59 protein-coding genes (1 of these 59 cut by a window edge) are annotated in these 53,314 nt (G+C 72.0%); 36 read left to right on the top strand and 23 right to left on the bottom strand.

The genetic code is table 11. The features are described 5' to 3' along the window. Positions 1–30, bottom strand: the 5' end (the start) of a protein-coding gene (locus tag ACZ4Z2_RS27995; protein ID WP_468079650.1) for a S8 family peptidase. The gene continues 1,026 nt to the left of window position 1, outside the view; only the first 30 of its 1,056 coding nucleotides appear in the window; its start codon is at positions 28–30; its stop codon lies off the left edge, out of view. A gap of 134 nt (positions 31–164) precedes the next feature. On the opposite strand from ACZ4Z2_RS27995, the gene ACZ4Z2_RS27990 reads away from it, so the two are divergent. Further along, complete coding sequence (locus ACZ4Z2_RS27990) at positions 165–1,076, top strand: NAD-dependent protein deacetylase (protein WP_468079649.1); 912 nt, start codon at positions 165–167, stop codon at positions 1,074–1,076. A 95-nt stretch (positions 1,077–1,171) separates the two neighbouring features. On the opposite strand, the gene ACZ4Z2_RS27985 is transcribed toward ACZ4Z2_RS27990, so the two are convergent. Continuing rightward, a complete protein-coding gene (locus ACZ4Z2_RS27985) occupies positions 1,172–2,029 on the bottom strand; it encodes an oxygenase MpaB family protein (RefSeq protein WP_468079766.1) in 858 nt (285 codons plus the stop codon). Between the two features lie 226 nt (positions 2,030–2,255). On the opposite strand from ACZ4Z2_RS27985, the gene ACZ4Z2_RS27980 reads away from it, so the two are divergent. The 9 genes from ACZ4Z2_RS27980 (at position 2,256) to ACZ4Z2_RS27940 (ending at position 10,958) form a co-directional block, all read left to right on the top strand. Continuing rightward, the gene (locus tag ACZ4Z2_RS27980; protein WP_468079648.1) at positions 2,256–3,101 is read left to right on the top strand and encodes a UbiA family prenyltransferase; all 846 of its coding nucleotides are present in this window, start codon (positions 2,256–2,258) and stop codon (positions 3,099–3,101) included. Positions 3,102–3,186: 85 nt separating this feature from the next. Beyond that, a complete protein-coding gene (locus ACZ4Z2_RS27975; protein ID WP_468079647.1) occupies positions 3,187–4,278 on the top strand; it encodes a type III polyketide synthase in 1,092 nt (363 codons plus the stop codon). Then, a complete protein-coding gene (locus ACZ4Z2_RS27970) occupies positions 4,275–4,793 on the top strand; it encodes an isoprenylcysteine carboxyl methyltransferase family protein (RefSeq protein WP_468079646.1) in 519 nt (172 codons plus the stop codon). Before ACZ4Z2_RS27975 ends, ACZ4Z2_RS27970 begins: the two co-directional genes overlap by 4 nt. 11 nt (positions 4,794–4,804) lie before the next feature. Then, a complete protein-coding gene (locus tag ACZ4Z2_RS27965; protein ID WP_468079645.1) occupies positions 4,805–5,902 on the top strand; it encodes an NAD(P)/FAD-dependent oxidoreductase in 1,098 nt (365 codons plus the stop codon). A gap of 151 nt (positions 5,903–6,053) precedes the next feature. Continuing rightward, positions 6,054–7,232: a serine hydrolase domain-containing protein gene (locus ACZ4Z2_RS27960; RefSeq protein ID WP_468079643.1), complete on the top strand. Its 1,179-nt coding sequence runs from the start codon at positions 6,054–6,056 to the stop codon at positions 7,230–7,232. 183 nt (positions 7,233–7,415) lie between these two features. Continuing rightward, the gene (locus ACZ4Z2_RS27955) at positions 7,416–7,667 is read left to right on the top strand and encodes a hypothetical protein (RefSeq protein ID WP_468079641.1); all 252 of its coding nucleotides are present in this window, start codon (positions 7,416–7,418) and stop codon (positions 7,665–7,667) included. Between the two features lie 138 nt (positions 7,668–7,805). Next, entirely contained in the window at positions 7,806–9,107 is a 1,302-nt protein-coding gene (locus ACZ4Z2_RS27950; RefSeq protein ID WP_468079639.1) for a serine hydrolase domain-containing protein, read from the top strand. A gap of 212 nt (positions 9,108–9,319) precedes the next feature. Beyond that, positions 9,320–10,309, top strand: a complete 990-nt coding sequence (locus tag ACZ4Z2_RS27945) for a BtrH N-terminal domain-containing protein (protein WP_468079638.1) — start codon at positions 9,320–9,322, stop codon at positions 10,307–10,309. An 85-nt stretch (positions 10,310–10,394) separates the two neighbouring features. Then, a complete protein-coding gene (locus ACZ4Z2_RS27940) occupies positions 10,395–10,958 on the top strand; it encodes a dihydrofolate reductase family protein (RefSeq protein ID WP_468079637.1) in 564 nt (187 codons plus the stop codon). On the opposite strand, the gene ACZ4Z2_RS27935 is transcribed toward ACZ4Z2_RS27940, so the two are convergent. Beyond that, a complete protein-coding gene (locus tag ACZ4Z2_RS27935; RefSeq protein ID WP_468079635.1) occupies positions 10,915–11,895 on the bottom strand; it encodes a LysR family transcriptional regulator in 981 nt (326 codons plus the stop codon). The genes ACZ4Z2_RS27940 and ACZ4Z2_RS27935 overlap by 44 nt on opposite strands. A 158-nt stretch (positions 11,896–12,053) precedes the next feature. Here ACZ4Z2_RS27935 and ACZ4Z2_RS27930 point away from each other — a divergent pair, with 158 nt between their 5' ends. Together ACZ4Z2_RS27930 and ACZ4Z2_RS27925 are read left to right on the top strand one after the other, a co-directional pair. Next, positions 12,054–12,941 carry a PhzF family phenazine biosynthesis isomerase gene (locus ACZ4Z2_RS27930; RefSeq protein ID WP_468079764.1) on the top strand — a complete coding sequence of 296 codons (888 nt, stop codon included), beginning with the start codon at positions 12,054–12,056 and terminating at the stop codon, positions 12,939–12,941. Positions 12,942–13,176: 235 nt separating this feature from the next. Next, positions 13,177–13,836: a hypothetical protein gene (locus ACZ4Z2_RS27925; protein ID WP_468079633.1), complete on the top strand. Its 660-nt coding sequence runs from the start codon at positions 13,177–13,179 to the stop codon at positions 13,834–13,836. A gap of 312 nt (positions 13,837–14,148) precedes the next feature. On the opposite strand, the gene ACZ4Z2_RS27920 is transcribed toward ACZ4Z2_RS27925, so the two are convergent. The 4 genes from ACZ4Z2_RS27920 to ACZ4Z2_RS27905 form a co-directional block, all read right to left on the bottom strand. Next, on the bottom strand, positions 14,149–14,787 hold the full coding sequence (locus ACZ4Z2_RS27920) for a DinB family protein (protein WP_468079632.1): 639 nt from the start codon (positions 14,785–14,787) through the stop codon (positions 14,149–14,151). After that, positions 14,774–15,451, bottom strand: coding sequence for a hypothetical protein (locus ACZ4Z2_RS27915; protein ID WP_468079631.1), 678 nt, complete (start codon positions 15,449–15,451; stop codon positions 14,774–14,776). Before ACZ4Z2_RS27915 ends, ACZ4Z2_RS27920 begins: the two co-directional genes overlap by 14 nt. A 139-nt stretch (positions 15,452–15,590) precedes the next feature. Continuing rightward, positions 15,591–16,214, bottom strand: coding sequence for a GNAT family N-acetyltransferase (locus ACZ4Z2_RS27910; protein WP_468079629.1), 624 nt, complete (start codon positions 16,212–16,214; stop codon positions 15,591–15,593). Positions 16,215–16,382: 168 nt separating this feature from the next. Next, a complete protein-coding gene (locus ACZ4Z2_RS27905) occupies positions 16,383–16,616 on the bottom strand; it encodes a hypothetical protein (RefSeq protein WP_468079627.1) in 234 nt (77 codons plus the stop codon). 181 nt (positions 16,617–16,797) lie between these two features. On the opposite strand from ACZ4Z2_RS27905, the gene ACZ4Z2_RS27900 reads away from it, so the two are divergent. The 3 genes from ACZ4Z2_RS27900 (at position 16,798) to ACZ4Z2_RS27890 (ending at position 20,385) form a co-directional block, all read left to right on the top strand. After that, on the top strand, positions 16,798–17,886 hold the full coding sequence (locus ACZ4Z2_RS27900) for a glutamate--cysteine ligase 2 (protein ID WP_468079626.1): 1,089 nt from the start codon (positions 16,798–16,800) through the stop codon (positions 17,884–17,886). A 156-nt stretch (positions 17,887–18,042) separates the two neighbouring features. Next, entirely contained in the window at positions 18,043–19,770 is a 1,728-nt protein-coding gene (locus tag ACZ4Z2_RS27895; RefSeq protein ID WP_468079624.1) for a SpoIIE family protein phosphatase, read from the top strand. A 165-nt stretch (positions 19,771–19,935) separates the two neighbouring features. Next, complete coding sequence (locus ACZ4Z2_RS27890) at positions 19,936–20,385, top strand: ATP-binding protein (RefSeq protein ID WP_468079623.1); 450 nt, start codon at positions 19,936–19,938, stop codon at positions 20,383–20,385. 103 nt (positions 20,386–20,488) lie between these two features. Here ACZ4Z2_RS27890 and ACZ4Z2_RS27885 read toward each other — a convergent pair whose 3' ends face one another. From ACZ4Z2_RS27885 to ACZ4Z2_RS27875, 3 genes are all read right to left on the bottom strand, one after another. Beyond that, entirely contained in the window at positions 20,489–20,947 is a 459-nt protein-coding gene (locus tag ACZ4Z2_RS27885) for an ATP-binding protein (RefSeq protein ID WP_468079622.1), read from the bottom strand. A gap of 51 nt (positions 20,948–20,998) precedes the next feature. Further along, the gene (locus ACZ4Z2_RS27880) at positions 20,999–21,301 is read right to left on the bottom strand and encodes a DUF5133 domain-containing protein (RefSeq protein ID WP_468079620.1); all 303 of its coding nucleotides are present in this window, start codon (positions 21,299–21,301) and stop codon (positions 20,999–21,001) included. 83 nt (positions 21,302–21,384) lie between these two features. Beyond that, positions 21,385–22,251, bottom strand: coding sequence for a SigB/SigF/SigG family RNA polymerase sigma factor (locus ACZ4Z2_RS27875; RefSeq protein WP_468079619.1), 867 nt, complete (start codon positions 22,249–22,251; stop codon positions 21,385–21,387). Between the two features lie 357 nt (positions 22,252–22,608). Here ACZ4Z2_RS27875 and ACZ4Z2_RS27870 point away from each other — a divergent pair, with 357 nt between their 5' ends. The 7 genes from ACZ4Z2_RS27870 to ACZ4Z2_RS27840 all read left to right on the top strand — a co-directional run bounded on the left by ACZ4Z2_RS27870 (position 22,609) and on the right by ACZ4Z2_RS27840 (position 29,144). After that, a complete protein-coding gene (locus ACZ4Z2_RS27870) occupies positions 22,609–23,487 on the top strand; it encodes an RNA polymerase sigma factor SigF (protein WP_468079618.1) in 879 nt (292 codons plus the stop codon). 119 nt (positions 23,488–23,606) lie between these two features. Continuing rightward, positions 23,607–24,011 carry an STAS domain-containing protein gene (locus ACZ4Z2_RS27865; protein ID WP_468079616.1) on the top strand — a complete coding sequence of 135 codons (405 nt, stop codon included), beginning with the start codon at positions 23,607–23,609 and terminating at the stop codon, positions 24,009–24,011. 547 nt (positions 24,012–24,558) lie between these two features. After that, entirely contained in the window at positions 24,559–25,458 is a 900-nt protein-coding gene (locus ACZ4Z2_RS27860) for an STAS domain-containing protein (protein ID WP_468079614.1), read from the top strand. Continuing rightward, complete coding sequence (locus tag ACZ4Z2_RS27855) at positions 25,455–25,895, top strand: STAS domain-containing protein (RefSeq protein ID WP_468079612.1); 441 nt, start codon at positions 25,455–25,457, stop codon at positions 25,893–25,895. Before ACZ4Z2_RS27860 ends, ACZ4Z2_RS27855 begins: the two co-directional genes overlap by 4 nt. Next, positions 25,895–26,335 (top strand): anti-sigma regulatory factor, encoded by a 441-nt coding sequence (locus tag ACZ4Z2_RS27850; protein WP_468079610.1) that lies wholly within the window; start codon positions 25,895–25,897, stop codon positions 26,333–26,335. The genes ACZ4Z2_RS27855 and ACZ4Z2_RS27850 overlap by 1 nt, the downstream gene beginning before the upstream one ends. After that, positions 26,335–27,399, top strand: coding sequence for a SpoIIE family protein phosphatase (locus ACZ4Z2_RS27845; RefSeq protein WP_468079763.1), 1,065 nt, complete (start codon positions 26,335–26,337; stop codon positions 27,397–27,399). Before ACZ4Z2_RS27850 ends, ACZ4Z2_RS27845 begins: the two co-directional genes overlap by 1 nt. Next, on the top strand, positions 27,396–29,144 hold the full coding sequence (locus ACZ4Z2_RS27840) for a PP2C family protein-serine/threonine phosphatase (protein ID WP_468079608.1): 1,749 nt from the start codon (positions 27,396–27,398) through the stop codon (positions 29,142–29,144). Before ACZ4Z2_RS27845 ends, ACZ4Z2_RS27840 begins: the two co-directional genes overlap by 4 nt. A gap of 25 nt (positions 29,145–29,169) precedes the next feature. On the opposite strand, the gene ACZ4Z2_RS27835 is transcribed toward ACZ4Z2_RS27840, so the two are convergent. The 4 genes from ACZ4Z2_RS27835 to ACZ4Z2_RS27820 form a co-directional block, all read right to left on the bottom strand. Then, a complete protein-coding gene (locus ACZ4Z2_RS27835) occupies positions 29,170–29,979 on the bottom strand; it encodes an SAM-dependent methyltransferase (protein ID WP_468079606.1) in 810 nt (269 codons plus the stop codon). Positions 29,980–30,012: 33 nt separating this feature from the next. Further along, complete coding sequence (locus tag ACZ4Z2_RS27830; protein WP_468079604.1) at positions 30,013–30,573, bottom strand: hypothetical protein; 561 nt, start codon at positions 30,571–30,573, stop codon at positions 30,013–30,015. A 304-nt stretch (positions 30,574–30,877) separates the two neighbouring features. Then, positions 30,878–31,129, bottom strand: coding sequence for a DUF397 domain-containing protein (locus ACZ4Z2_RS27825; protein WP_468079602.1), 252 nt, complete (start codon positions 31,127–31,129; stop codon positions 30,878–30,880). A 3-nt stretch (positions 31,130–31,132) separates the two neighbouring features. Beyond that, positions 31,133–31,954: a helix-turn-helix domain-containing protein gene (locus ACZ4Z2_RS27820; RefSeq protein WP_468079600.1), complete on the bottom strand. Its 822-nt coding sequence runs from the start codon at positions 31,952–31,954 to the stop codon at positions 31,133–31,135. A gap of 304 nt (positions 31,955–32,258) precedes the next feature. Here ACZ4Z2_RS27820 and ACZ4Z2_RS27815 point away from each other — a divergent pair, with 304 nt between their 5' ends. Together ACZ4Z2_RS27815 and ACZ4Z2_RS27810 are read left to right on the top strand one after the other, a co-directional pair. Further along, positions 32,259–33,671: a hypothetical protein gene (locus tag ACZ4Z2_RS27815; protein WP_468079599.1), complete on the top strand. Its 1,413-nt coding sequence runs from the start codon at positions 32,259–32,261 to the stop codon at positions 33,669–33,671. An 83-nt stretch (positions 33,672–33,754) separates the two neighbouring features. Beyond that, entirely contained in the window at positions 33,755–34,936 is a 1,182-nt protein-coding gene (locus ACZ4Z2_RS27810) for a hypothetical protein (protein ID WP_468079597.1), read from the top strand. Positions 34,937–35,024: 88 nt separating this feature from the next. On the opposite strand, the gene ACZ4Z2_RS27805 is transcribed toward ACZ4Z2_RS27810, so the two are convergent. Then, on the bottom strand, positions 35,025–35,858 hold the full coding sequence (locus ACZ4Z2_RS27805; RefSeq protein WP_468079595.1) for an SDR family NAD(P)-dependent oxidoreductase: 834 nt from the start codon (positions 35,856–35,858) through the stop codon (positions 35,025–35,027). A gap of 373 nt (positions 35,859–36,231) precedes the next feature. Between ACZ4Z2_RS27805 and ACZ4Z2_RS27800 the strand changes: the two genes are divergently transcribed. From ACZ4Z2_RS27800 to ACZ4Z2_RS27790, 3 genes are all read left to right on the top strand, one after another. Next, complete coding sequence (locus ACZ4Z2_RS27800) at positions 36,232–36,651, top strand: ATP-binding protein (protein WP_468079594.1); 420 nt, start codon at positions 36,232–36,234, stop codon at positions 36,649–36,651. Continuing rightward, complete coding sequence (locus tag ACZ4Z2_RS27795) at positions 36,648–37,199, top strand: DUF6624 domain-containing protein (protein ID WP_468079592.1); 552 nt, start codon at positions 36,648–36,650, stop codon at positions 37,197–37,199. The genes ACZ4Z2_RS27800 and ACZ4Z2_RS27795 overlap by 4 nt, the downstream gene beginning before the upstream one ends. A 106-nt stretch (positions 37,200–37,305) precedes the next feature. Continuing rightward, positions 37,306–37,740: a VOC family protein gene (locus tag ACZ4Z2_RS27790; RefSeq protein ID WP_468079591.1), complete on the top strand. Its 435-nt coding sequence runs from the start codon at positions 37,306–37,308 to the stop codon at positions 37,738–37,740. Between the two features lie 46 nt (positions 37,741–37,786). On the opposite strand, the gene mraY is transcribed toward ACZ4Z2_RS27790, so the two are convergent. Next, entirely contained in the window at positions 37,787–38,854 is a 1,068-nt protein-coding gene (gene mraY, locus ACZ4Z2_RS27785) for a phospho-N-acetylmuramoyl-pentapeptide-transferase (RefSeq protein WP_468079590.1), read from the bottom strand. Between the two features lie 218 nt (positions 38,855–39,072). On the opposite strand from mraY, the gene ACZ4Z2_RS27780 reads away from it, so the two are divergent. After that, on the top strand, positions 39,073–39,576 hold the full coding sequence (locus ACZ4Z2_RS27780; protein ID WP_468079589.1) for a hypothetical protein: 504 nt from the start codon (positions 39,073–39,075) through the stop codon (positions 39,574–39,576). Between the two features lie 31 nt (positions 39,577–39,607). Here ACZ4Z2_RS27780 and ACZ4Z2_RS27775 read toward each other — a convergent pair whose 3' ends face one another. The 3 genes from ACZ4Z2_RS27775 to ACZ4Z2_RS27765 form a co-directional block, all read right to left on the bottom strand. Further along, positions 39,608–40,576, bottom strand: a complete 969-nt coding sequence (locus ACZ4Z2_RS27775; protein ID WP_468079588.1) for an aldo/keto reductase — start codon at positions 40,574–40,576, stop codon at positions 39,608–39,610. Between the two features lie 134 nt (positions 40,577–40,710). After that, entirely contained in the window at positions 40,711–42,093 is a 1,383-nt protein-coding gene (locus ACZ4Z2_RS27770) for an MFS transporter (RefSeq protein WP_468079586.1), read from the bottom strand. Positions 42,094–42,209: 116 nt separating this feature from the next. After that, positions 42,210–42,815, bottom strand: coding sequence for a LysE/ArgO family amino acid transporter (locus ACZ4Z2_RS27765; RefSeq protein WP_468079585.1), 606 nt, complete (start codon positions 42,813–42,815; stop codon positions 42,210–42,212). Between the two features lie 78 nt (positions 42,816–42,893). On the opposite strand from ACZ4Z2_RS27765, the gene ACZ4Z2_RS27760 reads away from it, so the two are divergent. Then, positions 42,894–43,805 (top strand): LysR family transcriptional regulator ArgP, encoded by a 912-nt coding sequence (locus ACZ4Z2_RS27760; protein ID WP_468079583.1) that lies wholly within the window; start codon positions 42,894–42,896, stop codon positions 43,803–43,805. A gap of 124 nt (positions 43,806–43,929) precedes the next feature. On the opposite strand, the gene ACZ4Z2_RS27755 is transcribed toward ACZ4Z2_RS27760, so the two are convergent. Beyond that, the gene (locus tag ACZ4Z2_RS27755) at positions 43,930–44,601 is read right to left on the bottom strand and encodes an NUDIX domain-containing protein (protein ID WP_468079581.1); all 672 of its coding nucleotides are present in this window, start codon (positions 44,599–44,601) and stop codon (positions 43,930–43,932) included. A 102-nt stretch (positions 44,602–44,703) separates the two neighbouring features. On the opposite strand from ACZ4Z2_RS27755, the gene ACZ4Z2_RS27750 reads away from it, so the two are divergent. Together ACZ4Z2_RS27750 and ACZ4Z2_RS27745 are read left to right on the top strand one after the other, a co-directional pair. Beyond that, positions 44,704–45,378 (top strand): AIM24 family protein, encoded by a 675-nt coding sequence (locus ACZ4Z2_RS27750; RefSeq protein ID WP_468079579.1) that lies wholly within the window; start codon positions 44,704–44,706, stop codon positions 45,376–45,378. An 85-nt stretch (positions 45,379–45,463) separates the two neighbouring features. After that, entirely contained in the window at positions 45,464–46,090 is a 627-nt protein-coding gene (locus ACZ4Z2_RS27745; RefSeq protein WP_468079577.1) for an alpha-ketoglutarate-dependent dioxygenase AlkB, read from the top strand. Positions 46,091–46,190: 100 nt separating this feature from the next. On the opposite strand, the gene ACZ4Z2_RS27740 is transcribed toward ACZ4Z2_RS27745, so the two are convergent. Next, on the bottom strand, positions 46,191–47,402 hold the full coding sequence (locus tag ACZ4Z2_RS27740) for an FAD-dependent monooxygenase (RefSeq protein WP_468079575.1): 1,212 nt from the start codon (positions 47,400–47,402) through the stop codon (positions 46,191–46,193). A gap of 337 nt (positions 47,403–47,739) precedes the next feature. Here ACZ4Z2_RS27740 and melC1 point away from each other — a divergent pair, with 337 nt between their 5' ends. Then, positions 47,740–48,108, top strand: coding sequence for an apotyrosinase chaperone MelC1 (gene melC1 / locus ACZ4Z2_RS27735; RefSeq protein ID WP_468079574.1), 369 nt, complete (start codon positions 47,740–47,742; stop codon positions 48,106–48,108). Positions 48,109–48,161: 53 nt separating this feature from the next. Then, the gene (gene melC2 / locus ACZ4Z2_RS27730) at positions 48,162–48,989 is read left to right on the top strand and encodes a tyrosinase MelC2 (protein ID WP_468079572.1); all 828 of its coding nucleotides are present in this window, start codon (positions 48,162–48,164) and stop codon (positions 48,987–48,989) included. On the opposite strand, the gene ACZ4Z2_RS27725 is transcribed toward melC2, so the two are convergent. Together ACZ4Z2_RS27725 and ACZ4Z2_RS27720 are read right to left on the bottom strand one after the other, a co-directional pair. Further along, on the bottom strand, positions 48,986–49,708 hold the full coding sequence (locus ACZ4Z2_RS27725; RefSeq protein ID WP_468079571.1) for a ribonuclease H family protein: 723 nt from the start codon (positions 49,706–49,708) through the stop codon (positions 48,986–48,988). The two genes, melC2 and ACZ4Z2_RS27725, sit on opposite strands and share 4 nt — an antisense overlap. A gap of 74 nt (positions 49,709–49,782) precedes the next feature. After that, positions 49,783–50,589 carry a VOC family protein gene (locus ACZ4Z2_RS27720; RefSeq protein ID WP_468079569.1) on the bottom strand — a complete coding sequence of 269 codons (807 nt, stop codon included), beginning with the start codon at positions 50,587–50,589 and terminating at the stop codon, positions 49,783–49,785. Positions 50,590–50,794: 205 nt separating this feature from the next. On the opposite strand from ACZ4Z2_RS27720, the gene ACZ4Z2_RS27715 reads away from it, so the two are divergent. From ACZ4Z2_RS27715 to ACZ4Z2_RS27705, 3 genes are all read left to right on the top strand, one after another. Beyond that, on the top strand, positions 50,795–51,229 hold the full coding sequence (locus tag ACZ4Z2_RS27715; RefSeq protein WP_468079567.1) for a DUF6153 family protein: 435 nt from the start codon (positions 50,795–50,797) through the stop codon (positions 51,227–51,229). Between the two features lie 278 nt (positions 51,230–51,507). Beyond that, positions 51,508–52,182 (top strand): DUF3105 domain-containing protein, encoded by a 675-nt coding sequence (locus tag ACZ4Z2_RS27710; RefSeq protein WP_468079566.1) that lies wholly within the window; start codon positions 51,508–51,510, stop codon positions 52,180–52,182. Positions 52,183–52,303: 121 nt separating this feature from the next. Further along, entirely contained in the window at positions 52,304–53,224 is a 921-nt protein-coding gene (locus ACZ4Z2_RS27705) for an SGNH/GDSL hydrolase family protein (protein WP_468079565.1), read from the top strand. Positions 53,225–53,314: the final 90 nt, after the last annotated feature.

Genomic DNA, 53,314 nt, shown 5'->3' with positions numbered 1-53,314 from the left:
AAGCCCGGCCTTCGTCGCGTTCCCTGCCACAGCATCCCCCGTGTTCCTGTTCGTGCACAGTCAGCGCACAAGACGACGACGAGGGGCAGTCGGTTCCGGCGGGTCCCGAGGCCGGTCGCGCCGCCCGCCGAACACCGGTGCGGCGCGTTCCGTACCCTTGCGGCATGCGCATGCGCCCCACCTTGAGCTGGTCTCCCGCGGAGGACCTACCGCCGGGCACGACGGATCTGCGCCCCGTCGTCGACGCTCTGGGTTCCGGTGGTGTGCTGGTGCTGAGTGGGGCGGGCATTTCCACGGAGTCGGGCATCCCCGACTACCGGGGTGAGGGCGGCAGCCTGAGCCGGCACACCCCGATGACCTACCAGGACTTCACGGCGAGCGCCCATGCCCGGCGCCGGTACTGGGCGCGCAGCCACCTCGGCTGGCGCACCTTCGGCCGTGCCCGGCCCAACGCCGGGCACCGGGCCGTGGCCGCGTTCGGACGGCACGGTCTGCTCTCGGGTGTGATCACCCAGAACGTCGACGGTCTGCACCAGGCAGCCGGCAGTGAGGGCGTCGTGGAGCTCCACGGAAGCCTGGAGCAGGTGGTGTGCCTGTCCTGCGGCGCGTTCAGCCCGCGCCGTGAGCTGGCCCGGCGGCTGGAGGAGGCCAACGCGGGCTTCGAGCCGGTGGCCGCCGGGATCAACCCGGACGGCGACGCCGACCTCACCGAGGATCAGGTCGGGGACTTCCAGGTCGTGCCCTGCGTGGTCTGCGGCGGCATCCTCAAGCCGGACGTGGTGTTCTTCGGCGAGGCCGTTCCGCCACCGCGGGTCGAACACTGCCGCTCCCTGGTTCGTCGGGCGGCGTCCGTGCTGGTCCTGGGCTCCTCGCTGACGGTGATGTCCGGGCTTCGCTTCGTCCGCCAGGCAGCCGAGGCCGGGACGCCGGTGCTGATCGTCAACCGGGACGCCACCCGGGGCGACCGGCACGCCGTCACCCGGGTCGCGCTGCCGCTGGGAACGGCCCTGACGACCGTGGCCGACCGACTGGGCATTCCCGTCGAGGACGAGGCGGCGCCCTCCGGCGAACGGTAGAGCCGGGACGCGGCCTGAAACGGGGCAGGCTAGGCCCTGTCGTCACATTCCCACCTACCGCCCTTCGGGCGACGGCGGGAATGTGACGACAGGGCCTAGTGCGGGGGCCTCATGCTCCATCTGATCGCCCTTGTGAGGGCGTGGCCCGTGACCGGTATCGCTACGCCCTCCAGGACGGGGAGGCGGGGAAGGCCCAGCAGTCCGCGCGCCCAGTCCGGGAGGGAGCCCACCGCGTTGGCGGCGAGCAGGGCGTAGGCGGGCCGGGCGGCGAGCGGCAGCGGGGGGTGGACGAGCAGGAAGCGCGCGGCCGCCCTGCTCTCCGCGGTGGCGCGGAGTTCGGGACGGTACGCGGCCAGGCGTGACTCGAGGTCCGCCCTCGTCCGGGGCGGGTCCGGCACGCCGAGGGCGGTGGCGACCTCGGCCGTGTCCGCCACGTAGGCGTCGTAGTCGGCGGCGGTGAGGGAGTGCGCGCCGAAGCGCTCGTGGGCGCGCAGGAAGCTGTCCGTCTCGGTGATGTGCACCCATTCGAGCAGGTGGGGGTCGGCGGCCCGGTAGTGCTCGCCCTCGGTGGTCGTCCCGGTGATCCGTTCGTGGATCGCGCGGACGCGTTCGACGGCGTCGCGGGCGTCGTCGGCGGTTCCGAAGGTCGTCACGGCGAGGAACGTGCTGGTGCGTTGCAGCCGTCCCCAGGGGTCGCCGCGGTACCCGGAGTGAGCGGCCACGGCGGCCATGGCCAGCGGGTGCAGGGACTGCAGGAGCAGGGCGCGCAGCCCGCCGATGAACATGGAGGCGTCTCCGTGGACGACGCGGATGGGCCGCTCCGGGCCGAACCAGCGGGGTCCGGGTGTGTCGTGGATGCGGGCACGGTTGGCGGGACCGTCCGGGCCCGCGACGCGGCGGAAGAGTGCCTTGCCGAGCCTGTCACGCACACCGGAGACGGTGAGGACGTCCATGTCCACGGTCCCATTCTGCGGCGCCGTCCTCGGCGAGGGAACAGGGGGCGGTGTGCGTCGGGGCGTCCGCCGAATGCCGGAGTGCCTCGTGTGAGCGGGCGGGCGGCGTGGCAGCGATCCTTCATGTCCCAGACGATCACGCGTGGTGCGGGAAGCGTCGATGGGGGCGCCCTGGCTGTCGTCGAGGTGCCGCGATGCCCGTGACCGCACGCGCCGAGGTGCCGCGATGCCTGTGACCGCCCGCGCCGTTGAGGCGCACCCCGGGTCGCCGTCCGTGGCCGCGCTGCTCGTGGCCGCCCACGGCGGGCCCGCGCTCGCGGCCACCGCTGTCACGGCGCTGCTCGCGCTGCGCGCCGGCCTGCGCCCGCTCGACGGTGTCGCCGTCACCGCGGCGGTGTTCGCCGGTCAGCTCACGATCGGCTGGGGCAACGATCTGCTGGACCTCCGTCGGGACCGCGCCGTCGGTCGCGCCGACAAGCCGCTGGCCACCGGAGCCCTCCCGGTCGCCCGGGTGGTGCCGGCCCTGGTCGTGGCGGCCTGCGCCTGCCTCGTGCTGTCCGTGCTGGCCGACTGGCGCAGCGCGCTGCTCAACGCCACCCTCGCCACCGGCGCCGGCCACGCCTACAACCTCGGGCTCAAGGCGACCGTGTGGTCGTGGGCGCCGTACGCCTGCGCGTTCGGGACACTGCCCTCGGTCGTCACCCTCGCCGATCCGGCGCCGGGCTGGGCCCCGCTGTGGATGACGGGCGCCGGCGCCGCGCTCGGCGTGGGGGCGCACCTTCTCAACACGCTGCCCGACCTGGCCGACGACGAACGCACCGGCGTACGGGGCCTGCCCCACCGCATCGGCGAACGTCGCTCACGCGTCCTTGCCGCCGTGCTGCTGTCCGGCGCCTCACTGCTCGCCGTGCTCGGCCCCCCTGGGACACCGCGGACCTGGGCGTGGGCGGTCCTCGTGCTGGTGGCGGTCCTGGCACTGCTCGCGTTGGTCGCCCCCGCGCGTACCCCTTTCCGGGCCGCGGTCGCCATCGCCCTGCTCGACGTCCTGCTGCTCGTGACGGGCGCCCGATGACCCCGCCGGCCGGCCACGTCGGCGTCCAGGTGGCGGGTTCCCGGCCGTACGACGCCGCCCCACCCGTTCGACCGTAGGAGCCATCATGAGCATGCGCATCGTCAGCGTTCGCGGCGCCCTGCCCGAGCATCGCCACCGGCAGGAGGACATCACCCGGTTACTCACCACCATGATGCCGGCCGAGGAGGCGTCCAGGTACGGCGTGCTGGAGCGGATGCACCGCAACGTGTGCGTCGAGACCCGGCACACCGTGCTCCCGTTGGAGGAGTACGCCCGGCTCCAGAACTTCGGCCAGTCGAACGACGCCTTCATCCGGGCCGGCGTCGAACTGGGCGCTCGCGCGGTCGTGGACGCGCTCAAGGGCGTCGGGCTCACACCGGCCGACGTCGACTACATCGTGTCGTGCACGGTGACCGGCCTGGCCGTCCCCTCCCTGGAGGCCCGCGTCGCGGCGGAGATCGGACTGCGGCCCGACGTGGTGCGGCTGCCCCTCGTCGGCCTGGGCTGCGTGGCGGGCGCGGCCGGTGTCGCCCGTCTGCGCGATCTGCTGCGCGGCCGCCCGGACGGGGTGGCGGTGCTGATGTCGGTCGAGCTGTGCTCGCTCACACTGCAGCGCGCGGACACGTCGGCCGCGAATCTCGTGGCCGGTGGACTGTTCGGGGACGGGGCCGCGGCGGTGGTCGGGGTGGGGGCCGAGCACGCGCTCGCGCAGTCCGACGCCCCGGCCCGTCCCGAGGTCCTCGCGTCCCGCAGCCGGCTCTACCCCGACTCGGAGCGCATGATGGGCTGGGACGTGGGCTCCGGCGGGCTGAAGATCGTGCTCGACCCCGCCGTTCCCGACCTGGTGCGCCGTCACGTGGGCGAAGACGTCCGCGGCTTCCTCGCCGACCAGGGGCTGACCCGTGACGACCTCGGCTGGTACGTGGCGCACCCGGGTGGCCCGAAGGTCCTGGAGGCGCTGCAGCACGCCCTCGGGGTGGGACGGGACGCCCTGCGGATGACCTGGGACTCGCTGCGCCGGATCGGCAACCTGTCCTCCTCCTCGGTGCTGCACGTGCTGGCGGACACGCTCGCCGAGCGTCCGCCCCCGCCCGGCTCGTACGGGCTCATGCTCGCCATGGGTCCGGGGTTCTGCTCCGAGTTGGTGCTCCTGCGCGCTCCGGGTGGTGGGCGGTGAGCAGCGAGGCCCTGTTCACCGTCCTGGTGCTGGCCGTGGGCCTGGAGCGGGTCGCCGAGCTGGTCGTGTCCCGGCGCAACGCCGCCCTGAGTTTCGCGCGGGGCGGCGTGGAGGCGGGGCAGGGGCACTACCCGTTCATGGTGGTCCTGCACACGGGCCTGCTCGTCGGCGCGCTCGCGGAGGTGTGGCTGCGCCGACCGGAGTCGGTGGCGGCCCTGGCGTGGAGCATGCTCGCCGTCGTCGCGGCCTCGCAGGCGTTGCGCTGGTGGTGCATCGCCTCCCTGGGAAGCCAGTGGAACACGCGGGTGATCGTCGTGCCGGGCGCCGCGCGTGTCACGGTCGGCCCCTACCGCTGGATCCCGCATCCCAACTACGTGGCCGTCGTCGCGGAAGGGTTCGCGCTCCCCCTGGTGCACTCGGCCTGGGGCACGGCGGTCGCCTTCACCGCCCTCAACGGGGTCCTGCTCGCCACCCGCATCCGCACCGAGGACGCCGCGCTCGCCCAACTGACCTGAAGGAGACGCCCATGGACCTGCTCGTCGTCGGCGGGGGGCCGGCGGGCCTGGCCACGGCCCTGCACGCGGCACGGGCCGGGCTCGATGTCGCCGTGTGGGAGCAACGCGCGGGCACGGTGGACAAGGCGTGCGGCGAGGGGCTGATGCCGGGCGCCGTCACCGCGCTGGCGGCGCTCGGGGTGCATCCGCCCGGGCACGAGCTGCGCGGCATCCGCTACGTGGCGGGACGGCGACGGGTCGACGCCGACTTCACGGCGGGCCCCGGCCGGGGCGTACGCCGTACGACGCTGCACGCGGCCCTGCGCGACGCGGTGCTCGGCGCGGGCGTACGGATCGATCAGCGCACCGCGCGCCGCATCGAGCAGGACGAGGCGGGCGTGCTGGTCGACGGCGCCCGTGCCGGGTACCTCGTCGCGGCGGACGGTCTGCACTCGCCGATCCGCCGGGCGCTGGGGCTCGACCGGCCACGCCGGGCCGGTTCGCGACATGGACGCCACGGATTGCGGCGCCACTACGCGCTCGCCCCCTGGAGTGACCACGTCGAGGTGCACTGGGCGCCCGACGCGGAGGCATATGTGACGCCGGTGGCCGGCGACCTCGTGGGCGTCGCGGTGCTCACCGCCGCCCGCGGGTCCTTCGACGACCACCTGGTCGCCTTCCCCGAACTGCGGAAGCGGCTCGCCGGGGCCGGGGACGCGGGGCCCGTACGGGGGGCGGGGCCGCTTCGCCAGGACACGAGCGCGCGCACCGCCGGCCGAGTGCTGCTCGTCGGCGACGCCGCCGGGTACGTCGACGCGTTGACCGGTGAGGGCATCGCGCTGGCGCTCGCACAGGCGCAGGCGGCCGTCCGGGCCGTCGCCGGGGGTGACGTGCCGGGGTACGAACGGGACTGGCGTCGGCTCACACGGCGCTACCGGTGGCTGACCCACGCGCTGCTCGGCGCGACGCGGGTTCCCCCGGTTCGCGCGGCGCTGGTGCCCCTGGCGCAACACGTGCCGCGGCTGTTCGGCGCGGCGGTCGACGCGTTGGCCCGCCCGGCGGGGCAGCACGGGACGAACCGGCCGAGCCTGCCGAGTGGACCACCGGTGGATGGCCGACGGGCCGCCTGAGCCGGCCGAGTCCCCGGGGCCGCCTGAGCCGGCCCAGTCGCCCGAGTCGTTGGGGCAAGCGGTCTCCGCTGTACGATCGGGGCGTCGGCCTCATGGACGTCCCGTGGCGAACTCGCGGGCCCGCTGTCGGCAGCTACCGCAAGGATTTCGCATGAGGCTGCCCGCGTTCCGTGCCCCCGTCGTGCGCGCATCGCTGTCCGCTCTGGTGCTGGTGCTAGCAGGTTGCAGTACCAGCGGCGGCACCCCGGACGCCGCCCGTCCGCCGCACACGGGTTCTCCGTCCCCGGCCCCGGACATCACCGACGACGGGATCCAGGCGATCCTCGACAAAGGGCTGCCCCGCGGTGGGAGCGGTACGGTGATCGCCGCCCGGGGTGGTGAGGTGACGCATTGCGCCGGTTACGGCATGGCCGACCTGGCCCGCGGCATCCCGGCGAGCTGCGACACGGTGTACGACGTCATGTCGATGACCAAGTCGTTCACAGCTGTGGCGATCATGAAGCTGCAGACGGCGGGCAGGCTGCGCGTCAGCGACAGGATCGGCGAGTTCGTCGGTTCCGTCCCCGCGGACAAGCGCGCCATCACGATCCATCAGTTGCTCACCCACACCTCCGGGTTGCCGGAGGCGCTGGGCGACGACTACGACCCGATCTCCCGCGAGGAGATGATCGACGGAGCGGTCACGTCCGAGCTGGTCGCTCCGCCCGGCTCCCGGTTCTCCTACTCGAACCTGGGGTACAGCCTGTTGGCCGCCGTCATCGAGCGCGTCACCGGCATGGACTACGAGCACTTCCTGGCGCGGCAGATCTTCGCTCCCGCCGGGATGACGGACACCGGGTACGTCCTGCCGCGCCGGGACATGGAGCGGATCGCGGTGGAGTACGACGAACGGGGCGTCTCCCAGGGACGGCCGCTGGACCACCGATGGGCCGCTGACGGCCCGTACTGGAACCTGCGCGGCAACGGCGGTCTGCTGTCCACCGCGCGTGACATGTACCGTTTCCATCGCGCCCTGGCCGACGGCACCCTCCTCGACCGCGACGCGCGGGCCGCGATGTTCACGGCCCACTCCCCCACCGGCCTGCCCGGATATGACGGCTACGCCATCGGCTACGGGTGGGTCATCATGCCTGACGGCAGCCTCGCGACCCACTCCGGCGGCAACGGCTGGTCCTACGGCGTGAACGTGCACGCCGTCCACGGTGACCTGATGGTGTTCTGGATCAGCAACCAGGCTGTGCGAGAGGGGAGATGGGACCTCCAGGAGGTGGCTCGCCCCCTCACGCTCAAGCTGGTCGAGCGGTTGCGGGCCGGCTCGAACGGTCGGTGACATCCGTCCCCCGCGGCGGTGCGCGCTCACGAGGCCATGGTTCTCGGCGCCGCTCCGGGCAGGGAACCGAAGCAGGAACGGGTGCTCAATCCTGCCCCTTTCGGGCGGAGTTGCGTGTTCCACGGGTGATTGCCGGGTATCTCTTCCGGGCGGCGGGTCCTCCTGCCTCCCGGAGGGGGTGCCATGACAGGCAAGCACCAGATTCTGCGCAAGAACCGCGTCATCGGCCTGCTCATCACCCTGTCCGCGATCGCGGCCGCGATTCCCCTGGGCGCTCTGGCCTTCGCCGATCACGTGATCTGGGCGTACACCCTCTTCGAACTCCTGCTTGGTGTGCTGATCTTCGGTGTCGCCATGCTGATCATGGGTGACCACTTCGACGAGGCCGGGGGCGAAACGAGCGGGAACGACGGGGTCGGTCTCGGAGGGCTGTGACCCGCGCCCAGCGCCGCGCTCGGCGCGGTTCGGTGCTGACCACGCTCCTGTCACGATCGCGAGCCTGACGGGTGATCTTCTCGCGGCTCGGCGTCGTACCGGCCGTCGGCGCGGTTGTCGACCTCGATACTCCGGGCCATGAGATCAGCCCGTTCACCACGGCCGCGGCTCGCCGTGGTCACCGCACTGGCTGCACTGCTCGCCCTCGGCGCACCGGCCACCGCAGTCGGCACCACCGCCCGTGCCACACCCGACCGTACGCCCGGCGGCGCGGCCGTTGGGGCAGCGGCCGGCACGCCCGTCGGCGCGGCGGAGGGCGGCGGGCGTCGCCGCGCCTGCACCGGTTCCGGGGCGCCCGGGCGGGGCAAGGCGCGGGACATCCTTCGGATCGCCGAGCAGGCCCGCGCGGAGAAGGGGCTCAAGTCCGTGATCCTGCGGGTCACCCTCGGCGGCCGCGAGATCATCACCACGGCGCTCGGCGAGTCGATGACCGGGGTTCCGGCCCGGCCGGCCATGCACTTCCGCAACGGCAACATCGCCATCAGCTACATGGGCACAGCCCTGCTGCGGCTGGTGGACCAGGGGCGGGTCCGCCTCGACGACCCGGTCGCGCGGTGGCTGCCCGACCTCAAGGACGGCGAGCGGATCACCCTGCGCATGCTGGCCTCCTCCACCACGGGGCTCGCCGACTACGTCACCGCCCCCGGTTTCGCCCAGACCGTCGCCGCCAACCCCTTCCGCCAGTGGACGGCCGAAGAGCTGGTGGACGTCTCGACCAGCCGGAAGCGGTGGTACCGGCCGGGCACCAACTGGAACTACTCGCACGCCAACTTCGTTCTGCTCGGCGCCGCCCTGGAGAAGATCACCCGGACCCGGCTGGACGTCCTCCTCGAGCGCGAGGTCATGGGCCCGCTCGGGCTGCGTGAGACCCGCAACAGCTTCACGCCCGACATCCCCGAACCGGTACTGCACGCCTTCACCTCGGACCGGGGTACCTACGAGGAATCCACCTTCTGGAACCCGTCATGGACCACCGCCCCCGGCGCCGTGCAGACGACCGACATCTGCGACCTCGCCCGGTCCGCCACCGGCATCGGCTCCGGCACGCTCCTGTCCGCCGCCGCCTACCGGCAGCTCCTCGACCCGGGAACCGTGGGCCTGGGCAAGCCGACCCGTACCTGCCCGGCAGACATCTGTCTGGCCAACACGTCGAGGACCCACTACGGGATGGGTGTCCTCGTCCTCGGTGACTGGGTCGCCCAACACCCCCTCTTCTTCGGGTACTCCGCCTCCCAGGCATACCTCCCCGACCGGGACCTCGCCATCGCCGTCGCCACCACCCAAGGGCCCACCACCCCTGACGGGCACACCGCCCACACCATCGCCCAGCGCATCGCCGCCGCCCTCACCCCTGACCACCCCATCCCCACGTACCCGTAGGACAACCACCCGTAGGACTGGCGGACGGTCGACCGTGGGCGCGGGAGGTCCCGGGCAGCGGCGACGGCGCGCTCGGCTGCACGTCGCTTTCGGTCAGGGCCGGGACGGGGACATCGGTCCGGATGCCCGTCCGGATGCCGGTACTGTGTCGGACCGCTGGATGAGACCAGCCGGTGGTCCGGTCCGCAATCAACCGCCCGGGAGCGCTTCTCATGACTCAGGTCGACGGCATCGACGCCCGGGGTATGCAGCACTGCGAGACCACCACGCTCGCGGTGCTGCTGCGCCACCAGGGGCTCGACCTGTCCGAGGCCATGCTCTTCGGGCTGGGCGCGGGGCTGTCCTTCGTCTACTGGGACAGCAAGAGCATGGACTTCCCCTTCCTCGGAGGACGCGTCAAGCCCTTCGCCCTCACGACCGACCTCGCCGACAGGCTGGAGCTGGAACTCGAGGTGAAGGAGACGGCCTCGGCCCGCAAGGCATGGGAGAACGTGACGGCCGCCGTCGAGGCCGGGCGGCCCGTCGGACTGCAACTGGACAGCTACCACCTCGACTACTTCACCTCGCGCGTGCACTTCGGCGGGCACATCGTCGCGCTGTACGGGTACGACGACATGAACGCCCAGCTCGTCGACACGGCCCAGCAGGGCGGGGCGGTGACCACCAGCCTGGCCGGTCTCGCCCGGGCCCGGGCCGCCCGCGGGCCCATGACCGCCAGGCACCGCTCGTTCACCCTCACCGTTCCGGCGAACGCCGCTCCGCCCCGGGAGCGGATCGTCCCGGCGATCACCGCCTGCGCCGGGGCCTTCCTCAACCCGCCCATCGCCAATCTGGGCCACCGGGGTATCGAGAAAGCCGGCAAACTGGTACCCACCTGGCTCCAGCGGAGCGACGACCCGGAACGTGATCTGCCGCAGGCGGCCCTGCTGATGGAGAAGGCCGGCACCGGCGGCGCCCTCTTCCGCAACCTCTACCGCGACTTCCTCGCCGAATGCACCGAGTGGCTCGACAGCCCGCACCTGCGCACGGGGCACGCGCTGTACGCGGAAGCCGCCGGGCAATGGACGCACACCGCCGAACTCATCGCACACGCCGGTCGTACGGGCGAAGCCGAGTACCTCGTCCAGGCCGGCGCCCGCCTGCGCGAACTGGCGCGGACGGAACGCGAAGCCATGCAGGCGCTGAGCCGTCTGGAGCCATGAACAGGCACCCAGCCGTCCGGGGTCGTGAACCGGCGCCGGGCCGTCCGGGGCCACCAGCCGCCCCCCCTGTCCAGGAGGACTTCCGATGCGCAAGGTGACCTACTCGATGAACGTCTCACTCGACGGGTACATCGTCGGGCCGGACGGCGGCTTCGACTGGACAGGGCCGGACGAGGAGGTCTTCCGTTCCTGGATCGACGAGATCCGGGAGGTCGGCGTCCATCTGCTGGGGCGGCGGCTGTACGAGACGATGCTGTACTGGGAGACCGCCGACCAGGATCCCTCGCTCGACGACGCGCAGCGGGAGTGGGCCGCCCTGTGGAATCCGCTCCCCAAGGTGGTGTTCTCCACCACGCTGTCCACGGTCGAGGGCCATGCCCGCCTGGCCTCCGGCAACCTGACGGAGGAGATCGAGCGACTTCGGGCCGAGCCGGGGGCGGGTGACATCGCGATCGGGGGCGCGACGCTCGCCGCCGAGGCCGCCGCGCTGGGACTGATCGACGAGTACCGGATCAGGGTCTACCCGGTGCTGGTCGGCGGCGGCATTTCCTTCTTTCCCCGGCACGAGCGCCATGTGGACCTCGAACTCGTCCAGACCCGCACGTTCAGCTCGAAGGTCGTCCACCTCCGCTACCGCGTGGTGCGGTGAGAGCGGGCGTCGGGCCCTCCCCCTCCCCCCACTGCCGGGTCATCTCCACCGCGAGGGCCTGCGCCGCCGGGGACGTCCACCGCCTCCGGTGGCGGGCCAGCCGTACGGGGATCCCGGCGAAGTCCGGCGCGGGTACGCGCGCGAGTCGGCCCTGCCGCAGGTACTCCTCCACGGTCGTCAGCGGCAGCAAGGTCAGCCCCAGGCCGGCGGCGACGCATGAGCGCGCCGCGTCGACCCCGCCGAACCGGGTCAGTCGGGGGCGGGCGTCCGGCACGGCGAGCAGGCGCCGTTCCAGCGCGTCGCTGTACGAGCAGCCCTCCTCCAGCAGGAAGAACGTCTCCCTGGCCAACCGCTCCCAGGACGGGGCGCGTTCGCGTCCGGCGAGGGGGTGCCCGGAGGCGCAGACGAGGGCGAGTTCCTCCCGCGCCACCGTCTCGGCCACCACCTCGGGGAACGGGAGGTCCGCTTCGTCCTCCAGCAGCAGCGCCAGGTCGAGCCGCCCGGACCGCAGCCCTTCGACGCATTCGCCGGTGCCGGCCGCGTGCAGGTCGACGTCCACCTCGGGATGGCGGGCCCGCAGCGCGGCGATCAGCGGGGGCAGCCTGGTCGCACACAGCGACTCGGGGGTGCCGACCCGCACCCGTCCCCGTACGACCCCGTCGCCGTCGTCGCCGTCGTCGCCGTCCCCGGCACCGCCGGTCCGCAGCCGTGCCACGGCGTCGAGCACGTCCTGTGCTCCTTCCAGCCGCCGTCGCCCGGATTCGGTGAGCAGCGTTCCGGTGGGCAGCCGGTCGAACAGCCGGGTGCCCCAGTCCCGTTCCAGGGTGCGGATGTGGACGGTGACCGTGGACTGCGCCAGATGCAGTTCGCAGGCGGCCGCGGTGAAGCTGCCGGTCCGCGCGAGCGTGAGGAAGGTGTGCAGCAGTCGGGTGTCCACGGCGCCAGACTAGGCTGCCGTCGCCCTTCCTGCATCTATGCGGCTGATCGATGGGTTCGATCGGGGACGATCGTTGGACGCGATCGGTCGGACGCTGGCAGCGTGGGGGCATGACCAGCGACGCGTACGACAAGAACGGTGCGAGCGGCCTCAGGGCCATGGCAGTCCCCGGCCCGCACGGCGACTCGGCCGAGAGGGCCGCCGGGGTGCTGCGGTACTCCGCCTTCACGAACGACCCGGCGGGTGGCAACCCGGCCGGTGTGGTCCTCGACGCCTCCGCGCTCGACGACGCGGCCATGCTGGCGATCGCCGCCGAGGTGGGGTACTCGGAGACGGCCTTCGTCACCGCCGCCGACACCTCCGCACGCCGTTTCGGGGTCCGTTACTTCAGTCCGCTCGCCGAGGTGGCGTTCTGCGGCCACGCCACGGTGGCGCTGGCCGTGGCCCTCGCGGAACGACTGGGCGCGGGCGACCTCCTGTTCGACACGCCCGTCGGCGAGATTCCGGTCGCCACCGCGATCGACCCCGCCGACGGCACCGCCCGGGCGACCCTCACCAGCGTGCCGGCCCACTCCCGTCCCGCCACGCCGGACGAGCTGGACCAGACCCTCAAGGCCCTGCGCTGGTCCCGGGAGGACTTGGACACCGCCCTGCCTCCCCATGTGGCGTTCGGCGGCAACGACCACCTCGTTCTCGCCGCTGCCTCCCGGACCCGCCTCGCCGATCTGGACTACGACTTCGACGGGCTCGCCGACGTGATGCGCCGTTGCGGCTGGACGACGGTCCACCTGGTGTGGCGCGAGTCGCCGGACCGCTTCCACGCGCGTGACCCGTTCCCGGTGGGCGGTGTCGTCGAGGACCCGGCGACCGGCGCGGCCGCGGCGGCCTTCGGCGGCTACCTGCGCACCCTCGGCCTGATCACCGGCCCGTCGACGATCAGCGTCCGCCAGGGGGAGGACATGGGGCGCCCCAGTGACCTGCGGATCGACGTCTCGGGTGATGACGCCCGCGTGCGCGTCACGGGCGGGGCGGTGCGCATCGTGTGAGCCGGTGTGTGCGCCGGGAGATCGGGCGGTGTGGCACCGGCTGTGGCGGGTCGGCGGGCGGCGTGCAGAATCTAGCCAGGACGTGCGCCTGCCGATGGCTGGAACGCGTCCCTCTCCACCGAGCCGACGGGGCTCGGAGAGCACTCGAACCACCGAAGTGGGGGGCGGAAAATTGAACCTGACGCCGAGGAAGAGCCGCCGCAGACCCGGGGCCGTCCGGACTGCCGTGTTGAGCGTGTGCGCCGTAGCGGCGCTGGGCCTGACGGGTTGCTCCGGGGACGGCGGCACGGAGGACACCGGCGGCGACGCACAGCCGAGCGTGACGGCGACGAGCGGCGCCGACAAGGGGGGCAAGAAGGGGGCGAACGCCGGTACGACGAGCGGTACGTCAGGGGCGAAGGCTTCCACGGGCACGGACGCGGACGGGGGCTCGGACGCGGACAGCGGCGGGAAGTCGGGCGGCGGCGCTCCGGTCACCTCCAAGCCGTCCGAGCCCGCGACGACGGGGTCCGGGGGCGGCGGAGGCGGTGCGGGCGACGGTGACGACTGCGACCACAAGATGCCCATCTCCCCCGACGAGATCGCGGTCTACCGCTACACCCCGGAGGGCGGGTCGCTGAACCTGATCGTCAAGCACGGCAACTGGGGGTGCGGGACCCCCGACTCGGACGGGGCGCCGTTCGAGACGGTCGGCAAGGAGACGTACATCCCGATGGACCAGGCCGCGTACGTCACCGTGACCAACCCCATCGTCGAGAGCACCACGAACCAGAAGATCGGCGTCCAGGAGTTCCTCGACTGGCTCGACGCGAACCCGAACTCGGGGCTCGTCTTCACGTACCACCTCGGGGACAACGGAGCCATCGACCGCCTCGAAGAGGTCTTCACCCCGTAGGTGCCGGTTGGACAGTGAACGACCGCGGTGGACCTTCGGCCCGTATGCGCGCGCAACGCGCGCCGGTCCGCCGCGGTACGGAAGCGGGGTCTCGGACACGGACGGCGGGAGTGCCTACGATCTGCTCACTCGGCGGCTGGCGTCCAAGCCGACCGCGGGCGCGGCGCTGCGGCGGGGCGCCGGGCTGCTGCGCGGCTCGGCATCCCCACCCCCGCTCGGCACCTTGCGATTGTCGGCCCGTGCCTACCGGAGGGCTCGCAGGGAGCGCTGATCGTCCGGTCGGGCTCCGGGCCGTCGGGTGGACTCGCCGCGTCAGTCGTCGCGGTCGGCTTCCTTCGCCGCCAGTTCCAGTCGGTTCCTGTAGTTCTCCCACCATGCCGCGCCCCCCGGCACGAGACCCGTGTTGGTCTCGCTCATTCCCACGGCTCCGTCCAGCAGTTCCCTGATGATGTCGGCGTGGCCGGCATGGCGCTGGGTGTCGGCCGTCACCCGGACGACGGCGTGGTGGAGGGTCACCTCGTCGCGGCCGCTCGGCCACCACGGCACCCTGCCGACCGTGTCGAGGGGCAGCGCGTCGATCGTCGCGTCCGCGTGCGCCCAGGCCCGGCGGTAGAGGTCCACGAGGTGCGCCCGGGACTCCTCCGCGGTGGCCCACATGTCCGCGTTCGGCTCCGCGTCGTCGTCGAGCCAGGGCAGCGGTTCACCCGACGGGCGCCCGAAGGTGTCGCCCAGGTAACCGAGTTCGACGGAGGCGGCGTGCTTGACCAGGCCGAGGAGGTTGGTGCCGGTGGGAGTCATCGGGCGGCGGACGTCGTTCTCCGAGAGACCTTCCAGCTTCCAGAGCAGGGCGTCGCGGGCCGACTGGAGATAGAAGCGGAGATCGGACTTGGGGCCGGTGGGGTCTGCGGCACGCGTCAGATGTGCGGCACTCGTGGGGTCAGGTGCGGTCATGAGGGTCAGTCTGCCGCTCCCGTGATCCGTGTCCACCGGATTCCCGGGACAGCGCACCGCGCCCGTCCGCCCGACCTCGGGGCCTCCTTCCGCTGGTGGACAACAGGAGGGTGCCGCGCAGTGTTAGGCGTGGGTCGAGGGCGAGCGTGGCCATGAGGTCGAGGTCCTCGGGCGCCATGCCGGCCTCGATCAGCTGTTCCCGTAGCTCGGTCGAGCTCACGTACGCCATGAGGCAGGAGCCGGTACCGCCCTCGTGGGAGCCCTGCCAGCCCTCGCTGGTGACGTCCGTGAGGCCGAGGTCGCGCATGGCCCGGTGGACGGTCCCGGCCCGGGTCGGGTCGTTGCCCCTGGCCCTGAGGGCGGTGAGTATCGCGGTCTCGTACCGTTCGAAGACGCGGTACGCCCGCGCGAACGCCCCGTCCGGGAGTGGGTCGGTGGTCACGTCATGGCGCACGGCGGTCAGCCGAGGGTGCCGAACGATGTGCTGCGGTCGAAGGTCCGTGGCGATCACCTCCCCGGTCGGGCCGACCCGCTCGGCCATCCAGACGACCACCGTGCCGGAGCCCGCCCCGATCTCCAGGCAGCGGGCGCCGGGGCGCACTCCCGCCTGGGTGAGGCGGGCCGCGGTGAACCCGTCGTACATCTGGCTGAGCGAGTCCAGCATGCGGGCTTCGGGCGAAGGGCCCGACGGGTTCGGGGCAGGTGCTGAAATGGTGGGGCTCCCGAGCGGCGGCGTCAGCTGATTGCCTAACCGCCGCCTGACGGTCTGTCAATCGTGCGGCGCTCGCGGGGAGGCCGGGGTGCTACGTCGTGCGGCCCAGGTACGTCACCGGGCCCGGGTCCGGGACGTCGATCTCGTGGAAGCCCAGGCGCTCGTAGAAGGCGCGGGCCGGGGTGTTGGCGGTCAGCATGGAGAGGTGGACGGCGTGCACCGCTCTCTCGCGCAGGGCCCCCAGGAAGGTGTTCATCAGGGCTCGGCCGTGGCCCTGCCCCTGCCAGGCGGGGAGCAGGTCGATGTGCAGATGGGCGGGGTAGGCGGCCACCTCGGGGACGAGCATGCGCTCGGGGCGGTACAGCAGCTCGGTGATCGCCTCGTCGGGGGTGCCCGGTGGGGAGGGCGGCTCGGGGAAGCGGTCCGCCACGCGGGGCAGCCACTTCGTACGGAAGTCCGCCACGAAGGCGGGGGTGTCCGCGGTGCCGAGGATGTAGCCGACGGCCCGGCCCTCGCCGTCGTCCAGGACGAAGGTCAGGTCGGGTTCCAGGTGGGCGTAGGGCGTCGCGAAGATCGCCGGGAAGATGTCGGGGTCGGCGTAGTGGGGGCGGCTGTCCTTGCCGTTGTGGGCGGTGCGGACGCAGATCTCGTGGAGGGCCTCGGCGTCCTCGGGCCGGTAGGGGCGTACTGCGGCGGGCGCCGCGGGTCGGGTCATCGCAGCATCCTGGGCTGCGCGGAGCCGTTCCGACAACACCCGTTCCGACCCGGGGTGGGCTCCTCGGTGCCGGGAGTCCCCCGTACGGCTTCCGCTGGTGCGGGCCCGGACAGGGGTACGCCCGGGTGAGGGGTCCTCACCCGGGCGTGGGGATGTCCCCGCTGCCGGTCAGCCCGCCAGGCGTCGGCTCAGCAGTTGCTTGCCGAGTTCGGCTCCCTTGCGGCTGTCGGCCTGTGCCTTGCGGAACAGCTCGGCCACCTCGTTGTCGCCGGCCCGCTCCGCGTCCTGGATGTAGGTCTCGAGACGCAGCGCGTTCTCCAGGCAGGCCTCGACGTACCAGATCAGGTTGTAGTCCTTGTCGGCCGTGCCGGTCACATGGCCGGTCTCAGCTGTGCTGGTCACGTTCTCCTCCTCCTTGGTCGGGGGCTGGTGCCACGCCGGTCCGGCGCGGCTTCCGGAGCGCAGCACGGGTACCCGGACCTCAGCGGCGTACACGGCGCGTGTGCCGATCGACGAACAGGTGTCCCGGCCCCGTCCGAGGGCACACGGCTGTCACCACCTCATGGGAGAAGGGCCAGATCACGTGCGTACCGTCGGAGTGGAAGAAGAACTCCTCTTGGTCGATCCGGAGACCGGTGAGCCTCAGGCCAGGGCCGCGGCGGTGCTCGCGCGCGCCTCGCGAGACGGCACGGGGCAGGACGTGTTCGAGAAGGAGCTGCATGACGAGCAGGTCGAGTTCGCCACGCATCCGCAGTCGGCGATGACGGACCTGGGATCGGAGATCGTCCGCTGCCGCAAGGACGCGGCACGGCACGCCGAGGAGGTCGGCGGGGCTGTCGTGGCGCTGGCCACCTCGCCGCTGCCCGTGCACCCGACGATCACGATGAACAGCAGGTACCAGTGGATGGCCCGGGAGTTCGGGCTCGACACCCAGGTGCAGCTGGTCTGCGGATGTCATGTACATGTATCAGTGGAGTCCGAGGACGAGGGCGTCGCGGTGCTGGACCGTATCCGGCCGTGGCTGTCCGTGCTGACGGCGCTCAGCGCGAACTCGCCGTTCTGGCAGGGCCGGGACAGCGGGTACGCCAGTTACCGCAGTCAGGTGTGGGACATGTGGCCGATGGCGGGTCCCACCGAGATCTTCGGCTCGGCCGAGCGGTACCACCGGTGCGTGGAGGAGCTGACGGCCACGGAGGTCGTCCGGGACGAGGGGATGGTGTACTTCGAGGCGCGGCTGTCCCAGCGGTATCCGACCGTGGAGGTCAGGGTCGCGGACGTGTGCCTGCACCCCGACACGGCGGTGCTCGTAGCGGCACTGATCCGGGGGCTCGTCGACACCGCCGCACGGGAGTGGCGGGCCGGCCGGGAACCGTTCGGCCACACCCCCGGGCTGCTGCGGCTGGCCCGGTGGCGGGCCAGCCGGTCCGGTATGACGGGGAACCTGCTGGACCCGGCGACGATGCGTCCTCGGGCCGCCGGTGAGGTGATCCGCTCGCTGCTGGACCACGTCGAGGAGGCCCTCGCGGACAACGGCGATCTCGATCTGGTCCGGGAGTCGGTCGCCACGCTGTCGCGGCGGGGCAACGGGGCGCGAGTGCAGCGGGAGGTGATGGAGCGGACGGGCAGTCTGCGTGAGGTGGTAGCCGCCTGCGTACGGCAGACTCAGGCATAGAGGTCCCCCTGGTCGGGTGGCCCTCACTGGGCGAAGATGTCGTGCGCGTAGGTCGGCACGGACGGGGTATTGCGTTCCGAGCGTGTGTCGGCACTCCCCTCTCCCGGCGAGGGGCCGACGGCCCCGTTGGCAGTCTCGAAGGCAAGGAACCCGAGCATGAGCGCGTGGAGTCCTGACCACACCGCCGGGCGGCCGCTCGGTCCCGCGGTGCGGTCACCGGGCGAACTGCCCGACCTGGTCCACGCGGGCATGTACGTGGTGGACGACCATGGCTCGATCGTCGCGGTGAACACCCGGGCGGAGTTCCTGCTCGGCCGTACCGCCGCCGGGCTCGTCGGCCGGGACGCCCACGACCTGCTGCACCGGGACAGCCTGGGGCAGAGCAAACCACGGGCGGCCTGCCCCATGATGCACGCGTTCCTCGGCGGCAGTACGCGCGGCGGGCAGCACGAGTGGTTCGCCCGCGGCGACGGCACGCTGCTGCCGGTGTCCTGGCTGGTCACCCCGTGCAAGCTGGACGGGGGCGTCCTGGGCGCGGCGGTCCTGTTCTACGAGACGGACCCCGAGGAAGGGCTCCCCTCGACGGCGTCCTCGCCGACGCTGTCGCAGCTGGACCGGCTGGCGCTGCTCGCCGAGACGACGACCCGGCTGACGTCCACGCTGGACTCCGAGGAGGCCGTGGCCCGGCTGGTGCGGCTGGTGGTGCCGCGGCTAGCGGACTGGGCGGTGGTCGACCTGATCACCGAGAGCGAGGACGTCTGGCGGACCACGGTCGCGACCCATCAGGGCGGTGCCGTGGTGCGGTGCGAGGAACTGGAGGGCCCGCTGCCGCCGGTGCACGAGGAGTCGCTCATGCCGCTGTCGCGGGCGCTGCGCGGGGCGGCGTCCACCCTGGCGGGGCCGGAGACGTACCAGGGGCCGCCGGACTCGGGGATCGCGGTGGCGCAGCAGCGGCTGTTCAAGGTGACGGGGATGCGCTCGGCCGCGATCGCGCCCATCAGGGGGCCGCGCGCGGTGCTGGGCGCCCTCACACTGGGCCGCAACGCCGATTCCGGGGCGATGACGGACGCCGAGCTGTCGCTGCTGGAGGACATCGCCCGGCGGGCGGGGCTGGCACTGGAGAACGCCCGGCTGTACCAGCGGCAGCGGCACATCGCCGAGACCATGCAGCGGCACCTGCTCCCGCAGCTGCCCGAGGTGCCGGGGCTGAGCATGGCCGCCCGGTATGTGCCGGCGTCGCAGTCGGCGCAGGTCGGCGGCGACTGGTACGACGCGTTCCCGCTGGCCGACGGGGCGACGGCGGTGGCCATCGGGGACGTCGTCGGGCACAACATCGACGCGGCCGCCGGGATGGCGCAGGTCCGCAACATGCTCCGCGCCTACGCCTGGGCGCTGGAGGAGCCGCCGAGCGACATCGTGGAGCGGCTGGACCAGGCGGTGGTGAACGTGGCCGAGGCGTCCATGGCGACCTTGATCTTCGGCAGGGTGGAGCGGAGCGCCGGAGGGTGGGCGCTGCGGTGGACCAACGCCGGTCATCCGCCGCCGTTGCTGATCACGCACGACGGGCGGTCCGCGTTCCTCGACGAGGAGCACGACCATCTGCTCGGCACCGGTCTCAGCCGCAGCCGTGGTGACACGCTGACACCGCTGCCGCCGCTGGCCACGCTGGTGCTGTACACGGACGGCCTGATCGAATCGCCCGGGCACGTCCTGGACCGGGGCATGGCCCGGCTGCGGCAGCACGCCGCGGCGCTCGCCCACCGTCCTCTGCATGTGTTCTGCGACCTGCTGCTGGAGCGCGCGCGTCCCGCGGACAACGACGACGACGTGGCGCTGCTGGTTCTGCGGACACCTGCCGAAGAAGGTGAGTCGGCTGGGCGGTAACGGGCACTCGTACGGCGAGAGCGGCATGAGGCCACTGTCTTCCCCAATGCCCCACACATCCCTACCATTTCGAACGCGTAGCCGCTCTCATCGGGGGAAGCACGTGCCTCGGAGAGGAACGCGACGTCGCGTTCGCCTTCGATGAGCCGAGCGGGGAAAGACGAGATGGCAACAGAGCCGTGTTGGGACGACAAACTGCCTTCCGAGGAGATTCAGAGGAGCCACGCCGCCTTCGACGGAGAACTCGGCGACGTGACGGGTGCCCGTGCGACAGCCGAGGAGTTCCTCGGCGCGCTGTCCCGTACGTCCCTGCCCTCCGCCCAGGAGCACTGGGACGACATCCTGCTGGTGGTGACCGAGCTGGCCGCGAACGCGGTGCAGTACGCCCCGGGGCCGTTCGAGCTCACCATGCGCCGCACGTACGACGGGGTGCACGTGATGATGCACGACACGAGCGTCACCTCGCCGGAGCCGCGCCCCTTCCATCCGAGCAAGGGCGGCGGCGGTATCGGCTGGTATCTGATCCACACGCTGTGCGACGAGGTGAGCGTGGTGGTGCACGACGGCGAGGGCAAGGAGCGGGGCAAGGACATCCACGTCTTCCTGCCCTGGTGAGACGCCTTCCCGCCCGGTGAGGGGGCGGACAGACTGTGAGGGCACAGGCGGAAGCGCCCCGGCCGGTGGCCGGGGCGCTTTCCGGTGTGATCCGGCGGTGCGATCAGGTCAGCGGTACCAGAACACTGATCGTCTTGCCGCCCGACGCCGGGGTGCGGACGTCGACCTCGCTGGACAGCCGGTTGATCAGCGGCCAGCCGTATCCGCTGCCCTCGTGGGAGCGGGGCGGCATGCCGGGGCCGTGGGCGGCGGCGGGGACGGCGGGACTGTAGTCCCGCACGGCCAGCCGTACGCCGGCCGCGGTGACGCTCACGTCGAAACCGGCCAGCCCTCCGCCGTGCCGGACCGCGTTGGTGACCAGTTCGGAGACGACCAGGAGCAGGTCGATCATGGCCGCCTCACTCGGCGGTCCGGACGGCGAGAGCCACCGCTCCCCCACGACCGAGCGCACATGACGGCGGGCGGCCGCGGCGCTGGTGATGGTCACCGGCGGGCACGCCGCCGCGACGGACGGGCCCTCGGTGGGGGCGGTGCTCTGCTTGCCGACCGGTCGGCGTTCCATCGCCGTCACGGTGTGCGCGAGGGCAGCGAAGGGCGGCGACAGGTGTGTGCGTCAGTGTTCATGAAGCGCCGCATACCCGCTCCGGCCCGGACCATGGCTGTCGAGATCACCACTTGTTCCCATCCCGTGCCCGCACAGCTCGGCCGTTGCGGTGGCCTGCGCGGCGGCGAGCTGCCGGCGCGCGGCCTCCAGAGCCTGCCTCACGTCGCGGGTGCCCGTGGACACACACAACGTGTACGCGAGATCCTGCGCGCGGCGAGCGGCCTGCGGGTCCTTCTGCTCGCCCTCGGACGCCTTGAGCGACTCGTACTCCTCGACGAGCCGGCGCAGGGTCGCGGGATGGGGCATCAGCATCTGTTCTGCTCCTGGGGGATCTGGACGACAGGATTCATGGACGGGTGGTCCGAGTGCGACGCGGTGACCGTGGTGCGGTCGCTTCAGTCGCCGCGAGTGCGCCGGCCGTCGCGGCCGCCGGTTTCGGCGGACTGGCCGAGGGCCTCCTCGCGGACCCGTGCGCAGCTGCGGCTGATGAGACGGGAGACGTGCATCTGGGAGATGCCGAGGCGGTCGGCGATACGGTTCTGGGTCATGTCCTCGAAGAAGCGCATGTAGAGGATGGCGCGCTCGCGTTCGGGCAGCCGGCGCAGTCCTTCCTTCGCCGCCTCCCGGTCGACGACGACGTCGTACGCCTCGTCGCACGAGCCGAGGGTGTCGGCGAGGCTGTAGCCGTCGTCCCCCGAGGACATCTCGGCGTCGAGCGACAGGGCGCTGAAGCTCTCCAGCGCCTCCATCCCCGCGTTGACCTCTTCCTCGGTGAGCCCGGTGTGGGCGGCGATCTCGGCGACCGAGGGCTCGGTGGCGCCGGAGGTCTGGCTGAGTTCGCGGCGGGCGACGCGCACCTTGTTGCGCAGGTCCTGCACGCGCCGGGGAACCCTGAGGGTCCACATCCGGTCGCGGAAGTGCCGTTTGATCTCTCCTGTGATCGTGGGCACGGCGTAGCTCTCGAACGCCCCCCGCTCGGGCTCGTAGCGGTCCACCGCCTTCACCAGGCCCATCGCGGCGACCTGGCGCAGGTCCTCCAGCGACTCGCCACGGTTGCGGAAGCGGCCGGCGATACGGTGCGCCATGGGCAGCCATGCCTGTACGAGTGCGTCTCGTACGGCGTCCCGTTCGGGTCCCTCGTCCATGGCGGCCAGCCGGGCGAAGGCGGAGGCGGTGTCGGGGGCGTCGTCGTGTGCCCTTCTGTCGGTGGTGCCGGGGCGGGCGGACGTACCGGATCCGTTTGCGGACACGTTGACCAGCATGCGGAATCGCTCCTGAACGACGCGGTCAGGGACTCGCGGAGGGGACGGTGGGCGGTCGGGAGAGGCCCGCACCCGGAACATCGTCTCCTCCGGCGTGCCTCCGAAACGGAGGCGTGGACAACCGTTTGCCCCTCGAATCGGGAGGCAAACAACGGTGCGCTCATTCTTCTTGGCGCGGTTGCGGTGCGGGCGGCAGGCCGATGAGGAGGCCGGACGGCCGGGACTCGGCCCGTGGGGGTGACTTCCGGCCAGAGTGCGGAGGCCAGGGGCCCCTTTCGGGGCGGAGTGGGACTGACTTGGGGAGACGGGGGCAGGCGGGGGGTGGCAGCAAGCATTCGGGCGGAAGGGGTGGACGGCATGGCAGCCGTGACGGCAGCGCGGAGAACGGCCACGGCACACGAGACGGTTCTGACCGAGGGGGCGGCGCTGCCGCGGATCGAGGACCCGTCGCGGATCAAGCCGAAGGACGCTCGGGCGCTGTCGCGGCAGTTCTTCGACCGGCTGGCCGTGCTGGACGAGGGGACGCACGACTACCAGTACGTACGCAACACGCTGATCGAGATGAACCTCTCGCTGGTGCGGTACGCCGCCTCGCGCTTCCGCGGCCGTGAGGACTCCCAGGAGGACATCGTCCAGGTCGGGACGATCGGCTTGATCAAGGCCATCGACCGGTTCGAGCTGTCCCGTGAGGTGGAGTTCACGACGTTCGCCGTCCCCTACATCGTCGGCGAGATCAAGCGCTTCTTCCGGGACACGAGCTGGGCCGTGCATGTGCCGCGGCGGCTCCAGGAGGCGCGCGTGGAGCTGGCCAAGGCCACGGACGAGCTGCAGTCCCGGCTGGGCCGTATGCCGACGACCCGTGAGTTGTCGGAGCTGATGTCCCTGTCCGAGGAGGAGGTCATCGAGGCGCGCAAGGCGTCCAACGGCTACAACACCTCCTCGCTGGACGCGGCGCTCACCTTCGACGGCGGTGAGGACGGCGACACGGTGCTGGGCGACCTCATCGGCGAGCTGGATCCGTCGCTGGAACTCGTCGAGGACTTCCATTCGTTGGCGCCGCTGATCGCCCGGCTCGACGAGCGCGAGCGCCGGATCATCCATCTGCGGTTCGTGGAGGAGCTCACCCAGTCCCAGATCGCCGCGCAGCTCGGTGTCTCCCAGATGCATGTGTCCCGTTTGATCAGCCGCATCATCAAGCGGCTGCGCACGGGTCTTCTGGAACCGGGAGTTGCCTGATCACGCCCCGTGTGGACGGTCGAATCGCGGGTATGCGCACGGGCGCGTCGCCGAGCGATGCGTCGAATCCGTTGATCGGGGCACTCGGTCCCGATCGGTAGCGCCTGTGGGAGGCCCTTGTGTCCGTTGCCCAGAATCCCCTGTCGATCAAGGTGGATCTGCCGCGCGAGGACGCTGTTCTGCTCACCATCGAAGGGGAACTGGACATCGATACGGCGACCGAGCTGCAACATCATCTGGCGAATCAACTGAGCCACGGTCGACGGCACTTCCTCCTCGATGTCTCGGCCGTCCCCTTCATGGACTCGTCCGGAATGAACATCATCCTGCGGACCTATCAGGAGGTGCGGGAGATCCCGGGGGGTGTGTACGTCATCTCCCCGACGCCGGCCGTGCGCCGGATCCTCGATCTCACGGGGGTCAGCCTCACCGTGGCGACGATGGACAGCGTCGACGAGGCGCTGGCGGCCGTGGACTCCGGCCGGTTGCCGAACCGGCCGGACGAGCCGTCGGCCGAGGCGTAGTGGCCGGAGGAGGCGACGGGCGGCCCGCTTGAGCCGTGTCCGCCGGTGGGCGGCGTGGGGGTCGCACAGGAGGTCGATGGTTGCCGTTTGACAACTGTCGCCGGAAGCAACAGAGTGAGCGCGAGGCAAGCACGTGGGAAGGGTTCGGATGCCTGTCGGACCGGTGGTGGGTCGGCGGTCGGACGCTCCTGGCGTCGAAGGCGCCGCCCTCGCGGATCCGTGTCCCGGCGGTGTCGCGCGATACGAGCGAGGACCGTCCGCGCCTGCCCGTCCACGGGCCCGGCGCGCGTCGGCCGACGACGCCGGATCCACCCGCGCCGCTCCCCCACTCCCGGCGGGGACGGTCGCGCCGTCGCGCGGCCGAAAGGGGCGCCGGGGCGAGGATGCCCGCATCGGTGCCGGTCCCGGGGGTCGAGCCGGGCGACCGGCTCTTCTTCATGCGCGGCGGGCTGTACGGCGGCGCCATGACCGGGTGCGCCGCCCCAGGACCACGCCCCCCACTCGTTCCCCGCACCGGGGAGTCGTATCAGTACGTGAGGAGAGACCCGTGCCGGAGCAGGACACGGCAGACAAGCGCAGGACACCGGCCCAGGAGGTGGCCGGCTTCCTGCGCGACCGCCAGGAACAGATCGCGCAGCGCTGGGCCGACGCCGCGCTGTTCCGTACCGTCTTCACCCACTCCCGGGACGAGGCGGTGGAGGCGGGCCGCGCCGTCGTGGACGCGCTCGCCGCCGTGGCGACGGCGGAGCGGGTCGAGGACGCGGAGTCCGACGGCTTCCACGTCGTTCGCGACCAGCTCGCACGGACGGCCGCCTCCCGGGCGCGGGCGGGTTCCAGCATCACCCAGATCTCCGCCGAGGTGGACGCGCTGCGACCGCCCGTCACCGACCTCTTCCTCGCCGAGTTCGCCGACGCGCCCACGGAACACGTCCGCGAGTGCGCCACGACCCTCACGGTCCTGATGGGCACGCTGCGTCTGGTGGTGCTGGAGACGGCCCTGAGCGAGGGCGAGGAAGTCATCCACCGGCAGCGGATGCAGCTGCTGGAAGTCGCCACTCCGGTGATCAAGCTGTGGGAGGGCATCGTCGCCGTCCCCCTCATCGGCACCTTGGACAGCGCGCGCAGCCAGGTCGTGATGGAGACGCTGCTGAACTCCATCGTCGAGCAGCACGCCAGGTTCGCCATCCTCGACATCACGGGTGTCCCGACCGTCGACTCCCTGGTGGCCCAGCACCTGATGAAGACGGTCGCCGCGGCACGGCTGATGGGCGCCGAGTGCATCGTCTCCGGGATCCGGCCGGCCATCGCGCAGACCATCGTGCACCTGGGCATCGACCTCAGCTCGGTGCTGACCCGCTCCAGCCTCGCGGACGCCCTCGCGTACGCGCTGCGAGAGCAGGGCACGGACATCGTCACGCGCGAGGCCGCCGGTTCGGAGTACAGGTGAGCGGCGCCTTCCCCTCCCCGTACGGCGGCCCGTCCCCGTACGCGGCCCCGGTCCCCGTCCTGAAGCTGGGCGATGTGCTGCTGGTGACGTTGCAGGGGGATCTGCACGACGGCACCGCGGAGCAGTTGCAGCAGGACATCAGCGACACGGTCGCGCGCAGCGGGGCCACGGGGGTCGTCATCGACCTGTCGGGTGTGGAGATCGTCGACTCGTTCCTCGGACGGGTGCTCGGTGACATCGCCGCCCAGACGAGTCTGCTCGCCGCCCGGACCGTCGTGTCGGGCATGCGTCCGGCGGTGGCCATCACCCTGGTGGAGCTGGGGTTGACGCTGCCCGGGCTGCGTACCGCGCTCACCACCGAGGACGCGATGCGTCTGCTCGGCGACCAGGCCCCGTCCCACCCCCGCCCGGGGCGCACCCGCCAGGAGAGTGTGTGATGCAGACCGCCGGCGGCGTCTCCGCCTGCCTGCCGATCCACTCGGACCTGGATCTGGTGTGGGTACGGCAGCATGTGCGGCAGGCGGCCGCCCAGCTCGGCTTCGGCCTGGTCGAACAGACGAAACTGGTGACGGCGGCCAGCGAGCTGGCCCGCAACACGCTGATCCACGGCGGCGGGGGTCAGATGCAGTGTGCGCCGGTGTCCAGCGGTGGCGTGCGAGGGCTGCGGCTGGCGTTCAGCGACGAGGGGCCGGGCATCCCGGACCTCGACCAGGCTCTCGTGGACGGTTTCACCTCCGGTGAGGGCCTCGGGATGGGGCTGGGCGGCGCGCGCCGGCTGGTCCACGAGTTCGACATCGACACCCGCCCCGGCGGGGGCACCACCGTGACGGTGACGACCTGGTTGCCGAGTGCGCCGCGTCCGCGCGAGGAGCGATGATGCCCCGCGTGTGGGAGGTGCCGGTGCACGACTCGACCCGGGTACGCGACGCCCGGGTGGCCGCGGAGGACGCGGCCGGACGGGCCGGGCTGGACGGGGACCGGGCCGCCGAGGCGGCGCTCGTGGCGACCGAACTGGCCACCAATCTGCTCAAGCACGCCGACGGCGGGTCGATACTGCTGGAGGTCGTGGACGGGCGCCTCACGGGCGACGACGCGGCCCCGATGGTGCAGATCGTGGCGATCGACCACGGGCCGGGGATGCGTGATGTGCGGGGGGCGCTGCGGGACGGGTACTCGACGACCTCCTCCCTGGGCGCGGGTCTGGGCACCTGTCGTCGGGTCGCCGACGACTTCGATCTGCACAGCACGGTCGGCCGGGGCACCGTCGCCCTGGCACGGCTCGGTTCCCGTCGTCGGCGCGGCGGCGCCCCGGCGCGTCCCACGGGGCACGGCGTACGGGCGGGGGGCGTCAACATCCCGTACGGCGGCGCGGAGTTCTCCGGTGACGCCTGGGCGTGGGTGCGGGCGGACCACCTCACGACGCTGATCCTCGCCGACGGGCTGGGCCACGGCCCCGAGGCGGCACGCGCCTCCTCGGCCGCGGTCGAGGAGCTGCGCCGGGTGCCCGATCTGCCGCCCGCGCAGGTGCTGCGACGACTGGAGGGCGCTCTGCGAGGCACCCGGGGGGCGGCCGTCGCAGTCGCCCAACTCGACGCCTCGGCCGGGCGGTTGCGCTTCACCGGGGTCGGCAACATAGGGGCGCGGCTGCGGACCGGAGCGACCTGGCAGCCCCTGGTGTCGCGGCCCGGGATAGTGGGCGCGCACCGGTCGGCGACCATGCCGCAGCACGAGCTGCCCTGGGGGAACGACTGTCTTCTCGTGCTGCACAGCGACGGTCTTCCGACTCGCTGGAGCCCCGGCCCGGCAGCCCACAGTCCCGCCCTCGACCCCGCTGTCGTCGCCGCCGTGATCGTGCGTGACGCGAGCAGCCCCGCCCGGCCGGTCCGCGACGACACCAGTGTCGCGGTGCTGAGCCCCTCCCCGCCGGATCACCTCCCATGACCAGAACCTGGCCCATCAGTTCCGTCACCGACGCGGCGCGCGCCCGGATCGCCACCGCGCGGCTGGCCACGGCCCACGGGGTGTCGCCGACCGATCGCGCCCGGCTGGTGACCGCCCTCACCGCGCAGCTGCGGCAGTGCCTCACCAAGGGCGGCACCTGGCTGCTGACCGCGCGGGCCGCGGCGACACCGCCGGCCGGCAGCCGGTTCCTCGTCGAGGTGACCTCCTCGACGCAGCGGCCGGGCGAGTTCCGGCAGCCCTGGCGGCTCACCGTGGGCTGCGCGCAGGAGGCGGAGTTCCCGGACTCCGGGCATGTCGGCGACGATCCGGTGACGCTGGCGGAGGCCCTGTTCGGCGCGGACGAGGACGCCGCGCTGCTGCTGGAGAAGCTGGACGAGCAGGAGGCGCTGGTCGCCTTCCACCGTGAGGAGCTGCACCAGACGAACCAGGGTGTCCTCGCGCTGCACGCCGAGCTGGACGCGGCGGGACGCGCGCAGCGGGAGTTGTTCGCCGCCGAGCAGAAGGCCCGTGAGGAGGCGGAGAACGCGCGGGGACGGCTCACGTTCCTCGCCGACGCCAGCGCCGCCCTGACGGCGTCCCTCAACCATGACGAGATCGTGCGGCTGCTGCCGACGCTCCTGGTGCCCCGGTACGCCCGTACCGCCGACGTCTGGCTGTTCGACGGGGACGACTACGCGCACCTGAGCGGCCCGCGCCCGGCCGCCGCCGTGCTGGCGGCCCGCCGCGGGCGCCCCCAGTACGCTGCGGACCATCCCGGCGGTCTCCCCGGGGTCGATGACCAGCCTCCGTCGGCGCTGGACCCGGAGCGGCCGCTGCTGTGCGTGCCCCTGATGACGCGCGGTGCTCCGCTGGGCGTGCTCACCCTGTCGCCGCCGGGCGAACGCTGGGACGCCGACGACGCGTTCATGCTGATCGAGCTCGCCCGCCGGGCCGGTGTCGCCCTGGAGAACGCCCGGCGCTTCGAGCACAACCGGGACATCGCCGAGACGTTGCAGCGTGCCCTGCTCACCGAGCTGCCCCTGACACCGGGGCTGCGGCTCGCGGCGCGCTATCTGCCGGCCACCCGGGGGCTGAACATCGGCGGGGACTGGTACGACGCCTTCCGTCAGCCCGACGGCAGCCTGATCACCGTGATCGGCGACGTCACCGGGCACGGTCTGCACGCCGCCGTGATGATGAGCCAGCTGCGCACCGCGCTGCGCGCCTACGCGGTGGACGGCAAGAGCCCCGGCCAGCTCCTCACCCAGCTGCACCTGTTCCTGCACCATCTGCAGCCCGACCTGTTCGCCACGGCCGTCATCGCCCGTTTCCATCCGCACGAGCCGACCCTGACCTGGGCGGCGGCGGGGCATCCGCCGCCGGTGCTGCGCTCGCCCGACGGCGAGGTGCGGGTGCTGGACGCCAAACCGGGGGCGATGCTCGGTATCCCGCTGCGCCAGGAGATCGCCGACCACACCGTCCCGCTGCCGCCCGGGTCCACGCTCGCGCTGTACACGGACGGTCTGGTGGAGCGCCGGGCCCAGGGCATAGACCCGGGCATCGACCGGCTGGCCTCCGCGCTCGGCGCGCTGCGGCCGGCGGCGCTCGACGACGACCTGGAGGGCTCCGCCGACCTGCTGCTGCACCCGCTGCTCGACGACTCCGAGCACGAGGACGACGTGTGCCTGCTGCTGTGCCATGTGCACAGCGGCACCGGGAAGGTCACCGCCGCCCCGCTCCCCTGAACGGGGCCTCAGGCCGGCGGCCGGGTCACGGCTTGTACGCCACTCCCCCGTACACGTCGGTCGGTTCCGGGGCGGTGCCCGGTTCCGGGCGCCACAGCGGGCAGGAGACGATGCCGGGTTCCAGCAGTTCGAGGCCCTCGTAGTACGCGGTGAGCTGGCGGGGGCTGCGCAGCACGTAGGGGACGGCACCGGTGTCGTCGTATCCGTCCTGCGCGCGCTTGAGCTCGGCGTCGGTGTCGGTGCTGTCGTAGTGGACGAAGTAGCTGCCCGAGGGCAGCGCCGCCTGGAGGCGGCGGACGATGTCCTTGGCCTCCTCGTAGTCCTGGATGTGGCCGAGGATGCCCATGAGCATGAGGGCGACTGGCTTGCCGAAGTCGAGGACCTTCCCGGCGTGTTCGAGGATCGCGTCGGGGTCGTGCAGATCGGCGTCGACGTAGTCGGTGACGCCCTCGGGGGTGCTGGTGAGCAGGGCCTGGGCGTGGCGCAGGACCAAGGGGTCGTTGTCGACGTAGACGATGCGGGACTCGGGGGCGACCTTCTGCGCGACCTGGTGGGTGTTGTCGTAGGTCGGCAGTCCGGTGCCGATGTCCAGGAACTGGCGGATGCCGCACTCACGGGCCACGAAGGTGACCGTGCGGATGAGGTAGACGCGGGAGGCGCGGGCCATCGTCTCGATGTTGGGGGCGATCTCCCGGTAGGCGTCACCGGCGACCCGGTCGACCTCGTAGTTGTCCTTGCCGCCCATCCAGTAGTTCCAGATACGCGCCGAGTGCGGCACCGTGGTGTCGATCTTCGACAGGGCTTCCTGGTCGGGAGTGGGGTGGCCGTCTGGCATGGGACTCTCCTGCCTCACATCGCGTGGTCGTCGCTAACCTACCGTCAACTGCTCGGTGTCGCCCCAGAGTTGGGCTCGCCGGGAATCGGTGATCCGGATGGGGCGGCTCGTCTCGCCGACGTGGACGGTCACGACCGGCACGTGCTGGGCGAGGGTGTCGAACGCGCGCGCGTACGCGGTGGCGGCCTCCGCCGCCTCGCTGACCTGCTCGTCGCCGTGTGGGTGACCCCCGGCGCAGGTGACCCGCTCGCAGGGGGTCCGGCCGGTCGTGGCCAGGTGGAGCATGGCGCCGTCGCGTTCGGCCACCGCCTCCGCGAAGTCGAGGGCCTGGATCCAGGTGACCCGGGACCGGCCGCGCCTCAGCGGCCCGTGGACCAGCTCGGCGATCAGTCCGCTGTCGACGGCGAGCCGGCCGGGTCCGGCGAGGAGTTCGCGGTAGGGCAGGGCCGGGTCGAGGTGGTGCAGGCCGGGCGGCATGTGCCGGATCTGGAAGCCCAGCCGGGCCAGCGCGGCGATCAGCCGGGCCCGGCCCGGTCCTTCGTGGCCCTCGACGATCAGGGTCCGGTAGCGGGTGAGTGTGGGGGGAGGCGTCATCCCCGCCCCTCGGGAGCGGCCCGGCCGGGGCGGCCGGCGTGTCGGACGGTCGGCATGGCTCGACCGGGGACACGAGGCGGCGTGCGCATGCCGCTCCCTTCGGGTGGTGCGCCTGCGGTGGTGTTGCCCGCCCCGCGGACGGGGTTCCCCAGTGTGCTCGCCGGGCGGAGCGGGTGGGGAGTCCGTGCGGGCGTTGTCCGGTTGTGCGGGCGTAGTGGTCCGGGCGCCCGAGGGGTCGTCCGCGAGATCCCTTAGTCCGGTCGGGCGGGTGGGCGGCGGTGCCCGGGGGGGCGGCGGCGTCCCGTCAGGCGATCAGGAAGTCGGCCTGTCCGGCCTTGGCTCCTTCGAGGAACGCCACGATCTCCTCGCGCGAGTAGACGAGGGCGGGGCCGTCCGGGTCCTTGGACTGGCGGAAGGCGACGCTGCCGTCGGGCAGGCGCTTGGCCTCGACGCAGGAGCCGCCGTTGGTGCCGCTCCAGGGCTTGCGCCAGCCCTCGGCGCCGAGTTCGGGGGCGGGCATGCCGCTGTGGACGGGGCGGTCGGGTGTGCTTGCCATGTGTCACAACTCCTTGCGTAGTGCCGCCAGGATGTCCCTGGTTCTGGCCACCGGTTCCGCCTGCACGGACATCCGGTCCAGTACCTCCAGGTAGGTCACGACGTCCGTGGGCTGGTCGACGTACTGGGCGCCGGCGAGGCCCTCGGTGTAGACGATGTCGGGGAGTTCGGAGAAGCCGAAGCGGAAGTAGTGGAAGGGGCCGTACGCGCCGGGGTGCGGCCCGGCGGCGAAGCGCATGATCTGGATCCTGATCTTGGGTCTCTCGGTGGCCTCGACGAGCCGGTCGATCTGGGCCCGCATCACCTCGGGGCCGCCGACCGGCCGCCGCAGCACGGTCTCGTCGAGGACGGCCCAGACGGCGGGCGCCTCGGGTTTGACGAGCAGGTCCTGGCGTCTGAGCCGTAACGCGACCCGGCGGTCGATGTCCTCGGGGCTCGCGTTGGGGAAGCCGACGCGCAGGAGCGCGGCGGCGTAGTCGTGCGTCTGCAGCAGGCCGGGGACGTACTGGGGTTCGTAGAGGCGGATGACCTGGGCCTCGCTCTCCAGGCTCACATAGGCGCTGAACCAGTCGGGGAGCACATCGCGGTACTTGTGCCACCAGCCGGGTTGGTTGGCCTCCCGGGCGAGGGACAGGAAGTCGTCGATCTCCGTGTCGGAGACCCCGTAGGTGCGCAGCAGCTCCTTCACGTAGGGGATGCGGAGGCCGACCTCGGCCTTCTCCATGCGGCGGACGGTCAGTGCGGTGACCTCGATGGCGCGGGCGGCCTCGTCGAAGGAGACTCCGGCTTGCTCCCGTAACTGCCGGAGCCGCTTACCGAGAACCATGCGCAGGACCGTGGGCGCCGCCGGGGCGGTCCCTCCAACGCGGGTCTCACTCACGTGCAACCTCCCGGGCGGGATTCACAGCGTGCAGTGTGCCACGCGATCCATTGACAAGGACAGATCCTCGGCGTTCATTCTGAAATTATCAGAACGCCGGTTGCGGGCTGAGTTGTTCGGCCACCATAGTGATCGAGCGACCTGCCGCACAGAGCGGGCAGCGTCCCTCGAACTCCTCCGGCCCGCCCCGGAGTTGGCGCAAGGGCGGGTACCGGTTCACAGCCGCGCGCCGACACGATGCGATTCCTGGATGGCCGCCGTGACCAACGGATCAGCAAGGAACCCCGTGAAGACGCCCGGCGGGCCCAACAAGCCGCTCGCGGCCGCCTTGAAGGAGGCGGGCTGTTCGTACGCCTCCCTCGCCCTGCGGGTCAATGAGCTGGGCCGCTGCCAGGGCTCGGAGACCAACTACGACAAGGCCTCGGTGACCCGCTGGTTACAGGGCCAGCAACCACGGGGCAACACGCCGGAGTTGATCGCCGCCGTCCTCGGCGAACGACTGGGCCGGGCGCTCACTCCGGCGGATCTCGGCTTTCCGATCGACCGGGGGCGGCCGGTGACGGGGCGGGCGCTGATGTACGGGGAGAACGTGGCCGAGACGCTGCACACCCTGGCCGAGCTGGGGTCGACCGACATCTCGCGGAGAAGTCTGCTCGGGTCGGTGCCGTTCGTACCGGGGGCGCTGACGAACCCTCAGCGGGCCTGGCTGCTGTGGCTGGTGGAGAGCCGTGACACGCCCCGGCCGGCGTCCGTGTCGGGTGCGGGGCCGGTGGAGCAGGTCCACGCGATGATCCGCATGTTCGACGAGATGGACAACCAGTTCGGGGGCGGCGGCGTCCGTACGAGCATCGTGCAGTATCTGACCACCGAGGTCATCCCGATGCTGCACCAGCGCGGCGTGCCGGCCGGCCCGCGGCGCGAGCTGTTCGCCGCGGCGGCCCGCCTGGCCGCCATGGCCGGCTGGAGTTCGTACGACGCCGGCGAGTACGGGCTGGCGCAGCGGTACATGACGCAGGGGCTCCGGCTCTGCGCGGAGGGCCGCGACCATGTGCTCGGCGGGCAGATCCTCGCCGGGCTGTCCCATCTGGCGACGAGTCTGGGCCGCCCCGACGAGGGCGTGGCGCTGGCGCGGGCCGGTGTCGCCACCGCCAGGGACGCGGGCAGTCCCCTCGGGCTGATGCGGCTGCACGCCATGTCGGCGCGGGGTCATGCGGCGCTCGGGCGTCCACGGGAGACGGCGGAGGCGCTGCGGGCGGCGGAGAAGCAGCTCGGCGCGAGCCGGGGTGCCGCGCAGGAGTCGCCGTGGGTGCGGTTCCTCGACCACCACTATCTGCAGGCGGAGTCGGCCCTCTGCTTCCGTGATCTCGGCCTGGCCGCGCAGGCGGAGCACACCGCGAACGAGTCGGTGCGCGCCAACGCCGACCGGCGGCGGCGTCAGGCCATCAGCCGGTCCGTGCTCGCCACGGCGCACCTTCAGCAGAACCGCCTCGACGAGGCCGTCGCCACCGCCACCGACGCGCTGGAGGCGCTCAGCGGGGTGCACAGCGAGCGCTCGATCCAGGCGCTGCGCGACTTCCGTGGGCGGCTCGCGTCCCGTCGCCACGAGCCGTTGGTGCAGGAGTTCGAACGCCGGTCGCGGGTGGTGCTGGGGGCGGCGGCCTGAGGTTCGCGGCCCGAGGCTCGCGGCCGCACCGGGACGCCTGGCCGGTGTGCCCGCTGTCAGTGGCTGGTGGCAGCATCACGGCCATGGATGTCACCGTGACCACTCCGCCGCGACCGCTCGACGTCACGGCGCTCTTCCCCGAACTGGCCCCACTGGCACGCACGGCGACCCGGCTGCACCCCCGGCCCGGGGCTCCGTCGCCGCGCGACAGTTCGGTCGGCGGGCCGCTGTTGTGGCCCGTGGGTGAGCCGTGGCCGCACTGCGAGGGCCGGCACGAACTGGACGGGGTGAGTCCGGCGATGACCCCGGCGGACGTCAGAGCCGAACGCCGGATCCGAGCCGCCGCGCAGGGCAGGAGCCTGACCCCGGAGGAACGGGAGACCCTGGCCCGCGTCCGTCCCCCGAGGACGCGTCCGGCGGAGAGGTCGCGGGGCCGCCACCCGTACGAGGGTCCGGTGCCGATGCTGCCGCTGGTGCAGCTGTACGCGCGCGACGTGCCCGATCTGCGGACGCCCGCGGGGGCGGACCTCCTCCAGGTGCTGTGGTGCCCCTTCGACCACCCTCCGCTGACGTTCATGCCCCGGACCGCACTGTTCTGGCGGTCCGCCTCCACGGTCGTGGACGTCCTCACCGCTCCCCCGGAACCGTCCGTGGTGCAGTACGACCATTACGTGCCCGAGCCGTGCCTGCTCGCCCCTGAGCAGATCACCGAGTACCCCAGCTCCCTGGAACTGGGCAGGGAACTGCGGGACCAGCTCGGTGACTGGAGCAGATGGCAGTCGGCCGGCGCCGCCGTGGACAGCTCGTACGAGCCCTGCCCGGAGGAGTTCTACTGGGACAACCTGTCCGTGGCGCCCGGCTTGAAGGTCGGCGGCTGGGCCCCCTGGGGCTACACCGATCCCATCGCCCGGTTCTGCCCCGCCTGCGACACCAGGATGGAACCGCTGCTGACCGTCCCCACCTTCGAATGGGACGACAGCACGCGCGGCTGGGCCCCGGCGGCGGCCCACGAGGAGCCCCACCGCACGGATCCGTCCACCACGCCCACCGGCCCGGACCCCCAGGCCGTGGTCGACTTCTTCCGCGCCCGGGGCATCGAGGCGCACGAACGCGGCCGCGTCCCCCGTGACCACCGCGTCCCGCCGCCCATCGCCGACCCCGCTCCGAGACAGCCCACCGCCGTCCAGATAGGCAGCGGCCACCGCCAGCAGCTCTACGTCTGCCCGGCCTCTCCGGAGCACCCGCACACGGAGCTGATGCAGTAGCCGCACGGACGACCGCGGCGGGCAGGAATGCCACCCCACCGGCCGCGCGGCGGGCGCCGGTTGCCGGAAGCCGTCCGCTGAGGGTACGTCAGAACCCGTCCGGTGAGGGCGCGTTCTGGGCCCGGTCCACGGGCAGGTGGACGCCGGAGACACCGCTCGCCCAGTCGGACAGCAGGAAGACCACCGCGCGTGCCACCTCGTGCGGGGTGACGGGTGCGCCGGTCGGCAGCTCCGCGCTCACGAACCGGTCGTACGCTCCCGGGTCCTCCCTGCGCAGACGGTCCCAGCGGCGGCCGGGGATCAGCATCGAGCCCGGTGACACCGCGTTGACGCGGATGCCGTCGGGGCCCAGTTCGCGGGCGAGTGAGGCCGCCAGGTGGATCTGGGCGCTCTTGGCCGCCCCGTACTGGGCGGGGCGGCCCGGTTTCCAGCCGGAGATCGAGCTGATCAGCACGACCGAGCCGCCCCCGGCGGCCCGCAGATGCGGCAGCGCGGAGCGTACGAGGCGAGCCGCGTGCCCGACGTTCAGGTCCCATGTCGCCGACCAGTCGGCGGCGTCGGCCTGTTCGAAGCCGCCGCCCAGCGAGCCGCCGACGCAGGCCACGACCCCGTCGACTGCGCCGAATCGTTTCGCCACCGTGGTGACGAAGTCCTCCAGCCCGCCCTGCTTGGTCACGTCCACTTCCTGGGTGAACAGACGGGTCCGCTCCTCCCCCGGCAGGGACGTGTGCAGCGCCGCCAGTCCCGCCTTCCCCCGCGCGCAGGTCGCCACCCTGGCGCCCTGGGCGAGCAGGAGCCGTACGATGCCCTCCCCCAGGCCCCGGCTGCCGCCGGTGACCACCACACGTTTGCCCCGCATGCCGGGCCAGCCGGCGCGGACGGACCGCTCCGCGCAGTGCGGTCCCTCGTCGACGTTCCCCATGGTGGCGAAGATATACAGTCCGCGTCACTACCCGCCCGCAACTGCACAACCCCTCCACCACCTGGTGTTTCGTGTGCCCGGTGCTGTTGTCTTCGACAACAGCACCGGCGGTCCGCCAGCGGCCGCCCCGAGCACCGAGGAGGAACCGGATGACGGCCGTCCGTGTCCGCGCGACCCGCCGACGGACCACCGCCGCGACGCCACAGGATCAGATCGCCGCCGGGCCGGCACGCCACCTGATCCCTGCCGGGCCGACACGCCACCGGATCGCTGCCGCAGTGGCGCACGACCTCGGCTGGAGCGTCCATGGCGACGCCCCGTCCGGCGGAGCGGCTGAAGGGGCGGCCGGGAGGGCGGACGCGGTGATGCTGCCTTGATCTCGCTCAAGAGGTCCCGGCTCGTCCGCCTGGCAGTGCCCGCGCGTCCGTCGTGCGCCGCCGGGGTGCGGCGTGCGGTTGCCGCGCAGCTCGCCCGCTGGGACCTGTCCGCGATCGCCGACGACGCCGTGCTCGCCACGGACGAACTGTTCGCCAACGCGGTGCGGCACGGGAGCGCCGGGCCCGCCGACACCATCGCCGTCACCCTCGAATGCTCCGAGCGGGCGTTACGGGTGACGCTCGCCGATCCCTCCCCCGCCCGGCCCCGGCCCCGAATGGTGGACGACACCGCCGAGTCGGGGCGCGGCCTGGCCATCGTCGCCGCGCTGGCCGACGACTGGGGCACCGATCCGCCGGGCGTCGGCTACGTGGGCAAAGGCGTGTGGTTCTCGCTCGCCGTACGGGAGCCGACGTGAAAGACGCCCCCGCCAGGGAGGGCACCCCCCTGATCGCCGCGCCCTCGCAGCAGGTCGTGGCCGTCGAGTTGGTCCGCAGGGCGGAGGACGAGCGGCGACTGGCCCGTGAGGCGCGGTCGGCCCCGACCGTCCGGGCCCGCGCCCGCATCGCCGAGTGCCGGGCCGGGAACGCGGACGCCCTCCACGCGATCGTCGCCCGCCACGGCTGGCCCACCGCCGCTCTCGTCGGCGAACCGGCGTCGACGGCCGCCCTGGTGATCCTGCTGCACTCCCCCGACCTGGGTTTCCAGCTCACCTGCCGCGATCTGATCGCCGAGGCCGTCGCGGACGGCCGCTGCCCGGCCGTGCACCACGCCTATATCGCCGACCACTGCGCGGTCGAGCTGAGCCAACCGCAGTTCTACGGCACCCGCGTCGATCCCGGCACCCTCTTCCCGTACCCGGTCCGCCACCCCGAGACGGTCGACGAACGCCGTCGCGACGTCGGGCTCGGCCCTTTGGCGGAGCATCTGCGGGCGGTGCGGTTGGGGGCGAGCGGGGCGTTCTGAGGGGTGTCCACCGGCCGGTCCGGTACCCGTGCGAGGCCCGTGCGCGCAGCCTGTGCCTGCTCCAATTCCCTTCGCGGGTCCGCGCGACAGGCGTTATGGTGCGCCGATGTCATCGATCAAGAAGTTCCAAGTCACCTTCGACTGCGCCGATCCCGAGCGTCTCGCCCGCTTCTGGTGCGACGTGCTGGGATACGTCGTACCGCCGCCGCCCGAGGGGTTCGCGACGTGGGACGAGTACGACCGCTCCCTGCCGCCCGAGCGACAGGGGCAGGGGTTCGCGTGCGGGGATCCCACGGGGGTGGGCCCGCGTCTGTACTTCCAGCGCGTCCCCGAGGGCAAGGTGGTGAAGAACCGGGTGCATCTGGACGTGCGGGTCGGCACCGGGCTGGTGGGAGAAGAGCGCCTGGCCGCCCTGGAGGCCGAGTGCACCCGGCTGATCGCGCTCGGCGCGGTCCGCGAGCGACTCCTGCGGGCCGACGGCGTCTACGAGTCGTGCATCGTGATGCGGGACATCGAGGGCAACGAGTTCTGCCTCGACTGAGCGGCACCCGGGGCCGCGCGGACCGCCGCCGATCGCCGGCGGCGGCTCAGCCCGCCGCCCAGCCCGTGTAGAAGAGGCCGAGGCCGACGATCACGCAGATGCCCTGGATGGTCCAGAAGCGCACCACGACCAGGACCTCGGACCAGCCCTTGAGTTCGAAGTGGTGTTGCAGCGGGGCCATCCGGAAGACCCGTCGGCCGGTCAGCTTGAACGAACCGACCTGGATGATCACGGACAGGGTGATCAGCACGAAGAGTCCGCCGAGCACCACGAGCAGCAACTCGGTGCGGGAGCAGATGGCGAGGCCCGCGAGCGCGCCGCCGAGGGCCAGCGAACCGGTGTCGCCCATGAAGATCTTGGCCGGTGAGGTGTTCCACCACAGGAACCCGAAGCAGGCGCCCATCAGCGCGGCGGCGACGACGGCGAGGTCGAGCGGATCGCGCACCTCGATGCAGGAGGCGGGGTCGGTGAGTTCCATGGCGTTGGCGCACGAGTTCTGGAACTGCCACAGGCCGATGAAGGTGTAGCCGCCGAAGACCATGACGGACGCGCCGGTCGCCAGTCCGTCCAGTCCGTCGGTGAGGTTCACACCGTTCGACATGGCGAGGATCATGAACAGCGCCCACACGACGAACAGCACCGGACCGATGGTCCAGCCGAAGTCCGTGACGAAGGACAGCTTGAGCGAGGCGGGCGTCTGACCCCGCTCGTCCGCGAACCGGATGGCCAGCACGGCGAAGACGATGCCGACGATCAGCTGGCCGGCCATCTTCGCGCCGGCCCGCAGCCCCAGCGAACGCCGTTTGACGATCTTGATGTAGTCGTCGAGGAAGCCGACGACGCCCATGCCCGCCATCAGGAACAGCACCAGAACGCCGGGGTAGGTGGGGCTCTCACCGGCGAGGATCTTGGTGAGGGCGTAGGCGACCACGGTGGCCAGGATGAAGGCGATGCCGCCCATGGTCGGGGTGCCGCGCTTGCTGGCGTGCTCGCGGGGGCCGTCGTCGCGGATGTACTGCCCGTATCCCTTGCGGGCCAGCAACTTGATCAGCAGCGGTGTGCCGATGAGCGTCAGGAACATGCCTATGGCCCCGGCGTACAGGATCTGGTTCATGGGTCGGCGGTCTCCCCCTCGGCCTCACTCTGGTCGGCGACCGCCTCGCCGAACTCGCGGGCCGTCGCCGACGACACCCTATGCCGACGCCCGATCTTGGCCTGACGGCGGGTAGTTGGACACCGGCGGCGTGATCCGCCGTCAGCCGGAGTGCCCCGCCCTCGGTGCGCGGTGGATTCGGCTTGGGGCGTCGGTCGTGGAGCTGAGAGACTGCAGCCATGGCCCCCACGCTCACGCCCGCACGCGCCCTGCTGATGCTCACCGCCGGTCTGACCTGCCTGCTCATGGCGGGCGGCGCCCTCATCGGCGCGTTGCTCGGCGGTGGGCTCGTCGCGCTGGGCGCGGCGGTGTGCGCGGGCCTCGTGGGCATGGTGGGGTCGCTGATCGTGCGGCGGCGGGCGATGGCGCACTTCGTCATGGCGCAGCGCCAGGCGGGACAGCGCGGGTACGCCGAGGGGATCGCGCACGGGGTACTCATCCATGTGACCGCGTACGAGGCCGCCGTCTTCCCCCGTACCGGGCCGTCCGGAGTCACCGCCGAGGAGCGTGCGGCCCGGCGCACGATCGCCTATCGGATGGCCGCCCTCGACGAGGTGCCCCAGCGGGTGCGGCTCGCCGCGGCGGACGCCCTCGCCCTGCTGGACAGGACGGACCGGGAGGGCGCCGAGGAGGCGCTCACCCGGCTCGCCACGACCGTGCGCCAGGAGTACACCCGCCCTTGACGCGGCCCTCGGCGAAGGGCGGTCGACGGGCTCAGTGGCCGCTGATCGCGCGGGGCGTGTACGGCCGCTCCAGCTCCTCGATCTCCTTCTCGGTGAGGGTGACGTCGAGGGCGGCCACGGCATCGTCGAGGTGGTGGGGCTTGGTGGCGCCGACGATGGGTGCGGTGACGGTGGGCCGGCTCAGCAGCCAGGCGAGGGCGATACGGGCCCGGGGGACACCGCGCTCGACGGCGATGCGGGTGACCGCGTCGACGATCTCACGGTCGCCCTCCTGGTAGAGGCTCCTGCCGAAGGCGTCGGCCTCGGTGCGCTCGGTGACGGTGCCCCAGTCTCGGGTGAGACGGCCGCGGGCGAGCGGGCTCCAGGGAAGCGTGGCCACGCTCTGGTCCTCGCACAGCGGCAGCATCTCCCGCTCCTCCTCGCGGTAGAGGAGGTTGTAGTGGTTCTGCATGGACACGAACGGCGTCCAGCCGTTCATCCGGGCCGTGTACTGCATCTTCGCGAACTGCCACGCGTACATCGAACTCGCCCCGAGGTAGCGGGCCTTGCCCGCCTTCACCACGTCGTGCAGGGCCTCCATCGTCTCCTCGACCGGCGTGTTCGGGTCGAAGCGGTGGATCTGGTAGAGATCCACGTAGTCGGTGCCGAGACGGCGCAGGCTGTTGTCGATCTCCGTCATGATCGCCTTGCGGGACAGTCCCCAGGCGTTGGGGCCCTGGTGCATGGCGCCGTTGACCTTGGTGGCGATCACGACCTCGTCGCGCCGCGCGAACTCCGCGAGGGCGCTGCCGACGATCTCCTCGCTGGTGCCGTCGGAGTAGACGTTCGCCGTGTCGAAGAAGTTGAGCCCGGCGTCCAGGGCCCGGCGGATCAGCGGGCGTGACGCCTCCTCGTCCAGGGTCCATTCGTGGGTGCCGCGCTCGGGGAGCCCGAAGCTCATGCACCCCACGCAGATCCGGGACACGTCCAGACCCGTCGAACCGAGCTTCACGTACTCCATCGTCAGTACTCCTGCCTGTGGGGGGCGATGGGTAGGCAGCGTACGCAAGATCGCGTGCGCCCTCTTCTCCCTTTCCCCCGGGGCACCCCCGGATGCCGGCGCCGCTCCTGCGGATGCCGGCGCCGTGCCGTCACCTACGCGCCGCCCTCGACCCGGTGGCGGCGCAGGGCCGGGGTGACCGTCGCGAGGAGCAGGACGGCGGCGACGACCAGCAGGCCCCCGCCCGCCACGGCCGTACGGGCGCCGAAGGCGGAACCGGCGGTGCCGTGCAGGACGTCGGCGAGACGGGGGCCGCCGGCCACGACCACGGTGAAGACGCCCTGCATACGGCCGCGCATCTCGTCGGTGGCGGCGGACAGCAGGATCGCGCCGCGGAACACCATGGAGACCATGTCCGCGACACCGGCGGCGGCGAGGAACGCCACGGCCACCCACAGGCTGGTGCTCAGCCCGAAGCCGGTGATGGCCGCGCCCCAGGCCAGGACGGCCAGGAGGACCATCGGACCGTGCCGGGAGGAGCGGGAGAACGTGCCGGACATCAGCCCGCCCAGGACGGCACCGATGGGGATGGCGGCGAACAGCAGCCCGAGGGCGAGTCCTTCGCCGTAGGGGGCGAACGTGGTGTCGGCGAGCTGCGGGAACAGGGCGCGGGGCATGCCCAGCACCATCGCGATGATGTCGGCGAGGAAGGACAGCAGGAGCACCTTGTGCAGGGCGATGTAGCGGAAGCCGGCGGCGACCTCCCGCCAGCCGGCGCGCCGGGTCGTGGCGGTGTCCAGGGGCGGCAGGGCGGGCAGTTTGTACACCGCCCACAGGGTGACGCACAGGGCTAGCGCGTCGATCAGGTACAGCTCGGCCAGGCCGATCACCGGAATGAGGGCGCCCGCGAGCAACGGCCCGGCCACCAGCCCGAGTTGCATCACGGTCGAGCCGAGGGCGGCCGCGGCGGCCAGTTCACCGGCGGGGACGAGACGGGCGATGGAGGCGTTGCGGGCGGGTGAGTTGAGGCCGAAGAACGCCTGCTGGACGGCGAGCAGCACGATCAGCGCCCACACCGAGTCGAGGCCGGCCGCGGCCTGGACCCAGAACAGCACCGACGTGACGGCGATCCCGGTGTTGGTGACCAGGAGCAGGGTGCGGCGGTCGACGCTGTCGGCGACGGCGCCTCCCCACAGCGCGAAGAGCACCATGGGGAGCAGTCCGGCGAGGCTCGCGTAGCCGACCCACGCCGAGGAGCCGGTGATGTCGTAGATCTGCTTGGGCACGGCGACGGCGGTCAGCTGGCTGCCGACCGCCGTGACGACGGTGGAGGACCACAGGCGCCGGTAGGCGGGGCGGCGCAGCGGGCGGGTGTCCATCGCGAAGCGGCGCCAGCCCTCGCGGGGCACGGCGGCCGAGTCGCCGTCCGGGCTGGTCGCGGTCCCCGAGTCGCCCTCCGGTGCGGTGTTGTCGCCCCCCGGGGCAGCGTTGTCGCCCTCCGGTGCGGTGTTGTCGCCGGTGCTCCTGGTGGTGTCCACGCGCATCCTGTTGCTCGATACATCTTTCGATACGGGCACCAATATCGCGGAGATCACCATCGGTGGGACAGCGGGTTCTCCGCCGTCTCACATGCTGTCGGCGGCCCTGCGTCCGCTCACGCCCCGGCGATCAGCATGCCGCCGAGGGCGAGCATGGTGACCGCGACAAGTCCGTCCAGGGCGCGCCATGCCTCGGGGCGGGACAGGAAGCGGCTGAGCAGCCGGGCGCCGAAGCCGAGGGCGGCGAACCAGCACAGGCTCGCCAGGGCCGCGCCGATACCGAAGGTCCAGCGCAGGGGGCCGCGGTCGGCGGCGATGGAGCCGAGCAGGAAGACGGTGTCGAGGTAGACGTGGGGGTTCAACCAGGTCAGGGCCAGACAGGTGAGGACGGCACGGCGTACGGAGCCCGCCGTTCCGCTCCCGGCCCGCAGCGCGTCCCCGGCGGGCTTGAGCGCCCGGCGCGCGGCGAGGACGCCGTAGACGACGAGGAAACCGCCGCCGACGAGGGCGACCGCGGTGAGGACGTCCGGCCAGGCGACGACCACGGCGCCGACCCCGGCGACGCCGAGCGCGATCAGCACCGCGTCGGACAGGGCGCAGATCGCCACGACCGGGAGCACCGCGTCCCGGTGCAGTCCTTGGCGCAGTACGAAGGCGTTCTGGGCGCCGATGGCGACGATGAGGGAGAGGCCGGTGCCGAATCCGGCGCTGAGGGCGGTCATTTCGCTGATCACAGGACCGACGCTAGAAAACTCGGGAGCATGCGTACAGCTAAAGATTCTTACGTATCATTAGTGTTCGTGATGCCCCAGCTCCCGCTCGATCTCGTCCGGACCCTGCTGGCCGTGGTGGACGAGGGCACGTTCGACGCCGCAGCCGGCGCGCTGCATGTGACGCCGTCGGCGGTCAGCCAGCGGGTCAAGGCCCTGGAGCAGCGCGTCGGCCGGGTTCTGCTGATCCGGGAGAAGCCGGTGCGGCCGACGGAGTCCGGCGAGGTGATCGTCCGGTTCGCCCGCCAGCTGTCCCGCCTCGAACACGACGCGCACGCCGCCCTCGGCATGACGGGCCCCGGGGAGGTGACCCGGGTGTCGATCGCGGTGAACGCGGACTCGCTGGCCACGTGGTTCCTGCCCGCCCTGACCCGGGTGCCCGAGGGGCTGCGGCCCTGTTACGAACTGCTCCGCGAGGACGAGCAGCACACGGCCCGGCTGCTGCGCGAGGGCCTGGTGATGGCCGCGGTCACCTCCTCGCCGGACGCCGTGGCCGGCTGCTCGGTGCGGGCTCTCGGCCGGATGCGGTACCTGCCCGCCGCGGCTCCGGTGTTCGCCCGGCGGTGGCTGGACGCCGGGCCGGACGTGCCGCTGGCGGAGGTGATCGCCGACGCGCCGGTGGTGTTCTTCGACCGGCTGGACCAGTTCCAGGACGCCTTCGTACGGGAGCTGACCGGGGGCCGCCCGGCGTCGGCGCGACGGCACTACGTGCCGACGTCGGAGGGCTTCGTGGACGCGGTGGCCGGCGGGATGGGCTGGGGCATGGTGCCCGCCACCCAGGCGGAGCCGCTGATCGAGGCGGGACGGCTGGTCTCCCTGGCGCCGGACCGGGCGGTGGACGCGCCGCTGTTCTGGCAGCAGTGGAAGCTGGACTCCCCGGCGCTGATCGCGGTGGCCGAGGCGGTCGCCGCCGAGGCCGCCGAGGCATTGGAGGGCCCCTGACGCCGAGACCCTGGAGGGCCCCTGACGCCGAGACCCTGGAGGGCCCCTGACGCCGAGGCCCTGGACGGCCCCTGACGGCCATGGCGTCGTGGGATCACGCCGGGAACGGACCCCGGCGAGGGGGTCACGCCTTGAAGGGGCCCTCCAGTGCCGCCCATTGCAGCAGCATGATCGTCTTGGCGTCGGCGATCTCCCCGCTGCGGATCATCTCCAGGGCACGCCGGAAGGGCAGTTCGACGAGCTCGATGTCCTCGCCTTCCTCGTCGAGGCCGCCGCCCTCGTGGGTGCGGGTCGAGGGGCTGTACGGAGCGGCGAAGAAGCTGATCCGTTCGGTGACGGAGCCGGGGCTCATGTAGATGTCGAAGACGTGCTGGATCTCGCCGATCGTGTGGCCCGTCTCCTCGACGACCTCTCGGCGGACGGCGACCTCGGGGTGCTCGTCCTCGTCGTCGAGCAGACCGCCGGGCGTCTCGACGAGCATGCCGTCGGGGTGGCCGTTGACGTACGCGGGGTAGCGGAACTGGCGGGTGAGGAGGACGGTTTCGCGTGCGGTGTCGTAGAGCAGGACGGTGGCGCCGTTGCCCCGGTCGTGCGTCTCGCGTTCCTGGGTGCTCCAGGTGCCGTCGGCGTGCTGGAAGTCGAAGGTGGTGGTGCGCTCCACGTACCAGTGGCAGGACAGCAGTTTCACGTCCCGCACCTTGACCCGGGGGTTTCCGGTGAGGTCGCGCCCCGTGCGGTCGAGTCCGGTGCGGCCCCGGCGGTCGGGGATGTCGACGCCGACGTTCTTGTTGGTCATGCCCGCTTCTACCATTCCCTTCCCGACGGGTGCCAGGCCGCTCAATTGCCCTGCTCCGCGCGTCGCTTGGCGGAATGCGGGGCTCCGGGCCAGCATGCCCGTATGAAGAGCGATCTTTTCTCGAACGAGCACATGGTCCAGCCGGCGTACGCGCCGGGGATGAGTGTGCAGAACGCCAAGTCCATCAAGTACGCCGTCAACGGTGAGATGCTCGCGCGGCAGGGCGCGATGATCGCCTTCCGGGGGAACCTGCAGTTCGAACGCAAGGGCCAGGGCGTGGGCGGCATGCTCAAGCGCGCGGTCACCGGTGAGGGCCTGCCGCTGATGGCGGTGCGGGGTCAGGGTGAGGCATGGTTCGCGCACGAGGCGCAGAACTGCTTCATCGTCGACATCGAGCCGGGTGATGTGTTCACCGTCAACGGGCGCAATGTGCTCTGTTTCGACTCGACGCTGTCGTACGAGATCAAGACCGTGAAGGGCGCCGGCATGACCGGTGGCGGGCTGTTCAACAGCGTGTTCACGGGCCAGGGCAAGCTGGGTCTCGTCTGCGACGGCAACCCGCTCGTCATCCCGGTCTCGCCGCAGCTCCCGGTGTTCGTCGACACGGACGCGGTCGTCGGCTGGACGGCCCATCTGCACACGTCGCTGCACCGGTCGCAGTCGTTCGGCTCGATGATCCGGGGCGGCTCCGGGGAGGCCGTGCAGCTGAAGCTGGAGGGTGAGGGGTTCGTGGTCGTACGGCCGAGCGAGGTGACGGCGCAGCCCCAACAGCACTGACCGCTGGCGGGGAGGGGGCCGGGCCGGGCGGGCAGGGTACGCCCGTGATCGAACATGCTTTCTATTGCCGAGGTAGGCTGCCGGTATGGCCATGCACCTCCAGGGCTCCCTCTTCGACCAGTCCGACGACCTCCGCCTCGGCCCCCTCGACGGGGTGAGCCGGCGCGAGCTGGGCGCCGGCGCCTGGATCGACCTGCTGCCCGGCTGGCTCACCGGCGCCGACGCCCTGTTCTCCCGGCTCGCCGAGGAGGTGCCCTGGCGGGCGGAGCGGCGGCAGATGTACGAGCAGGTGGTCGACGTACCCCGGCTGCTCGCCTTCTACGGCGCCGACGACCCGCTGCCGCACCCCGTCCTGGAGGAGGCCCGGGACGCGCTCTGCGCGCACTACGCCGAGGAGCTGGGCGAGCCGTTCGCCACGGCGGGGCTGTGCTACTACCGCGACGGCCGGGACAGCGTGGCCTGGCACGGTGACCGGATCGGGCGGGGCGCCCGCGAGGACACGATGGTGGCCATCCTGTCCGTGGGCGACCCCCGCGATCTGGCCCTGCGGCCGCACGGCGGCGGCGAGGCGCTGCGGTTCCCGCTGGGGCACGGCGACCTGATCGTGATGGGCGGCTCCTGCCAGCGCACCTGGGATCACGCCATCCCCAAGTCGACCCGGGCGGTGGGACCGCGCATCAGCATCCAGTTCCGGCCGCAGGGCGTCCGCTAGGTCGTGTCCGCGAAGTCCCGCCCGCCCCGCCCTCCGGGCGGACGACGGGACTTCGCGGACACGACCTAGCCGGTCCGGCGGCCCATCGCTCGCCGGGCGCCTATTTCCGGGTGGCGAGCGCGCGGGACTGGGAGGTCCGGGCCAGCTTGGGGCCCAGCCAGCGCTTGAGGCGGCGCAACGCCTCCAGTCGGCCGGCGGCGCGGTCGAGACGGTAGTAGAGCTGCGGCGGCACGTACGGCAGCAGCGGGGAGTGCCGCTGGCCGAGCAGGGCGAACATCTGCTCCGGGGGGAGATGGATGTAGCGCTGGAGGTTCTCGTACCACTGCGCGCTGTAGCGGGCCGCGCTCTGCAGCCGGAGGAGGTCGGCCTTGCGCCGGCGCTCGTACACGGCGAGCGCGCTCTCCTTGTCCGGGTGCGCGCCGAGCGCCTGCGCCAGGCAGATGGCGTCCTCCAAGGCGAGGGTGGTGCCGGCGCCGATGGAGTAGTGGGTGGTGTGGGCGGCGTCGCCGAGCAGGACGACGTCGCCGTGGTGCCAGGTGCGGTTGGTCAGCGTACGGAAGGTGAGCCACTGGGCGGCGCCGTCACCCTGCTCCCGGCCGATCAGCGGGTGCCCGTCGAGGATGTCGGCGAAGATCTTCTCCAGCCGGGCCAGCCCGTCCGCCTCCCCCGCGCCGTCCAGGCCGAGGCCGGCGAGGGTCGCAGGGGAGCACTCGATGACGCAGGTGCTCTGCTCGCCGCTGAAGGGGTAGCCGTAGGCCCAGATCCAGCCGTGGTCGGTCTCCTGGAACGAGAAGGTGAAGGAGTCGAGGACCTTGGTGGTGCCGAGCCAGATGTAGGTGTTGCGACCGAGCGCGATGTCGCTGCCGAACCGGTCGGCGTACCGCTCGCGCACCGCGCTGTTGACGCCGTCGCCCGCCACCACGAGGTCGGCGTCGGGAAGGTCGTCGGCGGTGACCTCGTGCTCGTACTCCACGCGCACCCCGAGAGACCGGGCACGTTCGCCGAGGAGTTCGAGCAGCCGGTGGCGGCCGATGCCGAAGCCCTGGTCGCCGGGCTGGACCGTGGTGCGGTCGCGGACGTGGGCCACGCCGCTGGTCCAGCTGACGGAGTTCTCACTGATGGCGAGGGCCGTCTCGGGGTCCCCCTCGCGGAGCTTGTCCAACAGCCCGGACCAGTAGGTCACACCCCAGCCATAGGTCGACCCGGCAGGGTTCCGTTCGAGGACGGTGATGTCGTGGGACGGGTCCTGACGCTTCATCAGGATGGAGAAGTACAGGCCTGCGGGTCCGCCGCCGACGCACGCGATCTTCACGCACACTCCCATTTCGCTGCGCAAAGCGATCAATTGACCACGAAGAGTAGCAGTGCGGGTGCGGTCCGGGTTCGCGTCACTTCGCGCGCGTGACTCCGGCCACTGGGAACGGATCACCACCGCAAGATCATCTGCGACGACCGCCCCATCGCGCGGAATATCTCCTTCCGCGCCCACCCGGGGGCACACGACAGCAAGATCATCTTCGTTCAAGCTTGTACGACATTTGCTTAATTGTCCGGATCGCAGCCAACCGGCTTCCGGCGATTTCTCCGATGATCCACTCCATCGATAGGCATGGCGGGTCAACGAAATCCCCTTCCCAGGAGGACTCCGCATGCCTGACATCACCCGCCGCCGCGTCCTCGGAGCCGGAGCCGGAGCCGCCGTCGCGGTGGCCGTGACCGCCGGCGCCTCCGCCCCGGCCGCGGTCGCCGACGACCACGACCACCACGGCGGGCCCGACGCCTTCGACGAGGTCTACCGGGGGCGCCGCATACAGGGCCGGGCGACGGCGGGCGGCGGCCACCATCACGGCGCCGGTTACGCGGTCTTCATCGACGGGGTCGAACTGCACCTGATGCGGAACGCCGACGGCAGCTGGATCAGCGTCGTCAGCCACTACTCCCCCGTGCCGACCCCGCGCGCCGCCGCACGCGCCGCGGTCGACGAACTCCAGGGCGCCCGTCTCGTCCCCTTCAACTGACCGCACTCACCCGCACCACGAGCACGACCAGCACCACGAGGAGCCGCGCACCCATGACCATACGCAAGAACCAGGCCGCCCTGACCGCCGACGAGAAGCGGCGCCTCGTCGCCGCGCTGATCCAACTCAAGCGTTCCGGCCGCTACGACGACTTCGTCACGACGCACAACGCGTTCATCCTCGGCGACACCGACAACGGCGAACGGACGGGCCATCGTTCGCCGTCCTTCCTGCCCTGGCACCGCAGATTCCTGCTGGAGTTCGAGCGGGCCCTGCAGTCCGTGGACCCCACCGTCGCCCTGCCCTACTGGGACTGGACGACCGACCGCACACCGCGTTCCTCGCTCTGGGCGCCGGACTTCCTCGGCGGCACGGGCCGCAGCCGCGACGGCCAGGTGATGGACGGGCCGTTCGCCGCGTCCACCGGGAACTGGCCGATCAATGTGCGCGTCGACGGACGCACCTATCTGCGCCGCGCCCTCGGGAACGGGGTGCGGCAGCTGCCGACGCGGGCCGAGGTGGAGTCCGTCCTCGCGATGCCGATGTACGACATGGCGCCCTGGAACAGCGCCTCGGACGGGTTCCGCAACCATCTGGAGGGCTGGCGGGGCGTCAACCTCCACAACCGCGTGCACGTCTGGGTGGGCGGCCAGATGGGGACCGGCGTCTCCCCCAACGACCCGGTCTTCTGGCTGCACCACGCCTACATCGACAAGCTGTGGTCTCAGTGGCAGCGCCGCCACCCGGGCTCGACGTACCTGCCGACGGCCGGGACCCCGAACGTGGTGGATCTCGACGAGACCATGAAGCCGTGGAACGACACGACGCCGGCCGCGCTGCTCGACCACACCCCGCACTACACCTTCGACACGGCCGGCTAACCGGCTTCGGTCCGCTCCGCCGTACGGCACTCCGGGTGGCCCCAGCCCTGGTCGTTCTTGGCGATGGGCTCGCCCGCGGCGTACGAGCGGCCGCACACGCAGCGGCCGGGGAACTTCGCCTTGATCGTGCGGGACGAGGACGAGGACGACCCGGTCCTGCCGCCGGCCCTGCCGGGCCTCTTCTTCGCCGGGGCCCGGCGGGCGGGGACCGTGTCGGGTGCGGCCGGGGGCTCCGGGGAGCCCAGCTCACTGCCGGCGGGCTCCTGGACGGTGGCCGCCTGGCTCGCCGCGCGGTCGGCGAAGTCGTTGAGGCGGTCGCCGTCGACCTGGTGGGCGGGGACGTAACGGAACTCGACGGTGCGGCCGGCGAGCAGCTCGTCGATACGGACGACCAGTTCCTGGTTGGCGACCGGCTTGCCGGCGGCCGTGCGCCAGCCGTTGCGCTTCCAGCCGGGCAGCCAGGTGGTGACCGCCTTCATCGCGTACTGGGAGTCCATCCGGATCTCGATCGGGACGTTCGGGTCGGTGGCGGCCAACAGCCGCTCCAGCGCCGTCAGTTCGGCGATGTTGTTGGTGGCCCTGCCCAGCGGGCCGGCCTCCCAGCGGGAGGGGATCTCGTCGTCCTCGGCGACCACCCAGGCCCAGCCCGCTGGTCCCGGGTTTCCCTTGGACGCTCCGTCACAGGCGGCCACAACACGTTCCGGCATGGCGTCGATCATGCCATGCGCGGGGGTGCGGTCCCGTCCACGGCCCCGCTCCCCCGCCCCTCCCGCGTCCCTCCCGTGCGGCCGGCTCAGTCCACCGCTCTCAGCTTCGGCATCTCGCCCTGGGTGTGGGTGACGTCGATCACCGAGAACGAGGCGCCCTGCGGGTCGCTGAGGGCCGCGAAGCGGCCGAAGGGGGTGTCCATCGGGCCGAAGCGCAGGACGCCGCCCAGCTTGGTCGCCTTGGCGACCGCGTCGTCGCAGTCGGCGACCGTGAAGTAGACGTTGATGTAGGACGGGACCTCGGGCGGGAAGTCGTCGGTCATCTTCATCCGGCCGATCAGGGGCTCCTGCCCCAGGTCGAAGACCCGGAAGTCCATGCCGGGTTCGTCGGGGGCCTCCATCTGCCGGGCCCGGTAGCCGAAGACCGCGGGGAAGAACGTGTCGGACTTCTCCACGTCACGGGTGAAGATCTCGGCCCAGGCGTACGCGCCCGGCACGCCCATCGCCTCGAAGCCCTCATGGATGCCCGCCTGCCAGACCCCGAAGACGACGCCTTCCGGGGAGCGGGCGAGGAGCATGGAGCCGAAGTCGCCCACCCGCATCGGATCCATCAGCAGCTCGCCGCCGTGTTCACGGATCTTCGCGGCGGTGGCGTGCACGTCGGAGGAGGCGAAGTACAGGCACCAGGCGGACTGGCCCTCCTGGCCGGGCATCGGCGGGACGACCGCGGCCACCGCCTTGCCGCCCGCGTACGCCTGGGTGTAGTTGCCGTACTCGGAGAACGCCTCGCCGAACGTCCAGCCCAGTACCTCGCCGTAGAAACTCTTGGCCCCCTCGATGTCGCTGAACATCGCGTCGGCCCAGCAGGGGACTCCCTCGGGACGTGCGGCCATGACTGCCCCTCTCCTCGGTTCGACGGGTGGTTTCCGCGGCTCTCACGCTAGCCAGGGGCGGCCGCGACCGCGCGCCGAACGGGACAGAGCGCATGAAATCACCCGGCCGGGGACGGGGATCGCCGGGGCGGGTCCACGGCCGGGGGTCTTCTGATAATTTCAGCGACGCTCGCACTCCTGTTCACTCGACTCTCAGGTGCGCCCCATGTCCGGCCGACCGTTCCGACGTACGGCGATGCCGTGCGCCCGCGACCGGTGGACCTACGCCCTGGTCGTCGTCTCCGTGGCGCTGGCCGCGTTCGTGCTGTCCTGCGGGGGCCCGCCTCCCGGTGAGGGGGCGCGGCGGACCGGTCCCCCGTTCACGGGCCCGGTGTACTCCGCTGAGGTGGCGGGGGCGTCCGTCGTCGCGGCGGGGGCCGACCACGCGGACCACGATCCGTGCGAAGAGGGTCCCGGACACGACTGCCACTCGTCCGATCCGCGGGCCGTTCTCGGCCACGCGCCGCTGCCGGGCGCCGACCGCAGCACCGTGCCCTGGCAGCCCGCCGCCGTGACCGTCCTGTCGGCGCTCGCCCCGGCCCGGACGCCGGGGCGGGCCCGCCCGCCCGATCTCCACGCCCTGCAGCTGCTACGGGTTTAGAGCCTGTCGTGTGGATCGCGCCCGGGCCGCGGGGCTCGGCACGCACATCTGCGGCGTTGTCGTCGGTTGCCAACTCCCCCATCGCGTTGACGCCCTCCTCCGCCTCGCAGCCGCACGCGCCAAGCCCCGCTCACCCGGCAGCCATCAAGGTGCCGTAGCTCGAAGCCGGCGTGATCCAAACGACAGGCCCCAGGCCGCGCCGCACCGCACCCGAGACACCGAAGACGACTCGCAGCACCGCCTGCCCGGGCAGGGCACGGCGGGGAGAGGGACATCCCGTGGCCACATCCAAGGCGAAGGCCGGCAAGAACCCCAAGGGCAACAAGGAGAGCGCGAAGAGCAGGGAGGCGGCGCGGCGCGCCCGCGTCGAGGAGATACGCAAGGCCGAGCAGGCCCGTGAGCGGCGGATGCGTCTGATCACGCTCGGCGTCACCACGGTGATCCTCGCCGGGCTCGTCGGCGGCGGCTGGTACCTGATCGACGCCGCGCAGGACAAGGAGGAGGCGAAGGCCGCTCCGGTCGAGGGCGTGAAGAGCTGGTCGAAGCTCACCCAGAACCACGTCGACGGTGCCGTGAAGTACAAGATGAGCCCGCCGGTGGGCGGCGACCACAACCAGGTGTGGGTCAACTGCGACAAGCAGGTGTACACCAAGGCGGTGCCGAACGAGAACGCGGTGCACGGGCTGGAGCACGGCGCGGTGTGGGTGACGTACAACGACAAGGCGGCGAAGGCGGACGTCGAGTCGCTGTCCGACCTCGTGAAGAAGACGTCGTACACCTTCATGAGCCCGTACGAGGACCAGTCGTCGCCGATCGTGCTGAGCGCCTGGGAGCACCAGCTGAAGGTGGACAAGGCGTCCGACCCGAGGGTGCGGAAGTTCCTCGACAAGTACGTCCAGGGTGAGCAGACGCCTGAGCCGGGTGCCGCGTGCACGGGCGGTATGACGCCATGAGGTGAGCGTGCGGGGGCGTCCGGCCGGGCCGGGCGCCCTCATGGCCGGTGAAGGACTTCCGCCCTGTGCCGGGCTGTGCTTGCCTGGTGAGCCGTTTCGGTGGCCGGGGCGGGAGTCGCGTATGCGCAAGCCGTGGATCGTGGCAGTGGCGGGGGCGGTGCTGTCCGCGCTGCTGCTCGGCGCGTGCGGGGACCCCCGGTCGGCCCCGGACGAGGCACCGGTGGCGCCCTCGGCGCCGGACGGGTCGCCGACCACCCGGCAGCGGGCGGCCACCGCGTCCCCTGGCGCGCCCGCTCCGAAGCCGGCGCCCGAGGTGCTCTACCTCGGGGACTCGATCGCCACGGAGAACCAGCGGGTCCTCGGGGAGTTGCTCAAGGACGGGCTGCACGCCGGGTACACGAGTGTCCCCTACTCGGGCACGACGCTCTGCGACTACCTGGAGGGCACCACCGACCGGTCGCTGGTACCGCCCGCGGACAAGGCGGCGGCGCTGGTGCGGCGACTGCGCCCGGACTACGTCGTGCTGCAGTTCTGGGGCAACGCGTGGGACTACACGCCGTGCATGGACGGCGTCACGTACGGCGGGGACCGCACCGAGTACTTCACCCGGTACGCGGCCGCGGCCGAGCGGCTCACCGAACAGATCGCGGGGGCGGGCGGCACACGCCGTCCGACGATCGTGTGGGTGCTCCAGGGGCCGGACCCGATGACCCCGGACCGGGTCCGCCGGGTGAACGCGCTGTACGAGAAGCAGGCCCGGGCCTCCGGTGACATCGTGGCCGACGCCGGCAAGGCGGTGAGCCCGGCCGCCGACCGCTACACCTGGGCGCAGTACCTGCCGTGCACCGCCTACGAGCGCGCGCACGAGGGCTACTGCACCCAGCCCGAGCGGGGCCGCACGGCCGTCCACCACGACAAGGACCTGCTGCACTTCTGTCTGGCCCCCACGACCTCGAAGCCCAGGCCGTGCCCGGTGCGCTCCCCCGGGGTCACGAGGATGGCCCGCGAGATCACGCGGGCCATCGCGCGGGCGAACTCCTAGTAGTGCTTGGTCAGGTCGTTATCAGTTCTGGCATGTTGCGGTGACAGGTGGGACAGGCGCCGGTCCAGACCGCGAGGAGTAACTGCAGCT

Source organism: Streptomyces sp. NPDC030183, assembly GCF_055573455.1.
Note: the sequence above shows the minus strand (reverse complement) of the source record. Positions and strands in the feature narration are given on the sequence as shown.

What these genes read in the sequence shown, in the direction of transcription:
- ACZ4Z2_RS27990 (WP_468079649.1), top strand. Translation starts at nt 165, where the DNA reads ATGCGCATGCGCCCCACCTTGAGCTGGTCTCCCGCGGAGGACCTACCG.
- ACZ4Z2_RS27985 (WP_468079766.1), bottom strand. Translation starts at nt 2,029, where the DNA reads ATGGACGTCCTCACCGTCTCCGGTGTGCGTGACAGGCTCGGCAAGGCA.
- ACZ4Z2_RS27980 (WP_468079648.1), top strand. Translation starts at nt 2,256, where the DNA reads ATGCCTGTGACCGCCCGCGCCGTTGAGGCGCACCCCGGGTCGCCGTCC.
- ACZ4Z2_RS27975 (WP_468079647.1), top strand. Translation starts at nt 3,187, where the DNA reads ATGAGCATGCGCATCGTCAGCGTTCGCGGCGCCCTGCCCGAGCATCGC.
- ACZ4Z2_RS27965 (WP_468079645.1), top strand. Translation starts at nt 4,805, where the DNA reads ATGGACCTGCTCGTCGTCGGCGGGGGGCCGGCGGGCCTGGCCACGGCC.
- ACZ4Z2_RS27960 (WP_468079643.1), top strand. Translation starts at nt 6,054, where the DNA reads ATGAGGCTGCCCGCGTTCCGTGCCCCCGTCGTGCGCGCATCGCTGTCC.
- ACZ4Z2_RS27955 (WP_468079641.1), top strand. Translation starts at nt 7,416, where the DNA reads ATGACAGGCAAGCACCAGATTCTGCGCAAGAACCGCGTCATCGGCCTG.
- ACZ4Z2_RS27950 (WP_468079639.1), top strand. Translation starts at nt 7,806, where the DNA reads ATGAGATCAGCCCGTTCACCACGGCCGCGGCTCGCCGTGGTCACCGCA.
- ACZ4Z2_RS27945 (WP_468079638.1), top strand. Translation starts at nt 9,320, where the DNA reads ATGACTCAGGTCGACGGCATCGACGCCCGGGGTATGCAGCACTGCGAG.
- ACZ4Z2_RS27940 (WP_468079637.1), top strand. Translation starts at nt 10,395, where the DNA reads ATGCGCAAGGTGACCTACTCGATGAACGTCTCACTCGACGGGTACATC.
- ACZ4Z2_RS27930 (WP_468079764.1), top strand. Translation starts at nt 12,054, where the DNA reads ATGGCAGTCCCCGGCCCGCACGGCGACTCGGCCGAGAGGGCCGCCGGG.
- ACZ4Z2_RS27920 (WP_468079632.1), bottom strand. Translation starts at nt 14,787, where the DNA reads ATGACCGCACCTGACCCCACGAGTGCCGCACATCTGACGCGTGCCGCA.
- ACZ4Z2_RS27915 (WP_468079631.1), bottom strand. Translation starts at nt 15,451, where the DNA reads ATGCTGGACTCGCTCAGCCAGATGTACGACGGGTTCACCGCGGCCCGC.
- ACZ4Z2_RS27910 (WP_468079629.1), bottom strand. Translation starts at nt 16,214, where the DNA reads ATGACCCGACCCGCGGCGCCCGCCGCAGTACGCCCCTACCGGCCCGAG.
- ACZ4Z2_RS27895 (WP_468079624.1), top strand. Translation starts at nt 18,043, where the DNA reads ATGAGCGCGTGGAGTCCTGACCACACCGCCGGGCGGCCGCTCGGTCCC.
- ACZ4Z2_RS27890 (WP_468079623.1), top strand. Translation starts at nt 19,936, where the DNA reads ATGGCAACAGAGCCGTGTTGGGACGACAAACTGCCTTCCGAGGAGATT.
- ACZ4Z2_RS27885 (WP_468079622.1), bottom strand. Translation starts at nt 20,947, where the DNA reads ATGGAACGCCGACCGGTCGGCAAGCAGAGCACCGCCCCCACCGAGGGC.
- ACZ4Z2_RS27880 (WP_468079620.1), bottom strand. Translation starts at nt 21,301, where the DNA reads ATGCTGATGCCCCATCCCGCGACCCTGCGCCGGCTCGTCGAGGAGTAC.
- ACZ4Z2_RS27875 (WP_468079619.1), bottom strand. Translation starts at nt 22,251, where the DNA reads ATGCTGGTCAACGTGTCCGCAAACGGATCCGGTACGTCCGCCCGCCCC.
- ACZ4Z2_RS27870 (WP_468079618.1), top strand. Translation starts at nt 22,609, where the DNA reads ATGGCAGCCGTGACGGCAGCGCGGAGAACGGCCACGGCACACGAGACG.
- ACZ4Z2_RS27850 (WP_468079610.1), top strand. Translation starts at nt 25,895, where the DNA reads ATGCAGACCGCCGGCGGCGTCTCCGCCTGCCTGCCGATCCACTCGGAC.
- ACZ4Z2_RS27845 (WP_468079763.1), top strand. Translation starts at nt 26,335, where the DNA reads ATGCCCCGCGTGTGGGAGGTGCCGGTGCACGACTCGACCCGGGTACGC.
- ACZ4Z2_RS27840 (WP_468079608.1), top strand. Translation starts at nt 27,396, where the DNA reads ATGACCAGAACCTGGCCCATCAGTTCCGTCACCGACGCGGCGCGCGCC.
- ACZ4Z2_RS27835 (WP_468079606.1), bottom strand. Translation starts at nt 29,979, where the DNA reads ATGCCAGACGGCCACCCCACTCCCGACCAGGAAGCCCTGTCGAAGATC.
- ACZ4Z2_RS27830 (WP_468079604.1), bottom strand. Translation starts at nt 30,573, where the DNA reads ATGACGCCTCCCCCCACACTCACCCGCTACCGGACCCTGATCGTCGAG.
- ACZ4Z2_RS27825 (WP_468079602.1), bottom strand. Translation starts at nt 31,129, where the DNA reads ATGGCAAGCACACCCGACCGCCCCGTCCACAGCGGCATGCCCGCCCCC.
- ACZ4Z2_RS27820 (WP_468079600.1), bottom strand. Translation starts at nt 31,954, where the DNA reads ATGGTTCTCGGTAAGCGGCTCCGGCAGTTACGGGAGCAAGCCGGAGTC.
- ACZ4Z2_RS27815 (WP_468079599.1), top strand. Translation starts at nt 32,259, where the DNA reads ATGGCCGCCGTGACCAACGGATCAGCAAGGAACCCCGTGAAGACGCCC.
- ACZ4Z2_RS27810 (WP_468079597.1), top strand. Translation starts at nt 33,755, where the DNA reads ATGGATGTCACCGTGACCACTCCGCCGCGACCGCTCGACGTCACGGCG.
- ACZ4Z2_RS27805 (WP_468079595.1), bottom strand. Translation starts at nt 35,858, where the DNA reads ATGGGGAACGTCGACGAGGGACCGCACTGCGCGGAGCGGTCCGTCCGC.
- ACZ4Z2_RS27790 (WP_468079591.1), top strand. Translation starts at nt 37,306, where the DNA reads ATGTCATCGATCAAGAAGTTCCAAGTCACCTTCGACTGCGCCGATCCC.
- mraY (WP_468079590.1), bottom strand. Translation starts at nt 38,854, where the DNA reads ATGAACCAGATCCTGTACGCCGGGGCCATAGGCATGTTCCTGACGCTC.
- ACZ4Z2_RS27780 (WP_468079589.1), top strand. Translation starts at nt 39,073, where the DNA reads ATGGCCCCCACGCTCACGCCCGCACGCGCCCTGCTGATGCTCACCGCC.
- ACZ4Z2_RS27775 (WP_468079588.1), bottom strand. Translation starts at nt 40,576, where the DNA reads ATGGAGTACGTGAAGCTCGGTTCGACGGGTCTGGACGTGTCCCGGATC.
- ACZ4Z2_RS27765 (WP_468079585.1), bottom strand. Translation starts at nt 42,815, where the DNA reads ATGACCGCCCTCAGCGCCGGATTCGGCACCGGCCTCTCCCTCATCGTC.
- ACZ4Z2_RS27755 (WP_468079581.1), bottom strand. Translation starts at nt 44,601, where the DNA reads ATGACCAACAAGAACGTCGGCGTCGACATCCCCGACCGCCGGGGCCGC.
- ACZ4Z2_RS27750 (WP_468079579.1), top strand. Translation starts at nt 44,704, where the DNA reads ATGAAGAGCGATCTTTTCTCGAACGAGCACATGGTCCAGCCGGCGTAC.
- ACZ4Z2_RS27745 (WP_468079577.1), top strand. Translation starts at nt 45,464, where the DNA reads ATGGCCATGCACCTCCAGGGCTCCCTCTTCGACCAGTCCGACGACCTC.
- melC1 (WP_468079574.1), top strand. Translation starts at nt 47,740, where the DNA reads ATGCCTGACATCACCCGCCGCCGCGTCCTCGGAGCCGGAGCCGGAGCC.
- melC2 (WP_468079572.1), top strand. Translation starts at nt 48,162, where the DNA reads ATGACCATACGCAAGAACCAGGCCGCCCTGACCGCCGACGAGAAGCGG.
- ACZ4Z2_RS27725 (WP_468079571.1), bottom strand. Translation starts at nt 49,708, where the DNA reads ATGATCGACGCCATGCCGGAACGTGTTGTGGCCGCCTGTGACGGAGCG.
- ACZ4Z2_RS27720 (WP_468079569.1), bottom strand. Translation starts at nt 50,589, where the DNA reads ATGGCCGCACGTCCCGAGGGAGTCCCCTGCTGGGCCGACGCGATGTTC.
- ACZ4Z2_RS27715 (WP_468079567.1), top strand. Translation starts at nt 50,795, where the DNA reads ATGTCCGGCCGACCGTTCCGACGTACGGCGATGCCGTGCGCCCGCGAC.
- ACZ4Z2_RS27705 (WP_468079565.1), top strand. Translation starts at nt 52,304, where the DNA reads ATGCGCAAGCCGTGGATCGTGGCAGTGGCGGGGGCGGTGCTGTCCGCG.